The sequence below is a fragment of the Streptosporangium sp. NPDC000563 genome (genome assembly GCF_040299985.1).
In the GTDB taxonomy this organism is placed as follows: Bacteria; Actinomycetota; Actinomycetes; order Streptosporangiales; family Streptosporangiaceae; genus Streptosporangium.
Genome location: NZ_JBEPDA010000008.1, coordinates 173,015 through 230,685 on the forward strand (window position 1 = coordinate 173,015; position 57,671 = coordinate 230,685).

Genomic DNA, 57,671 nt, shown 5'->3' on the forward strand with positions numbered 1-57,671 from the left:
GGGCGTGAACCTCGACTTCGCGCCCGTCGCCGACGTCAACCTCAACCCGCGCAACCCGGTGATCGGCCCGCGCGCGTACGGCTCCGACCCGAAGAAGGTGGCGCCGATGGTCGCCGCCGCCGTACAGGGCTTCCACGACGCGGGAATCGGGGCGACGGCGAAGCACTTTCCCGGTCACGGTGACACCACCGTCGACAGCCACACCGGGCTGCCGGTGATCAAGCACTCCCGGTCCCAGTGGAACAGACTGGACGCTCCGCCGTTCGCCGCGGCGATCGGCAAGGACGTCGACGCGATCATGAGCGCGCACGTCGTGATGCCGAAGCTCGACCCCTCGGGGGACCCCGCCACCCTCTCCAAGCCGATCCTGACCGGGCTGCTCCGCGAGAAGCTCGGCTTCGACGGGGTCGTCTCGACCGACGCGCTGGACATGGCGGGGGTACGCAAGAAGTACCGCGACGGGGAGGTCGCGGTACGGGCGATCCAGGCGGGGGTGGACCTGCTGCTCATGCCGCCGGACTACCGCGAGGCCCATCGGGCGCTGCTCGCCGCCGTGGGGTCCGGAAAGATCTCCGAGGCGCGGCTCGACCAGTCCGTCCGGCGACTGCTGAAGCTGAAGGCCGCTCGCGGCCTGCTGAACAAGGCGCCGGTCGCCGACCCCGCCAAGGCCGAGCGGGTGCTTCGCTCGGCCGAGCATCTCAAGGTCGCCCGGCTCATCGCCGCACGGGGCCGCTGAGCGGGACCCCGGGGCTCCGTGCCGTCAGGGGTGGATCAGGCGACCTGAAGGTTGCCGGTCCTGGCCAGCGAGACGACGAGCGACTGGATGATGCGCGTGAGCAGGGCCTCGATCAGCATGACGGCGGCCTTCGCGATCACGGTGGAGATGAATCCGGACATAGTAACCTCACAGGGAGAAAGGGGTCTTAAGGCGATAATTCATACCAAAGGAGTCTAAGTCACCAGTCACGAGGTTACCGTTTGGTGAACGTTCGGTGACGAACCCCGCCTCGACGCCTGGAAGGCCACCCCGGCCGCCGTCGTGGCGGCCGCGCTCCCCAGGGCGACGGTCCACCCCACCGGCCCCAGGTAGCGGCAGTCGAAGAACCGGCAGAGCCACGGGAGCGAGACCGACGCCCCCAGAACGCCGAGGGAGAGCAGCGAGGCGAGAACGACCATGCGATCCCGGCTGCCCATCGCCAGGGTCTGCAGCAGCTGCGACGCCACGAGCGCGACCAGCCCCATCGAGTTCGCCCGCCCGCGCGTACCGGTCACCCTGCCGATCGCCCAGGCCAGACCCGCCGCGCTCGCCGTGGTGGCGGCACGCAGGTAGATGTCGCGGGTCAGGGAGGCCCCCAGCGAGGCCTCGGGCCCCTCGTCGAGCAGCTTCTCCGGGCTGGTGGCCGTCGGCGGCCTGGAGGCCACCGCCATCGCGGGCAGCATGTCGGTGAGCAGGTTGACCAGCAGCAGCTGCCGGGCGTTCAGCACGTTCCCGCCGCTGACCAGGCTGGACCCGACCGCGAAGACGATCTCGCCGATGTTGCCGCCGAGCAGGATGCTGAGGGCGTCGCGGACCGAGCTCCACATCGCCCTGCCCTCGATGATCGCGTCGACGATCGTCTCGATGCGGTCGTCGGTCACCACGATGTCGGCCGCCGCCCGCGCCGCCGGGGTGGCGCGGGAGCCGAGGGCGATCCCCACGTCCGCGACCCGGATCGCGGGGGCGTCGTTGGCGCCGTCGCCGGTGACCGCGACCACCTTGCCGGTCCGGCGCAGGCAGCCGACGATCCGCGCCTTGTGCGCCGGAGTGGTCCTGGCGAAGACCGTCACCTCGGGCAGCGCCTCCACCAGGGCGTCGTCGTCCATCTCGTCCAGCTCGGGCCCCGTCATCACCTGCCCGCCGTTCAGCACGTTCAGCTCGACGCCGATCGCCTCGGCCGTGCTCGGATGATCGCCCGTGATCATGACAACGCGTACGCCCGCCCGGGTGAGGCGGCCGACGCTCTCCGCGGCCGTGGGCCGCACGGGGTCGGCGAGGCCGAGGAACCCGAGAAAGCACAGCTCCTGGATGCGGGACTCGTCGAGATCACGACGACTGGAGGCGGGGCGCTCCGCGACCGCGAGCACCCGATAGCCCTGCCGGGCGAGCTGGTCGAGCTCTTTTTCGATCTCCGCCACGAGATGGTCCGCGAGGGGGACCACCTGGCCGTCACGAAGTATGGACGTGCACCGGGTGATCATGATCTCCGGAGCACCCTTGACGCTCAGCAGCGGGCCGGAGTCACCCTTGCCGAGTACGGCGTGGTAGCCGCGCCCCGGCTCGAAGGGGATCTCGTCGATCCGCTCCCAGCTCCCGGCCCCCTTCTCGGTCACGCCCAGCTCCTCGGCCCCCTTGAGCACGGCACGGTCGGTGGGATGCGCGACGGAACGCCCCTCGCCATGCTTGGGGCAGGCGCGCACCCCCGCGGTCACGACGTACCTCAGCTCGGGCGTCAGGTCCTCCAGAGTGCGTGCCTCCTGCAGGTCGGAGACGCACCGCAGGCTGATGCGCCCCTCGGTGAGGGTTCCCGTCTTGTCGAAACACAGGACGTTCACCCGGCCGAGGGCCTCGATCGTGGAGGGATTGGGCACCAGGGTCCTGCGGGTCGACAGCCGCCGCGCGGAGGCGAGCTCCGCGACCGAGGCGACGAACGGCAGCCCTTCGGGTACGGCGGCGACGGCGAGGCTCACCGCCGGCGCGAGCGCCTGCGCCACGGGGCTGCCGCGCAACAGGTCGGTGGCGAGCAGGACGACGCCGGATCCGACCGCGACGGGAAGGACCCGCCGGCTCAGCTCCCGCAGCCGCAACCGCACGCCCGAGGCCGGGGGCTGCTCCGCGGCGAGCCTGGCGGTCCTCGCCGCCTCGGTCGACTCACCCGCGGCGACCACCACGGCGAGCCCGCTTCCGGCCGCCACCGTCGTCCCCTGGTAGACCATCGAGGTCCGGTCGGCGACGGCGGGCGCGTTGACGGGCTCCGGTGACTTGGTGACGAGCTGCGACTCGCCGGTCAGGGCGGCCTCGTCGATCTCCAGGCCCACCGCCTTGAGTACGCGGCAGTCGGCCGGCACGGTGTCACCCGCGCGCAGCTCGACCACATCGCCGGGTACGAGGTCCTCGACGGTCGTCTTCACCCGCTCGTGGGAGCGAGCGGCGCTCGCCTTCTCCTGAGGGCCGGGATCGTGAGGGGGAGTCGCCTTCGTCCGCTTATCCGGTGTGAGGTCCTCGGTGGTCGCGTTCGCCTGCTCCTGGGGGCGGCGCAGTCGTACCGGGATCGCCACCGCCTCGGTGAGGCGGTGCAGGGCCCGGTCGGCCCTGTACCGCTGGCCTCCCCCGATGAGCGCGTTGGCGAGCACGACCGTGCCGATCATCACCGAGTCGGAGACCGAGCCGACCATGGCCGACAGGCCCGCGCCGGCCGCCAGGACGGGGGTGAGCGGATTGGCCAGCTCCTCGGCGGACACGTGGAGCAGCGAGTCGGGGCCCTTCGGCTCCCCCGATCCCGTGGTCGACCTGCGCCGCCTGGCCTCGGCCTCGCTGATCCCCTCGGCCGACGAGCCCAGCAGGGCCAGGACCTCCTTGGCGGGCATCGCGTGCCAGGGGGTCGTGTCGATCAGGACCGGCGGCGTCTCCCGCCCGGCCTGCCACCCCGCCCACCCGCCCGCGACGAGGGCGGCCAGTGACGTGCAGCTGCTCGCTAACTGCGCCTTGCTCTGGGAGTTCTCCGCCGGTCCGAGGGTCGTCAGCACGCCTCCGGCGACGGTTCCCGCGGTGGTGAGCCACACGCAGCGCTCGCTCGTCCTCCTCGCGGGCCCCAGGCAGCTCAGGAGCAGGTGAACCTCCTCAAGATCGGCGATCACGTCCGCGTCCCAGGGCACCCGGCCCGAGCGGCGCAGCACACCGATCCCCAGGTCGGCCTGGGCGAGCGCGGCCATGCGGCGCTCCGACACCACGGCGACCCCGTGACCCGCCGCCTGGAGGGCGCGGACCGACCGGGCGAGCCGGGGACCGCCCGGCACGATCTCGTCGATGCCGAGCCGCAGGCCGAGTTCCGTGTCGTCTCCCGCGAGCGCCACGGCGCACGCACCCCCGGCCGCGGCGACGATCGCGTCGGCGAGCGGGTCGACCCGCGGCGCCATGCCGACAAGGGCCACCGGAACGCCCTTCCTCGTCACGCGAACGGCCCGGATCCCCCGGACCTCCCAGTCCCTGGCCTCCTCCGTGACGAGCCCGGCGGGACCCTCGAGGGGTTCGGCCTTCCACGTGTCGCGCTCCCTCCGCGCGCCGGGGTCGTCGACGTCGATCAGGGTGAGCAGCCGCGCACGCAACACGTCGAGCCCCTCGCCGTTCGCGGAGTCCGCGTCACCGAGGGGGATGATGCGGTCGATCTCCCACGAACCGGTGCCGAGCACGTCGGCGTCGAGGATGACCGTGTCGATGCCGTCCATGCGGCGCAGGGCGCGGTTGTGGAGGACGACCGCGCCGCGTCTCGCCAGGGCGCGCCCGATCGCGACCGCGAAGAACTCGCGGCCCAGTTTCGCGGCCTTGGGCGTCGTCGCGGTGAGCATGGCGACGGCACGCGCGTGGCCGTCGCCGAGAAGGTACGTCAGCCCGGAGGCGCCGGCCGCCACCGGGCTTCCGACGCGTTCGAACCGATCCACCGGGCTGTGGGCCATGGGCGCGGGACGCCGTCTCCTCGCGGTGCGGATGTGGCGGTAGGAGCCCTTTCTCGACGCCAGTTCGTGCTGGCGCGCCTCCCAGGCCCGCCGCGTGTCGCGCGCCTCGGTGTAGCGGCCCGCGGCGGTGATCGACTGGACGAGCATCTCCACCCGGCGCAGCGCCAGGGTGTGGGTGACGATGTTCGCCGTCGCGAACAGGTTGACGGTGGCCGGACCGCCGATGCGGCGTTCCACCTCGTGGCGGACTCTCGGGGTGGACTCGGCCAGACCCAGCAGGGCGGGAAAGATCGGCGGGATCGACGGTGCGCGCACCGCCTGCCCGGCGAACGCCACGCCCGCCCCGATCAGGTTCGCGCCGAGCCGGATGCCGGCCCGGGTGTGCCGCTCCACCAGCCTGGCGGTATGGTGCTCCGCCAGCCTGGAGGCGACGAACTTCAGCGCCGGAGACGAGGTCTCGTCGGACTCGGTGTCCTCTTCCTCCTCTTCGGCTTCCTCCTCTTCCTCTTCGGCTTCTTCGGCTTCCTCTTCCAGGTCGTCGGTCAGATCGTCGCCCGCACCCTCGTCGTCGAGGGCGTCGATGATCGCCATCAGCCTCTCCAGGTCGACCAGGCCCGTGTCACACCCCACGAAGACGGAGCCGAGTACACCGTTGACCTCCGCTCGCTCGACCCCCTCCAGCTTCAGCAGGGCCTTCTCCAGCCGCCGGGCCTTGGAGTCGCTCCCCGGAGCGCCGATCACACGCAGATCGACATGGAGCCCTCCGGAACAGACACGCCTCCCACGCGAATGTGGCAGGGCGTTTCTGACCGCGCCGGGTACGACCTTGATCGCACCGGGCACGACGCTCCAGAGGGTTTCCGCGGGAACGGACAGCAGGCGGGGCACGAACATTCAGATCTCCAGCAGACAAGATGACGGGGCCGATCAGGCCTTTGTTGACGCGTGGCCTGATCGGCCCCATCGCTGCGACTACTTGGACGACTTCCCGGAGGTCGACCCCTTCGAGCGAGAGGCGGACGGCGTCGCCCGGGACGCGGAGCTCGCGGTGCGAGAGGTGGACGCCGACGCGCGAGCCCGCGAAGTGGGCGTCGCGGCCCGTCGCGACGTGGACTTCGTGGTCCGCGACGCCGGCTTGGTGGTCCGCGACGCGGGTTTCGTGGCCCGTGCCGCGGGCTTGGTGGTCCGTGCCGCGGGCTTCGCGGTCCGCGAGCGTGCGGTGGACGTGCCGGCCCGGGAAGCGCCGCTCGTGGTTCGTGAGGTGGTGCTTCCCGTGCGGCTTGCGGTGGTGCGGGTCCGTGAGGTGGGGCTCGTGGTCCGGGAGGCCGAGGCGGCCGCCCTGGACGCGGCGCCCGCCGCGCGTGAGGCGGCGCCGGTCGCCCGTGAGGCGGCGGCGCCGGTCGCGCGGGTCGCGGCGCCCGCCGCGCGTGAGGTGGTGCTCTTCGCACGGGATGTGGGTTTCGTGGCCCGTGAGGCGGCGCCCCCTGTACGGCTCGCGGTGGTGCGGGTCCGTGAGGTGGGGCTCGTGGCCCGGGACGCGGTGCCCGCCGCGCGTGAGGCGGCGCCCGCCGCGCGTGAGGCGGTGCGGGTCGCGCGTGAGGCGGCGGTGCCCGCCGCGCGGGTCGCGGTACCGGCTGCCCGGGACGCGGCGCTCGCGGTGCGCGACGCGGCGGTGCCCGCGGCTCGGGAGACGGTGCTCGCGGTCTTGGAGGCGGTGCGTGACGCGGACGCCGCCGTACGGGAGGGCGTGGTCCGTGCCGTGGGCTTCGCGGTCCGTGAACGTGAGGTGGACGTGCCGGCCCGTGTCCGGGACGTGGTGCCTCCCGTGCGAGAACGGGATGTGGAACCGGTGGTCCGGGTCCGGGATGTCGCCCTCGTCGTCGGGGACGTGGCGCCGCCGGGCGAGGCAGCGGATGTCGAAGGTCTGGAGACCGGGCTCGACGACCCGTTCTTCCTGCGTGCACGTTGCGCGATCAGCGTTCCGACCCCGATGGCCGCCGCTACCGGCCATTCGAGCAATCCAGCCACCGCGAGCGCGCCGAGCCCTCCGTAGTAGGCGATGCGCTCGGCCGGCGGGAGGAAGGACTTGGCCGTGTCCACGGCCTGTCCCGCCTCCTGCCTGCTGACATGCGGCAAGTGAACATGCGGAGGCCGCAGCTGCACGGTCATCATCGGAAGTTTGAGCGTTAACGATTTGCCGTCCTGTTTCCTGCCTGCCTGGGCATGCGTGGTGGACGGCGCGGATGTGGTCGGTCGCTGTGCCGTACGGGCGCGCGACCGGCTCGCCTGAGCTACTGCCATGATCCCTCCTCATGGGAACCGAGGGAAGCTGCAAATGGAGCCCGCAGGAGGTCGATCATGCCTTCTACGTGCGGTTATATGGCCTGAGTGCCATTCTCGTAATCTTCCTCGTATTGAGACCGTGAAACGCGTAACGGTCGTTGAATCGGATGTTAGGGGAGGAATCTCCGGGCCGTCGGGTCGAGTCCTGTCTGTTTAGGGATGTTTTAGGAGGTATGCGACCCGAGCTCGCGGCAGGCCACGGTTCGTGAACCACGGGCGGATCGCCGAAGACGCGCGTCGCGCGGACCCACCCGTACACCGCCGAGAGCGAGACGTCGTCGGACGATCCCTGCCACCACGGACCCGGACGGCGCGGTCGACGGCCTCGCGCGCCGTCCTCGGAGCGGCGACCTCGACAGAGGCGGCCGCTCGTGTCCACCGGTCCGCGCCTAATCTGGAAGCCGTTCCGGCAAGGAGGAGAAATGCTGAAGGGCGTGCTGATCGACTGGGGCGGTGTGCTCACCGTCGATCTCACCGAGGCGGTCGCCGAGTGGATCGTCGCGGAGAGACTCGACGAGGCCCACTACCGCGAGGTGATGCGTGAACTCATCGTCCACGCGTACGAGAACACGGAGAACGGCGAGAACACCATCCACGCCCTGGAGCGCGGAGAGATCTCCGGCCTGGACTTCGAACGTGACCTGGCGGCCAGACTGATCACGACGGACGGCGTGCCACCGGCCGCCGAGGGGTTGCTGAACAGGATGTTCTCCCGCTTCCACCGGGTCGAGCCGATGTACGAGATGCTCCGTGAGGCGCGCGCGGCGGGGCTGCGCACCTGCCTGCTCTCCAACTCCTGGGCGAACGAGTATCCCCGTGAGGGCTGGGACGACTTCTTCGACGAGGTCGTCATCTCGGGGGAGATCGGCATGCGCAAGCCCGAGCCCAGGATCTTCGAGCACGCGCTCGGCAGGATCGGCCTGGCCGGGGAGGAGTGCGTTTTCGTCGACGACGTCAAGGCCAACATCGAGGCCGCCAGGCGGCTCGGCATCGTCGGCGTGCACCACCGCGACCCCGAGCTGACCATCGCCGAGTTGGAGACCCTGTTCCAGGTCTCGCTGCGCTGACCTGTCCCGCTCACCTCTCACCGTGCCCGATGCCCGATGCCCGATGCCCGATGCCCGGGTGCGGGTCGCCGCCGTCGGATCGTGCCGCTCCGCGCGGGTGGTATCACCGGGGGGCGCCGATGCTGGCACACTCGATGCGTGAATCGGCGCCGAACGGTGCCGATGTCGGAGAGACAGATCGAGGCATGGATGCGCGTCTACCTGCCGTGTACGCTTCCGGCGCTGGCCCGCGTGGCCGCCGTGGGGGAGTTGGGTCCGGCCCCGCTGACCGGCTACGCGGTGACCCCCGCGTTGACCGAGTGGTACGCCTCGGGTGACACCGAGGAACTCGAGTACGTCGCCCTGACCGAGGCGGCCAGGCATTCCCTGCGGATGCTCGCCGCCGACCGCGCCGACGGGCTGGAGGTCGCCGCGCGGCGGGTGGTCGTCGCCGTCGACGTGCCGGAGGGTGACGTGAGCGCGAGCACCGACCTGGAGGAGCGTGCCCGGGTGCGGCTCGCCGCGGCGGTCCCGCTGAAGCTGGTCGCCGCGGTCCACGTGGACGACCTGCCCGCGGTGAAGGATGTCGAGGCCGCTCTCGCCGCGCTGCCCGCGGCCGATCGCGGGGACGACGACGCCCGCTTCACCGTGGACGGCGCCGAGGCGAACGAACTCCTGTGGTACGCCACCCAGGAGATTCCCGACCTGGTCGGCTGATGGGAGCCACCGGGTCGGCTGATCGGGCAGACCCGGTGCCTGACAGCCGCCGGTGGGTGAGCACCCTCTTCGGCTGGACCGATGTTCGGGTCCTGAGGCCGGACCGTGCCCTCGCCGGTGGTCAGGGGCCTTGATCACTGATGGATGTCGTGCCGGACCTGGTGGCGCGAGACCGGTCCGGCAGCGTGGCGTCCGGAGTCTCGTGTCCTCTCCTCCCGAGGGCCGAGCGCGGAGGGGATTCCCTCGGCCGGCCCTGTCGTGAGCACCTCGGACCGGGCCTCGGACCGGGGCGCCGATAGGGCCGTATACCCTGCCGCGGCGCCGATCCGACGGGAAATTTCGCTATCCTGGAGGGCAATATGAGACACATTGTTTGGGATTGGAACGGCACGCTGTTTCACGACATCGACGCCGTCGTCGGTGCGACGAACGCGGTGTTCGAGCCCTACGGGCGTTCCTACGATGCCGACAGCTTCCGCGCGGTCTACACGCGCCCGATCTGGACCGCCTACGAGCGCATGCTCGGTCGTGCCCTTGAGGACGGCGAGTGGGAGAGGCTCGACCTCGGCTTCCACGAGAACTACCACCGGCTGATGCTGGAGTGCGGGCTCGCCGCCGACGCCCTCTCCACCCTGCGGAGCTGGGAGCGCGCGGGGGGCAAGCAGTCTCTGCTGTCCATGTGGGCGCACGAACGGCTGGTTCCCAAGATCGCGGAGTTCGGGATCGATCACCACTTCACCCGGATCGACGGCCTGCGCGGTGTCCCAGGCGGGCACAAGGCCGAATCCATGGTGGCCCACCTCACCGCCCTCGGCGTCGACCCGGCCGATGTCCTCGTCATCGGCGACAGCCTGGACGACGCGCACGCCGCCCAGCACGTCGGGGCACGCGCGGTCCTCTACACCGGTGGCATGACCAGCCGGGCCGATCTGATGGCCTTCGGCGTCCCGGTCGTCGACACCCTGGAGAACGCGCTCGACCACGCCTGAGGGCACTGAGGGCACCAACACGGGCACCAACACGGACACTGACACGGACACGGACACTGACACGGGCGCTGAGGGCGCTGACACGACCTCGCGAGAACCGGCGAACGGATCCTTTCGGTATCGAAGGCGGTCACCGTACGCCCGGGGCCTTACCCTGGGCATCCACCCCCATTCCGGGAGGCCCCCGATCAACCGCCTCGTTCTCTGGAACATCGACCTCACGCTGGTCGACGTGTCGATCGTCACCCGTGAGGCATACGCGGAGGCGTTCCGCGCCGTCACCGGAAGGCCCCTGGTCAAACTGACCCAGGCCAACGGGCGTCCCGACTCGGAGATCGTGTTCGAGATGCTCGCCATCAACGGGATCGTCGCCGAGGACGACCACCTCCCCCGGTTCCTCGACGCGCTCGCCGACTCCTTCGGAGCCCGGCGCAGGCGCCTGGCCAAGGAGGGCAGGATGATGTCCGGCGCCCGCGACGCACTGAAGGCCGTGGCGAGGCTCGACGGCGTGGTCCAGTCGGTGCTCACCGGCACGATCAAGAGCAACGCGGCGCACAAGCTGACCGCGTTCGGCCTCGACAGGCACATCGATTTCGAGATCGGCGGTTACGGCGAGGAGGTCTATCCCAAGGCGACCCTCCTGCAGGTCGCGCAGGGACGCGCCAAGCGGAAGTACGGGGCGACCTTCGACGGGCGCAACACGGTGCTGGTCGGCGACTCGGCCAGGGATGTCCAGGCCGCCAGGATCGCCGGGGCCGCGATGATCGGGATCGCCTCGGGGCGTTCCCTCCCCGCCGAACTGCACGAGGCGGGAGCCGACGTGGTCCTGCCCGACCTCTCCAACCCCTCCGAGGTCGTCGCCGCCGTCGCCGGTCTCACCTCTCCGGCCCGGCGCGCCGGCCACTTCCCCGCGGACCGCTGACCTCCGGCCCCCTGCGGCGGCCAACGACCGTACGGGGGCGAATCGCGCGGAGTCCGGCGCTGTCCGGCGCTGTCTTTCGCTGTCCGTCGCTGTCCTTCGTCACCGGTCGGCCCCACATGCCCGGCGGCGATCCATGTCCCCGGCCCGATGCCGCTCGTTCCCTTCGGAAGGTCCGTACGTGTGCGTCCCACACCGGGGGGCCGGAGGGTGTGTGGTCCCGGGGGATGACATTCGGGTGGGGCACCGAGAGGATGGAGTCATGGTTGAGGAAGGTGCGCCGCTCTGGGAGCCGTCCCCGGAGATCGTGAGAAACGCCAAGGTCACCCGCTACGCGGAATGGCTGGGCCGGTCCGGTGACTACGAGTCCCTGTGGCGGTGGTCGGTCGACGCGCCCGAGGAGTTCTGGACGTCGATCTGGGACTACTTCGGGGTGGTGGGGGAGCGCGGCGACGGGCCCGTCATGTCGGGGGAGATGCCCGGCACCGAGTGGTTCGCCGGGTCGACGCTGAACTACGCGGCGAACGCGCTGCGCGGGGCCGCGTCCGACCCCGGGCGGCTCGCGGTGGTCTCCCGCGACGAGGCGGGCGGGCGCCGGGCGCTCACCCTGGGAGAACTCGCCGAGGAGGTGGCGCGGGTCCGTACGGGGCTCGCCGCGCTGGGTGTCGGGCGCGGTGACCGGGTGGCGGCCTACCTGCCGAACGTCCCCGAGGCGCTGATCGCCTTCCTCGCGACCGTCTCCCTGGGCGCCGTCTGGTCCTCCTGCTCGCCCGACTTCGGCGCGCCCAGCGTGATCGACCGTTTCACCCAGATCGAGCCGAAGGTGCTCGTCGCGGTGGACGGCTACGACTACAACGGCAGGCGCTTCGACCGGAGCGCGGTCGTCCAGGACATCGCCGCCAAGCTGCCGACCCTGGTGGCGCGGGTGCGCGTCCCGGCCCAGGACGCGTTCGGCGCCGACACCTCCGGTACGGCACAGCAGGCGGCCGTGACCGGTGACGGCGTCCGTACGGTGGGCTGGGCGGAGGTACGCGCCGTCGCGGGACCGCTCGACTTCGAGCCGGTGCCGTTCGGGCACCCGCTCTGGATCGTCTACTCCTCGGGCACCACCGGGTTGCCCAAGCCGATCGTGCACGGTCACGGCGGCGTGGTGCTCGAGCACCTCAAGGCGCTCTCCTTCCACCAGGACCTGGGCGAGGGCGACGTCTTCTTCTGGTACACCACGACCGGCTGGATGATGTGGAACTACCTCGTCGGCGGCCTGCTGGTCGGCTCGGCCGTGGTGCTCTACGACGGGGCGGCGACCTACCCGGAGACCGGCGCGCTCTGGCGGCTCGCCGCCGAGGAGGGGGTCACCTACTTCGGTACGGGGGCTCCGTACGTGATCGCGTCCATGAAGGCCGGCCTGGAGCCGTCCGGTCTCGACCGGCTGCGTGGCCTCGGCTCCACCGGCTCGCCGCTGCCGCCCGAGGGGTTCGCCTGGGTGCACGACGTGATGCCGGAGGTCCAGCTCGGCTCGTTCTCCGGCGGCACCGACGTGTGTACCGGTTTCGTGGGCGCCGTACCGCTGCTCCCGGTCCGTGCGGGGGTGATCCCGTGCCGCTGCCTGGGGGCGAGGGTCGAGTCCTTCGACCCGTCGGGCGCGTCGGTGGTCGGCGAGGTGGGCGAGCTGGTGCTGACTTTGCCGATGCCGTCGATGCCGGTGATGTTCTGGAACGACCCCGACGGGTCCCGCTACCGCGACAGCTACTTCTCCGAGTATCCGGGCGTCTGGCGGCACGGCGACTGGATCAAGATCCTTCCCGATGGCGGCTGCGTGATCTACGGCCGCTCCGACTCGACCCTGAACCGGGGCGGTGTCCGGATGGGCACCAGCGAGTTCTACCGCGTGGTGGAGCGCTTCGAGGAGATCACCGACAGCCTGGTGATCGACACCGGCCGGCTCGGTCAGGAGGGTCGCCTGCTGCTGTACGTCACCATGGCCGAGGGGGCACCCCTGGACGACGATCTGGTCGGGCGCCTGCGCAGGGAGCTGAGGGAAGGTCTCTCACCGCGCCACGTGCCGAACGAGATCATCGAGGTTCCCGGCATCCCCCGTACTCTCAGCGGCAAGAAGCTGGAGGTCCCCATCCGTAAGATCCTCCTCGGTGCCGCCCCGGAAAAGGCCGCCAACCTCGACGCGATGGCCAACCCCGAGGTCCTGTCCCACTTCGTACCGGGAGCCGACGTCACCCGGCACTGACCTCCCAGGAACCGCGGGCACGCGGCGCCGACCGCCCCCGGAGCCACGCGGCGTCGACCGTTCGGGGACCGGTGCCACGCGGCACCGACCTCCCGGGAGCGGTGTCACCCGGCACCGGCCGTCCCTCGGGAGCGGCGTCATGCCGCTCTGGCCTCCCGAGGAGCGGCGTCATGCCGCTCTGGCCTCCCGAGGAGCGGCGTCACGCCGCTCTGGCTCCCGGGAAGCGGTGTCGCGCGGCACCGGCCTGCCGGGGAGCGGCGTCGCACGACGGCGGCCGCCGCTCGGGAGCGGTGTCACGCGGCCTTCGGGGGTCAGATCCCCTGGGGAAGGCGGAACAGGCGGCCCGGGTCACGGGCGGCCTTGACCTGGGCGAGCCTGGTGGCGTTGCCCCCGTAGTAGGCGGCGCGCCAGCCGCCGAGCTCAGGGTCGACGTAGTTGACGTACGCGTGGTCGCCGAAGTGGGGTCGCATCGCCGCGCGCGCGGTCCTGGTCCAGACCTTCGCGCCGAGGCGGTGGGCGTAGTACTGCACGCTGTAGAGGGCGGTCCGGTGCGGGAAGGCCGTGGCGTCGGGGCGGACCCTGGCGACGGCGCCGCCGAGGGCGTCCAGCAGCACGGTGTGCTCGCCGGGGCGGGCGACCTGGGCGACGAGGGCCTTGGCCCCGGCCTCGGAGAGCGGGCGGTAGGCCATGTGCGACCTGGCGGTGAAGTTGCCCCTGGACAGCCGCCCGCCCCGGGCCTGTCCGGGCAGGGTGGCGGGCAGGCGGCACTCGGCGACCGAACGCGAGGCGCAGCCCGCCATGATGAGCATCGCCCGGCGGTAGGAGGTCTGGGTGACGGAACTCGACGACGGCGACCCGGCCGCGTCGGCGAGCCGGTCGAGCAGCCGTTCGCAGCCGGCCTTGCCGCCGAGGTAGAGCCCGACGACCTCCACGTCCGTCCCGCCGTTGCGGCTCAGGTGCATCCCCGACCACATGGCGTCGGGAGCCGAGGGAGCCCACGCCTGCCAGGCGCGCAGGGCCTTCACCGCCTTCGACCACGGCCAGTGCAGGAAGAACACCGTGACCTCACGGGTGGGGTGGGTGCGGAACTCGAAGGAGACCGCCACGCCGAGGTTGCCCCCGCCGCCGCCCCGCGAGGCCCAGTACAGGTCGGCGTTGTGGTTCGCGTCGCAGGTCAGCAGCCGTCCGTCGGCCGTGACGATCTGGACCGACTCCATCACGTCGCAGGTCAGCCCGTACTTCCTGGAGACCACGCCGATGCCGCCGCCCAGGGTCAGCCCGCTCACCCCGACCGTCGCGCAGGTGCCCGCGGGGACGCTGACCCCGCTCGCGGCCAGCTTGTCGTAGAGGTCGATCAGCTTGGCGCCCGCCCCGACGGTCGCGCGCCCCGAGGAGTGGGCGACCTTGTTCATCCGGGACACGTCGAGGACGAGACCGTTCCCGGTGGACCAGCCCGCGTAGGAGTGGCCGCCGGAGCGTACGGCGAGCGGCAGTTTCAACCGGCGCGCGAAGCCGACGCACTCGGCGACGTCGGAGGGGTTGGCGCAGAGGGCCACCCCCGCGGGCCGGATCGCGTCGAAGGTGGGGTTGAACAGCTTCCTGGCGCCGGGGTACGCGGCGTCGCCGGGCCGGATGAGCTTGCCGTCCAGCCCTTCGGCGAGCGCCCGCCAGTCGGCGGGCCGTGGCGCGCCCGCGGCGCCCTTGGCGGTGGTGTCGGCCTGGGCGCCGTTCATGCCGACGGCGCCCAGGGGGGATAAGCCCTGAGCGCCCAGCGTGAGGGCGGCGAGGCCGCCGGTTCGAAGGAATGCCCGCCTGTCCGGGGGGGTCGGCATGTTCTTACTCCCGAGATTCGGTGTCACCTGCCTGATAAGGACGGCCACACCGCCCTTCAGGTTGATCACGTTCGCATCACGTCCCCTGAACCACGCGCAGTGCGAGGGCCGGGCACATCTCGACGGCCCTGCGGGCCATCCGCCGGAACTGGGCGGGTACGGTGTCGCGGCTGAACACCGGGTAGCCGTGCTCGTCGAGGTGGACGAGGTCGGGGGCGAGTTGAGCGCACAGGCTGTGGCCCTGGCAGCGGGTCCAGTCCACGGTGAGCTTCACCTCCGGCTCGTTCTCCTGCGGGGGCAGGGGGAGCACACCGTGCACCGGGCGCCCGCAGCCGCCGCGCAGCAGGTGCTCCTCGATGTCCTCGGGGAAGGCGTCCAGCGCCGACAGTACGAACCTGGACGTTCCGTCGGGGTGGAAGCACGCTCCCCTGCCCTTCACGCTCGCGGACCTGCTCCGCAACTCGTCCAGGGCGGAGGCGGACCCGTTCACGAGCTCGGCCATCGACTGCGCGACGTCCGGGAGGCCGAGGCGGCAGGGGCCGCACTGCCCCGACGACTGGGCGGCGAGGTATCTCGCGACCCTGACCGTCTCGCCCAGCGGGCAGGTCTCCCCGCCGAGCGGCACGATGATCCCGGCGCCGAGCTGGCCGCCCGCCTCCGCGATGCCCTGACGGGAGACGGTCGCCACGGCCGCGGCGTCCGCGTGCAGCCACGCGCCGTGGTAGCCGCCGACCAGCACCCCGTCGCCGGTCGAGGCCTGGCAGGCGTCCAGGACCGCGTACAGCGGGGTGCCGGTCGCGACCTCGACCACGGCGGGGGCCTTGGCCGAGCCGCCCACGGTGAGCAGGACCGTCCCCGGCTCGCGTGCCGTGCCGACGTCGGCGTACCGTTCCGCGCCCAGGGTGGCGAGGACCGCGAGCTGGGCGTACGTCTCGGCGTTGGACAGCAGGGTGGGCAGCCCGTTCACGCCGCTCTCCACGGCCCGTACCTTGCGGCCGGGCGGCTCGCCGACCTGGCCGTTCACCGAACGGACCAGGGCGCCGCCCTCGCCGGAGATGAACCTCTCGACGATGCCGACCACCCGGACCCGGTCACTGATGCCCCGCTCCTCGACCGCGGCTGCCACGGACGACTGGCCCATGCCGCCCTCGACGGTCGCGATCACGACCTGTTTGGCGCCGATCGCGTCCGCCGCGAGGAGCGCGCCCTCGATGACCAGGTGGGGGGTCCTGGTGAGCAGCATCGTGTCCTTGCTGCTCGCGGGCTCGCCCTCGGCCGCGTTGACCAGGACGATCTTGTCGGCCTTCTTGTCCATCACCGCGCGGACCTTGCGGGCGAAGGGGAACGCGGCCCCGCCGCGCCCGCGCATGTCCACCTCGTCGGCGAGCGCCGCGAGCTCCTCACCGGACATGCTCGGCGCGGTGCCGTGCATGTCGCGGTGTTCCGCGAGGTCCATCCTGCGGCAGTCGTCGAGTCCGGCGGTCAGCCTGGCCGGCCCCAGCCGGCGAACGGGTGGGACACGGTAGGGAATCATCCGACATCTCCGATACGGCGAAGCTCCGGCTGCTCCTCACGGACGATGCGCGGGATGCGGCCGACGATGCTCGTGGGCGGGGTCAGGCTGGTGGGCGAGGTCGTCTCCATCCCGACCGGCGCTGCGACCGGCACCGCGGCGGGCACCGCCACCGGCGCCTCCTCGGGTACGAAGATCGGCTTGGGCTGCAGTTCGGAGATCACCCGGATCAGCAGGGCGGCTCCCACCGCGACCAGGCAGACCACGTAGCTCCAGGTCACCCACTCGGCGGGCGCGCGGCCCGCGGTCAGCCCGTGCAGGACCGCCATCGGCCACGCCAGGTAGGCGGAGCCGTGCAGCATGCGCCAGAGCCACGGCCTGCTGTTCTCCGCGAACCTGGCACGGGCCACCCCGGTGAGGAAGACGAGGATCATCAGGTCGGAGGCGATGGCGCCGAAGCCGACGTACAGGCCCTGGCCGCTCGCCGAGAGCGGGATCACGACGGAGGGGAGAGACGTCCTGCTTTCGATGATCTTCATCGTGACGTGGATGGCGAGGAAGCCCATGCCGGCCATGGCGGTGGCCCGGTGGGCGAGCTGCGACCGGATCCTGCCCAGGACGGGCAGCACGATCCGGTCGGCGGAGAGCAGGCCGAGCGCCACGGTCACGGTGAGCGACACGAGGGCGATCACGCCGGAGAAGAACGAGAAGACGCCGCGGACGGCGGCGGCCACCTCCATGCCGGGCGCCGTACGCCCGAGCATCAGGAGGCCGACCACGGAGACCGTGATCGTGACACCGAGGCCGATCCTGGCGGGCCTCTGGTCGAGGCTGATCCCGGCCTCGGACCGGGTGTGCCTCGGAGTCCGTCTGTTACCCACCTGTTGCTCCTGTCTGCGAAGCGGCTCGGACGACGGCTGCGTCCGAGGGGGATGGACTCTGATATCGCGAGATGCCGCCCCCCGTTTCCGCGGGGTGTGGAAGAGGCGCGGAGACGGGGAGCGGCGGTCCCGGGAGGGGTTCCGTCAGCAGCGACGGTTCCTGTTGATGCAGTCGACCGCGAACCTCATCAGCCGGTCGGGCATCACGTTGGCGAAGTCGGCGTGGTCGGTGACGGGGTTGTGCCGTTGCTCGGGGAAGGCGTCCAGCGCGAAGGACGCGGTGCGCGGTGTGGCGTAGAACAGGCTCATCCGCAGCTGTGGGATCGCCCTGGTGCCGGACGGGCAGGCGCCGTTCGCGTCGGGGAACACCACGTGCGTGCGGTGGTTGGCGCTGTCGTTGTTCTGGCCGTCCCAGCAGCTGGGGAAGTCCAGGATCCGGACGAGCAGGCTGCCGCGCGGGCAGAGCGGATACTTGGTGGTGATCCGGTTGGTGAACCCGGTGCAGGTCCACTTGGCGAGGGCGTTCGCGCCGCCGTTGGTGGCGGCCTTGGCGTCGCCGGTGAGCATCCTGATGAAGCGCGGCATCGGGCTCACCCTGGAGACCGGGTTCCCGCGGAACTGCAGGCTCACCTGGCGGGCCCGCATGATGGTGCCGACGTTGCCGTCCGGGTCGTTCGCGTTGGCGTCGCTCGTACGGTCGCGAAGGACCGGCCAGAAGTAGGTCGAGCGGTCGTTGAACGCGCACGTGGTGCCCGCGGCGGCCAGTGACTGGTCCGTGGAGAAGGCGTCGGTCGACAGGTTGCCGACGTAGTCGTGGATGTGGTGGGCGCCGTTGGACACGCCGGGGGCCACGATGAAGTTGTCGGAGTTGTGGTGGCCGTTCCTGTTCGTGCCGCACTGGGAGGTGAAGACGCCGCCGGAGCCGCCGCGCCGGGTCCGGACGTCCTGGAAGTTGCGCGGGACTCGCCGGATGTCGATGAAGTCCTCGGGGAACGGCCCGAGGTCGGCGCACTCGGCCTCCTCACCGCCGGGCGGGGGAGCGGAGGTCTCACCGGGTGCCGGGTTCGCGGGCGGGTCGGCGGGCGGGGCGTCGGTCGGCGGAGTGTCGGCGGGGTTCTGCGTGGGCGCCTGGTTCGGCCGGCGGCGGGCATTGGCGTCGCTGCCGTCGTTACCGTCGCCGCCCAGGGTCTGTGCCTCCTGGTCGGCGAACTCGTCGGGGGTGGCGGGGTCGGTGGGGGAGGCCGGGATGAGGCTTCCGCCCGCGGGAGGCGCGTCGGCGGGCTGGTCCTGAGGGAGCTGATCCTGAGCGGGCTGGTTCTGGGCCGGCTGGTCTTGAGCGGGCTGGTCCTGGGGGGGAGCGTCCTGTGGAAGTTGGTCCTGGGCCGGCTGGTCCTGCGGAGGGGCGTCCTGCGCGGGCTGGTTCTGGTTCTGGCCCTGATCCTGTTGGTTCTGATTCTGGTTCTGCTGCCCCTGGTCCTGCTGACTTCGCTGGTTCTGCCGGTTCTGGTTCTGTTGCTCGGCGGGGTCGCAGTGATCACCGTAGGCGGGGGTCGTGACCGCCACCGTGAACGTGACGGTGGTGAGCGTGCCGGCGGCCAGTACCAGCGCCGACAGGGAGGCCATCGAGCGTTTCATGATCTTCAAGCGATTTCTCTCCTCACAGGTGTGTCGAGAGCGGAGGCGGGCGGCGGCGGTGCGGGCATCGGAGGCTCGGGCAGGTCCGAGTAGTCGACCAGCCCGGTGCTCTCCAGCAGGGTCATGTGCTTCATGACCACCTCGACCGCCCGCTGGGCGAATGTCCTGACCAGGTCGTTGCGGGTGCCGGCTCGTACGCCGGCGACCACCCCGAAGACCTTTCCGTGGGCCTGCCGCAGCAGCCGGGCGAACAGGAGGTCGTACTCGGCGCCCGCCTTCACCGCCGTCAGCTGCGCCATCCAGGACTGCTGGTCGGCGTTGGCCTGGTCGGGCAGCGGCACGTTCAGTTTGGCCGCGAGGGCGCGGACCTCCTCGTCGAGCTTGAGGTGGTCGGTCATCAGGTGCATGCCGACCTCCTTCACCCGTTTGCTCGCCGCCCGCTGCTGGGCCTGCTGGCCGCTGGGAATCTCCCAGAGCCCGGCCAGGCGGACCTTGACCAGCAGGTCGCGATCGGCCGGACCCAGGGGGCCCTGAGGGGTCTGGACCCAGCTCTGATCGGCCAGTGCACCGCCGCCGGGAGGGGTGATCAGGACGACCGCCACGGCGGCGACCGCGATGAAGACCCCGAACAGCAGGGGTTCGCCGTTCTTGAAGCGGCGGAACAGTGATCTGAACATGGCCCGGCCCCGCTCTCAGATACCGGCCGCCACCGGGGCCTTCTCGGCGCCCGGCGCGGTGACGAACGTGCCGCCCGGCCCGTGAGGGGCCGGGTGCGTGAGGAGGAGGACAGTTCCGACCGGCCACGGGATGTGCCGCACCGCCATGTCGTTTCCTTTCCCCGGGGCCCGCCGATGCGGGCGCACTTGGTGGGAGGTACGCGGCACTGCCCGGGGTGGTTCAGCAGAAGTGATGAGATAGTTAGAAATGACTGGAGTTGCCAGAGATGCAGACGGGACGGATAACGAAGGTGTAAAGATGTGCCCGTGCGTCAACTCGACAGTCGGTTCGAGAGCGCGGACACCGATGTCCTCCTGGTAGAAGATCTGTACCGAGAGTTCGGTGTACCCCTGCTCCGCCATGTGCGTAAGGCCACCGGTAACGATCTGCAGTGGGCAGAGGACGTCGTCCAGGAGACGCTCGTCCGTGCCTGGCGTAACGCAGGGAGGTTGCAACGAGAGCCCGGCCTTCTGTGGGCCTGGCTCCTGACCGTCGCCCGTCGTATCGTCATCGACGGGCGCCGTAGACGAGGCACCCGACCACAGGAGGTCGAACCCGCCGACGCGAACGCCGTGCCCGTTCCCGACGGGGCCGATCGCGCGCTGGAGGCGATGGTCGTCGCCGAGGCGCTGCGAGAACTGTCCCCAGAACACCGTGAAGTCATCGAGCACACTTACCTGCGGGACCGTACGATTAACGAGGCGGCGGAAATCCTCGGGATACCGCCGGGTACGGTCAAGTCCCGGCTCTACTACGGGATCCGGGCTCTCCGAAAGGTCTTGAAGGAGAGAGGTGTCGCGAGCTGATGTTGCCCTCCCCGCATCATGACGTGGCGGCGTACGCGCTCGGGGTGCTCGACGAAGAGGATCACGAGACGTTCCAACGCCATCTCATGGCCTGCGAGGAGTGCCAGGTCGAGCTCCGGGAACTCGGCGAGGTTCCCGGATTTCTCGATGCGGTGAAGCGGGACCGCTCCAATGTCGTGGACGATGACCGCACGCCACATTGACGTTTAGCTGCTTTTGGGGTGATATCAGGAACGGTGGTACGTCCCGGTCAACGAGGATCGGGACAGACGGCCACTGGAGGTGTCGTGCCGCGGGCCATGCCCGATGGGCGGAGCGCGGGTCGGTCGACCCCGATCGCCGGGCGAGGCGTCCGGGGCGAGGCCAGACTCGCCCGGCTGCGCCGTAGCCCTTCCGAGGTGACCCTGTGGAATGATTGCCCCACCGCCACCTCGTGGGGAGAACCCGCCGTCTCCGACCAGGAGCCCTTCCGTTCCCCGTTGGCAGCGGCGAGAGACCGCGGTTCCCATGACGAGCCGTGGCGCCTGGCCGCGATCCCGATCACCCAACAAGAGACGATCACCCCGTGGTGGGCGTTTCGTGCCCCCGCTGCCGGGGAGCTGAATGTGGCCGGAAACGGGCGGCAGGGCGAGGGCACCACATCCCCGAGGGCGCGGGCGACATCACTTTCTCTCCGCCGGGCACCATTTCCGCGGAGCTTATGAGATTCCATCCTGGAGTCTCACCCAACCATGCAGAACCCCTCACAAAGGAGTGAGAGCGACATGCCGCTCGACGAGGCCAAGGACGAGCTGCTGAGGAGTGCCGCGGAGACATGCGCGCGCACACCGGGCAGTGATCACGTGAGCGTGGAGGAGGCGCTCGCCTTCCTACGGCTCTACTACCGGCATGTCGCCCCCGAGGACCTGCTCGGCCGCGACCTGGTCGACGTGTACGGCCCGGCGATGGTCCAGCGGCGGCTCGCCGAGCAACGCCCCCAGGGCCGCGCCCTGGTGCGCGCCTACACCCCCACCTCCGAGGAGCAGGGCTGGGCCCGCGGGTTCTCCGTCGTGGAGATCGTCACCGACGACATGCCCTTCCTCGTCGACTCGGTGACCATGGAGCTCAACCGGCACGGCGTCGGCACCCACCTGATCGTCCACCCGCAGATGCGCGTGCGCAGGGACATGACGGGCAAGCTGCTCGGCCGCGACGAGGAGGACGTCACCGGGCAGGTGCTCGCCGAGTCCTGGATGCACTTCGAGATCGACAGGCAGAACGACGAGGCCGCGCTCAAGGCGATCGAGACCGACCTGCAGCGCGTCCTGGAGGACGTGCGCGGCGCCGTCGAGGACTTCGCCAAGATGCGGGCGCTCGCCCTGCGGACCGCCGAGGACGTCTCCGTCAACCCGCCGCCCCTCGACCCTGCGGGGGTGGAGGACAGCCTGGAGCTGCTGCGCTGGCTCGCCGACGGGCACTTCACCTTCCTCGGCTACCGCGAGTACCGCCTGGAGGAGGGCGAGGAGGGCGACAGGCTGCACCCGATCCCCGGGACGGGGCTGGGCATCCTCCGCGGCGACAGCGCCGACTCGGGCAGCTTCGCCGCGCTCCCGCCCGACCTGCGCGCCAAGGCCCGCGAGAAGCAGCAGATGCTGATCGTCACCAAGGCCAACAGCCGCGCCACCGTCCACCGCTCCGCCTACCTCGACTACGTGGGCGTCAAGCTCTTCGACGCCTCGGGCGAGGTCGTCGGCGAGCGGCGTTTCCTCGGCCTCTTCACCCACGTGGCCTACAGCGAGTCGATCTCGCGCGTCCCGGTGCTCCGGCGCAAGCTGGCCGAGGTGCTCGTGCTCGCCGGGCTGACCGCCGACAGCCACGACGGCAAGGATCTCATCGAGATCCTGGAGACCTTCCCCAGGGACGAGCTCTTCCAGACCTCGGTGGATCAGCTGCTGCCGATCGCCCTCGGCGTGCTCAGGCTCCGCGAGCGCAAACAGGTCAAGGTCTTCCTGCGTCCGGACGACTACGGCCGCTACGTCTCGTGCCTGGTCTACCTGCCGCGCGACCGCTACACCACCAAGATCCGTATCAAGCTGCAGGACATCCTGCTCAGGACGCTCGGCGCCACCACCTTCGACTACAGCGCGATGATCGGAGAGTCGGCACTCGCCAGGCTGCACGTGGTCGTGCGCGGTGAGCGTGGCAGGCCGCTGCGCGTCGACACGGTGAACGTCGAGGAGCTGGAGGCGAGGCTCGCCGCGGCCACCAGGTCCTGGGAGGACGACCTGGCCTCCGCGATCACCGAGCTGTGCCCCGAGGGCGAGGTTTCCAAGCTCGTCCGCCGCTACGTCCAGGCGTTCCCCGAGGGCTACAAGGCCGACTTCCCGGCCCGGATGGCGGTCGCCGACCTGCGCCGCCTGGAGGATCTCGCCGCCTCCTCGGACGAGATCGAGATGAACCTCTACGAGCCGCACGACGCGACGGAGGGCGAGCGCCGCTTCAAGCTCTACCGCCTCGGCGCGCCGGTCTACCTCTCGCACGTGCTGCCGCTGCTCCAGCGGATGGGCGTGGAGGTGGTCGACGAACGGCCGTACGAGGTCGACCGCGACGGGGATCCGGCGACCAAGGACGCCTGGATCTACGACTTCGGCCTGCGCTACACGCCCTCGCCCGAGGTCGACAGGGATGAGTTCAAGCGGCTCTTCCAGGACGCGTTCGGCGCATTATGGGCAGGGCGGGTGGAGAACGACGGGTTCAACGGCCTCGTCCTGGCCGCCGGGCTCACCTGGGAGCAGGTCGAGATCCTGCGCGTGTACGCCAGGTATCTGCGCCAGGCGGGCACCGCGTTCAGCCAGGAGTACATCGAGCGGGTGCTGACGGGCAACGTGCGGCTCGCCCGGCTGCTGGTGCGCCTGTTCGAGGCGAGGCTGAACCCGCGGCGCCCGGCCGAGGTCCGCTCCGACCTGTCCGAGGCGCTGCGCGAGGAGATCCTCGCGGCCCTGGACGACGTGGCCTCGCTGGACGAGGACCGGATCCTGCGGGCCTACCTGGAGATGATCGGGGCCACCCTGCGGACCAACTACTTCCAGCGGGTCGACGGCGAGCGCAAGCCGTACATCAGCCTGAAGCTCGACTCGCCGTCGATCAGCGTGCTGCCGCTGCCCCGGCCCGCGTACGAGGTGTTCGTCTACTCGCCCAGGGTCGAGGGCGTGCACCTGCGCTTCGGCAAGGTCGCGCGGGGCGGGCTGCGCTGGTCGGACCGGATGGAGGACTTCCGTACGGAGGTGCTCGGGCTGGTGAAGGCGCAGATGGTGAAAAACACCGTCATCGTCCCCACCGGCTCCAAGGGTGGCTTCGTCGTGAAAAATCCGCCGAAGTCGGGGTCGCGGGAGGACACCCTGGTCGAGGGCATCGCCTGCTACCGGATGTTCATCTCCGGCCTGCTCGACCTCACCGACAACCTCGTCGACGGCGAGGTGGTCCCGCCCGCCGACGTCGTCAGGCACGACGGCGACGACACCTACCTGGTGGTCGCCGCCGACAAGGGCACCGCGACGTTCTCCGACATCGCCAACGCGGTGGCCAAGGAGTACGGCTTCTGGCTGGGCGACGCCTTCGCCTCCGGCGGCTCGATCGGCTACGACCACAAGGCGATGGGCATCACCGCGAGGGGCGCCTGGGAGTCGGTCAAGTACCACTTCCGCACGACCGGCGTCGACATCCAGAACACCGACTTCACCGTCGCCGGAATCGGCGACATGTCCGGTGACGTGTTCGGCAACGGCATGCTGCTCTCCCGGCACATCCGGCTGGTCGCCGCGTTCGACCACCGGCACATCTTCGTCGACCCCCGGCCCGACGTCGCGGTGAGCTACGCCGAGCGCGCCCGGCTCTTCGCGCTGCCCCGCAGTTCCTGGGAGGACTACGACGCCTCGCTCATCTCCGCGGGAGGCGGCGTCTGGCCCCGCACGGCCAAGTCGATCCCCGTCTCCGCGCAGACGCGCGCCGCGCTCGGCATCGACGCCGACGTGACGTCGCTCGCCCCGGCCGACCTGATCAGCGCCATCCTGCGGGCCCCGGTCGACCTGCTGTGGAACGGCGGCATCGGCACCTACGTCAGGGCGTCGAGCGAGTCCAACGCCGACGTCGGCGACAAGGCCAACGACGGCCTGCGGGTCACCGCCGGCGAACTGCGCTGCAAGGTGATCGGCGAGGGCGGCAACCTGGGCTTCACCCAGCTCGCCCGGATAGAGTTCGCGCTCAACGGCGGCCTGGTCAACACCGACTTCATCGACAACTCCGCCGGGGTGGACACCTCCGACCACGAGGTCAACATCAAGATCCTGCTGGACCGGGCCGTCCGCGACGGGGAGCTCACCGACAAACAGCGTAACCAGCTCTTCCTCGACATGACCGACGAGGTGGCCGAGCTCGTCCTGCGCGACAACTACGACCAGAACGTGGTGCTCGCCGCCGCCCGCGAGCAGGCCCCCGACATGCTGCACGTCCACTCGCGTCAGCTGCGCAGGCTGGAGCGGGCCGGGCTGCTCAACCGGGAGCTGGAGTTCCTGCCGTCGGACAAGATGCTCGCCGAGCGGCGTCAGGCCAGGCTCGGGCTGACCGCGCCGGAGTTCTCCGTGCTGCTCGCCTACACCAAGCTGGTGACCGACGCCGAGATCCTCGCCTCCGACCTGCCCGACGACCCCTACCTCGCCTCCTGGCTGGTGTCCTACTTCCCCTCCGCGCTGCGCGACGCCCGGATCCGCACCTACATGGACACCCACCCGCTGCGCAGGGAGATCATCACCACCGGGGTGGTGAACGACCTGGTCAACTCCAGCGGGACCACCTTCCTGTTCCGCATCGGCGAGGAGAGCGGCGCGTCCACCCCCGACATCGCCCGCGCCTACCTGGTCACGCGCGAGGTCTTCGACATGCCCAACCTCTGGCGCCAGATCGAGGAGCTGGACAACAAGGTCGACACCCCCACCCAGATCGCGATGGAGCTGGAGGCCCGCAAGCTCGTCGAGCGGGGTACCCGCTGGTTGCTGGGCAACCGGCGCCCGCCGCTGGACCTCGCCTCCACCGTCGGCTTCTTCGCCAAGGGGATGAACGGCCTGCTGCCGCACCTGCCCAAGCTGCTGACCGGGGTCGACCTGTCCGCGTTCGAGGAGCGGCGCGACGGCTTCGTCTCCCGGGGCGTCCCGGCCGAGCTGGCCGAGCGCGTCGCGGCGATGGTGCCCGCCTACTCCACGTTCGACCTGGTCGAGGTGGCCGCACGCACCGGCCGTCCCGTGCACGACGTCGCCGAGGTCTACTTCGACCTCGCCGACCGGCTCCAGCTCTCCAGGCTGCGCGAGCGCGTCGTCGCGCTGCCCAGGGACAGCCGCTGGAACTCCATGGCGCGGGCCGCACTCCGTGACGACCTCTACGCCGCGCACGCCGCGCTCACCCACGGCGTCCTGACGCACAGCACCCCCGGACTGTCGCCGGAGGAGCGGCTGGCACGCTGGACCGAGGCGAACTCGGCGGCGGTCTCGCGGGCGCGGCAGACCCTGTCGGAGATCTGGGAGAGCGACAACTTCGACCTCGCGACCCTCTCGGTGGCACTGCGCGCGATCCGCACGCTGGTGGCCACCATCAACCTCCCGCACACCGGCGCCTGACCCGCCCGACGCCCGGCCGGGCCTCCTTTCATCGGGGTCCGGTCGGGCGGCGCGCCACACGGTAGGCGCGTCGCCCGGTATGACGGGTCCGGTTTCCCGCGGCACGGGCCGGTGCGCGGCCGGTCCGGGCCCGCGGGCTCCGTACGAACTCGGTGAACCTCGCACGGCTCGCGCGGGAGGGGGAACCTAGCTCACGATGACCTTGGTGAGACCGCCGAGATAGCCGATCACCTTGGCCGCGTGGCCGCTGTCCTTGGCCGGGACCGTGCTCACGTACAGCTGCGTCTCCACCGTGCGCAGCTCCTTGAGGATGAACCGCTCCTTCGTCAGCTTCCTGGCCTCGGGTGGGATACGGGTGTCCGACCCGCACGGGGTGACCTTGATCGACCGTGTCGTCGTCCTGATGAGGGAGTACAGGACGAGAGCGCCCCCGTCGGCGGTGCGCAGCGCGTGAACCGGGTAGTCGCTCGCCGCGAAGATCGAGTCGTAGCCCAGGCAGTTGTTCTTCTCCTCCGCGCGCCTCCTGGTGATCTCGTCGGCGAGCCCCGTGGTGTGCGGGCCCTCCTCGATCAGCCCCGTCGCGAACCCCCGCTCGCCCTCCTCCGCCGAGGTCGCGTGCAGCGGGGCCATCAGGCGCGGGCTGATCGCCACCGTCGCGTCCTCCTCGCCCAGCGCCGTCGCGTACCCCTCGGTGTCCGTGACGACCTCCGGGGGCCGGACGCCCTCGTCGAGCAGGGAGGTCGAGCTGACCCGCCAGTCCTCACCGCCCTGCCGCATCAGGGTGAGCACGGCGGTGCGCACCTCGCCCGAGGACTCCTCGCGGTCCACGAACGCGGCGAACCAGAGCGGACCCTGCTGGTTGCGCGGGACGAGCAGCCGGGGAGTGCCCCACGTGTAGTGGGGAATGTCCTCGGCGGAGCCGCTGAAGGCCGCGATGGTGAGGGCCTCCTGCCCGTCGCGGGTCTGCTCCAGCATGAGCCTGCGGTCGGCGTCCAGGTGCGGCGTCGCCGCTCCCAGCACCCCGTCGGCGCCCACGACGCCCGCGAGAGCCCTCTTCGCCTCGGCGAGCGTGACCGGGGGCGGCGAGGGGGTGGCCGTGGGGCGGGCGGTCGGCGTGACGGCGTCGGCCGAAGGGCTCCGCTCGGGCCGGCCGTCGCCGGAACCCGAACACGCCGCGGTCGCGGTGATCAACGCCAGCGCGAGTGCGAGCACACCCCGTCGCCCGTTTTCGCGCACGTACACCTCCCGATACTCCCCGATGCGGGCCATGCTAGCCATGGTGGGGGAGCCTGCCGTACACGATGGGGTTCGGAGGTCGCGTACCCTTTACAGACGTGGCACTCATCGATCCGGCAGAACAGATCAACGAGCTTACCGGGACGCTGAACAGCATCCAGGACGTGCTCGACCTTGGCGCGATGCGCAAGCAGATCGAGGAGCTGGAGGATCAGGCCGCCGCCCCCGACCTGTGGAACGACCAGGAACGCGCGCAGAAGGTCACCAGCAGGCTCTCCTATCTCCAGGGCGAGATCAACAGGATCGAGTCGCTGGAGCAGCGGCTGGACGACCTCTCCGTCCTGTACGAACTCGCCGCCGACGAGGGAGACGACGACACGCGGGAGGAGGCCGACCGCGAGCTGGAGTCCCTGCGGGGCGACATCGGCGCCCTGGAGGTCCGCACCCTCCTGTCCGGGGAGTACGACGCCCGCGAGGCGGTCGTCACGATCCAGTCACAGGCGGGCGGTGTGGACGCGGCCGACTGGGCCCAGATGCTCCAGCGGATGTACCTACGGTGGGCCGAGCGCAAGGGCTACCCGACCGACATCTACGAGACCTCCTACGCGGAGGAGGCGGGCATCAAGTCGACGACCTTCACCGTCAAGGCCCCCTACGCGTACGGCACGCTACGCGGCGAGCACGGCACCCACCGGCTGGTCCGCATCAGCCCGTTCGACAACCAGGGGCGCAGGCAGACCTCGTTCGCGGGCGTCGACGTGGTGCCGGTCGTCGAGACGACCGACCACATCGACATCAACGAGGACGACCTGCGCGTCGACGTCTACCGCTCCTCGGGTCCCGGCGGCCAGGGCGTCAACACGACCGACTCCGCGGTCCGCCTCACCCACCTGCCCACGGGCATCGTGGTCTCCTGTCAGAACGAGCGCTCGCAGCTGCAGAACAAGGCGACCGCGATGGCGGTCCTGCAGGCCAAGCTGCTGGAGCGCAAGCGCCAGGAGGAGAAGGCGGCGCTGAACGAGATCCGGGGCGAGTCGACCACGTCGTGGGGCACCCAGATCCGTAACTACGTGCTCCACCCGTACCAGATCGTGAAGGACCTGCGGACGGGCGCCGAGGACGGCAACCCGGGCGGGGTGCTCGACGGCGACCTGGACGGCTTCATCGAGGCCGAGATCCGCTGGACCCGCCGCCAGGAGTCGGGCGCCGACGACTAGGACGTCCTTCTCCCGTCCCTGGGAGCCGGACACGGGCGGAACCCTCGTCCCGGGGAATGGACGAGCGGGAACGGCTGCTCGCCGACATCCGGGGCCCTCGTTTCCGAAGGATGAATGCCCGCGGGAACTCCCGGTGAGCCGGGAGTCGGCGGAAAGACCGTGTTCCGGCCCCGGGCATGTCGGAGTCCTCACTCACGGGCGCCGCTGAGCGCCCGTGAGGCGGGTTTTCCGTGCGAGACGGGAACAACCGCCTCGAAAGGGCGTGTCAGGCGCCGCTGAGGTGCTTCAGGGCCAGGGTGAGGAAGAAGAGCGCGATCAGCGCCAGCGACAGGAGTGCGGGGGTCATCCCCCCGAAGGTGTGCTGGTGCATCCGCTCGCGATACGCGCGGCAGCGGGGGCAGCGGCCTTCGGCCACGGGGTGGGCGCACCCCGCGCAGACCAGGTCTTCACAGCTCATGATGTCCTCCCTCGTCGAGGTCAGAACTACTTTATGCGGTCGTTACCGGGCGCCGAATCGTTTTGTTTCCGTTATGGGCTTTCCATGTCAGTCTTCCCCCTAGACTGGGCTCCGGCCAACCGGAACGTCGATCGAGAGCAAAGACCGGCGCCCCCCGGCCGGCGAGAGGCGGAAGTGGCCCTCTGCCACTCCTGCGACCGTCCTAACCCCTAGACTGGCATGCCGTGATGCGCCCGTGATCCATTTTGATAATGTCACCAAGGTCTACGCGAACCAGAACCGGCCCGCGCTGGACCACGTCAGCGTCGATGTCGACAAGGGCGAGTTCGTGTTCCTCGTCGGCCCCTCGGGGTCCGGGAAGTCGACCTTTCTCCGCCTGGTCCTGAAGGAGGAGCGCCCGAACTCGGGCGCGATCCACGTGGCCGGCAAGGACCTCGCCCGACTGTCCAACTTCAAGATTCCACACCTGCGCCGCCGGATCGGATGTGTCTTCCAGGACTTCCGGCTGCTCCCGAACAAGAACGTGTACGAGAACGTCGCGTTCGCCCTGGAGGTCATCGGCAAGCCCCGGCGTTTCATCCGTAAGGTGGTCCCGGAGGTCGTCGAGCTCGTCGGCCTTGAGGGCAAGGCACACCGGATGCCCGACGAGTTGTCCGGTGGCGAGCAGCAGCGGGTCGCGATGGCCCGCGCGTTCGTCAACCGGCCGATGATCCTGCTGGCCGACGAGCCGACCGGAAACATCGACCCCGCGACGAGCATCGGCATCATGAAGGTGCTCGACCGGATCAACCGGACCGGCACCACGGTCGTCATGGCCACGCACGACGCGGCCATCGTCGACTCCATGCGCAAGCGGGTGGTGGAACTGGAGGACGGCAAGATCGTCCGTGACCAGTCGCGAGGCGTGTACGGCCAGGCGTACTGACACCAGGACCGGATAGAGCGACAGGAAGAGCATGCGGGCAAACTTCATCTTCTCCGAGGTCTGGATCGGCCTCCGCCGCAACCTCACGATGACCATCGCGGTCATCGTGACCGTGGCGATCGGCATGGCGTTGCTGGGCGTCGGTCTGATGATCAACTCCCAGATCTCCAGCATGAAGGACTTCTGGGCGGACAAGGTCGAGGTCTCGGTCTTCCTGTGCAAGAAGGACGACCCCTTCCCGCAGTGCAAGGGCAGCGGTGGCGTGAACGCCCAGGAGCGGGCCGCGCTGAAGGGGGACATCGAGGCCATGCCCCAGGTCGAGAAGGTCGACGTGGAGGACGCGGCCCAGGCCTACAAGAACTTCCGGGCACAGAACGCCAACAACACCGTGCTGCTCTCCGCCATCCAGGTCGAGGACATGCCCGAGTCGCTGCGGGTCAAGCTCAAGGACCCCGACGCCTACGCGGCGGTGATCGAGGCGGTCAAGGGTGCCCCCGGGGTCTCCAACGTGGTGAACCAGCGGGAGTTGCTGGAGAAGTTCTTCGGGCTGCTGGAGAAGCTCCGCTGGGCGGCCCTGGTGGTGGCGATCATCCTGGTCTTCGCGGCCACGCTGCTGATCGGCAACACCGTGCGGCTCTCGGCGTACAACCGCAGGCGTGAGACCGGCATCATGCGGCTGGTGGGGGCCTCCAACCTCTACATCCAGCTGCCCTTCGTGATGGAGGGCGTCATCGCCGGTCTGATCGGCGGTGTGATGGCCGCGATACTGCTGATCATCAGCAAGGTCTTCCTCTTCGACGGGGTGCAGCTCTACCTCTCTCCCAACAGCCAGCTGTCCTGGGAGACGGTCGCCTCGGTGATCAGTATCACCATGATCTTCGGCGTGCTCATCTGTGTTCTGGCGTCCTTCGTCACGCTCCGCCGCTACCTGCGGGTGTGACGCTCCCGTGTCCTCGTACGCCCCGCGGGCGTGGCGCGTCCGTACGTCGCTCAGGGCCTCGCCCGCGCTCGCGGGCGCGGCCCGACACTCCGGTCACCGGTAGGCTCCAGACATGCCACGTGAGACCGGGCGGAAGGTAATCGCTCAGAACAAGCGTGCCTGGCACGACTACCACATCGAGGACACCTACGAGGCCGGCCTCGTGCTCCAGGGCACCGAGGTCAAGTCGCTGCGGCTCGGCCGTGCCTCCCTCCTCGACGGGTACGCCGTCATCAAGGACGGCGAGGCCTGGCTGATCAACGTCCACATTCCCGAATACACCATGGGGACCTGGACCAACCACGCCGCGCGCCGAACCCGCAAGCTCCTGCTCCACCGCAAGGAGATCGACAAGCTGGTCTCCAAGACCAAGGAGGGCGGGCTCACCCTGGTGCCGCTCGCCATCTACTTCAAGGACGGCAGGGCCAAGATAGAGATCGGCCTCGCCAAGGGAAAGAAAGACTGGGACAAGCGGCAGACGCTGGCCGAGAACCAGGCCAAGCGGGAGATGGCGCGCGCGCTCAGGCACAGGAACAGGTGATCGTGAGGGGCAAGGCCCGGCGAGCCACCGCCGCGGCGCTCGCGCTGGCGGTGACGACTCCCATGTTGTCCGCGTGCTTCGAGGAGCCCTCGGCTCACGAGGCGGTGCGCGACTTCCTGATCGGCTGGCAGACGGGCGACTACGCCGCCGCGGCCAGGCGCACGGACGGCGACGAGAAGGTGGTGAGCCGGGCGCTGGAGGACGCCAAGCTCCAGCTCGACGCGGCCTCGTTCCGTTTCGACGTCACGAGCATGCGGCGCGCGGCGGACGAGGTCGAGGCCGACTTCGACGCCGAGGTCGACCTGGGGGAGAACAACCCCCTGTGGGAGTACGAGGGCGTGCTGCCGCTCCACCTGGTCGACGGCCGGTGGAAGGTGCGCTGGTCGCCCAGCGTCCTGCACCCCCAGCTGCGCGAGGGGGAGCGGTTCGCCGTGAAGGTCACCCCCGAGGGGCGTCAGCCGATCCTCGACCGCAATGGTGACCCGCTGCAGGAGAAGGCAGTCCTGCACGTGGCGAGTGTGGTCCCGGCCACCCTGAAGAGCGGTCAGGCGGACGAGCTCTGCGCGAAGCTCTCCAAGATCACAGGCTTTCCCCAGGACCGCCTGCTGAGCCGGATCCGCTCCGCGCCGCCCAACCTCCAGGTCCCCCTGGTCACCTTCGGCCGTACGAAGTTCGGGCAGTTGCGCGCGCAGCTGGAGGCGATCCCCGGGATCACCCTCTCCGCGCAGGAGCAGGCGGTCGCCCCCGCCTCGCCCACCCAGATCGTCGGCACCGTCACCGCGGTCACCCCGGAGAGCGAGCAGCAGCTCGGCGGCCCGCAGCGGGCCGGGGACACGGTCGGCAGGGCCGGTCTGCAGAAGGCGTACCAGGAGCATCTGACCGGTTCGACCGACACACGTGTGATCATCGTCGATCTCAAGACGCTCAAGGTGACCGAGCTCAAGAAGTGGCGGCCCGACCGCTCCACCTCGTCCGTGCAGACCACGCTCGACCGTTCCCACCAGAAGGCGGCCGACAGCGCGCTGCTCGGCGGCGGGGCTCCCGGCATGCTGGTCGCGGTCCAGGCCTCGACCGGCGACATCCTGGCGGTGTCCAGCACCGAGCAGTACGACCAGGAGAAGCACGCCCTCGCGGGGAGGTTCCCCGCGGGGACCGCTTTCTCGATCATGACCGTCGGGGGCATGCTCAAGGCGAAGATCGACCCCAAGCAGAAGATGGCCTGCCCGGCAGACAGGTCCGTCGGGGGGGCCGCGTTCCACCAGGAGGGCGCGCCCGCGGGGAGCTCGCCGAGTATCCAGGCCAACTTCGCCACCGGCTGCGTGACCGCGCTCGCCGCGCTGGCCCGCAGGATCGACGGCGCGGAGCTGGCGGCCGACGCCGCGAAGTTCGGCATCGGGGCGCCGTGGACGCTCCCGCTGAGGTCGTTCAGCGGTTCCATGAAACCGCTGAGGAACGACGCGGCCACGGCCAAGGCGATCGCCGGGCAGAACGTCCTGGTCAGCCCGCTGTCCATGGCGCTGGTCGCGGGAGCCGTCTCCTCGGGCACCTGGCGCCCGCCGGTCCTGGTCACCGAGCCCGAGGTCGCCGACTCCACACCCGACGCCAAGCCGTCCAAGGCGCCGGACCCGGTCAAGCTGGACGACAAGACGGTCGAGACCCTCCGCACCTTCATGCGCAGTGGAGTGACGGTGGGCTCCGCGCGTGCCGCCGCGGCACCCGGCGACCCCGTCCACGGCATCACCGCCGTCGCCTCGCAGAAACGCAAGCCGCTCGCCTGGTTCGTGGGGTGGCAGGGGGACGTCGCCGTCGCGGTGCTGACGCAGAGCTCGGACGCCACGGCCGGGGCGGCCGTCGCGGGGAGGTTCTTCCAGGGGCTTCACGCGGGGTTGTGACGTTCCGCACTGTTTTTTTCACCCTGAGCAACCATGGGGTGTCTTGTTTGCGTCCTTCTAAGTGACCGGGCTCCGCTTGGGGGGTTGCGGACCCGGTCGCAATGATGGGACAGGGCTTCATCTCGGGGGAAGCCCTGCCGTCAGGACCGGCTCGACCCTGCCGGTCGACCCCGGGGGCGCTCGCGATTCGCGGGTGTCCCCGGGGTTTCGGCGTTGGGGGCTCCGCTGGTTCACGCAGGCGCCGCGCGGGAATTCGATTCGCGTCGGCCGTGTTGTAGGAGGTATCTTCGGATGGCTCGACCCCACGGGGTCGCGTTGAAAACTCAACAGGGGGTGACTGGTTTCGACTTTGGCTTTTCAAGCCAGGTGAAGCGGGTCGAGGACTGCGGACATAACCTCGTTAACACTGTGACCGCGACCAACAAGTGCCAATAAGACGCACTCCGAAGTCAGCCAGGGCAACCTGGCACTCGCCGCCTAAGCAGCGAGTGACTTCTGCCGGCCCGGGAGCGCCTCCGGCCCGGATCCGGCATCGCTAGGAGGCTCAACCGATCGACCCGGCCACGGGGAAGATCGGGAAATCTTACAGTGGCTGAGCCCGTCGGCGACTTGCCTGCGTGATTGCCGGGGCTGAGAAAAGCACAGCAGGCTGCACCCGGAGAAGCCCTGTCTTGGAGTTGAAGGACGCGGGTTCGATTCCCGCCACCTCCACCCCCGTTCCGCGCCGACCGCGCGGAACAGATCGCCGAAGGGCGGTCGAGTCGGCTCAGTGCCGCCTCGGCCGCCCTTCGTCTTTTCCTGGCCACAGCGGGGTCGCTTTTTCGGAAGCCTTCGTCGCCGGGTGAACTCGCCTTCCGGTCGTGACGCCGCCCCGTGGTTCTCGCGGCTAGATGGTGAGCGCGGACTCGATGCGCCTGAGGTGGTGCCTGGCCAGGGCGAGGTTGGAGCGGTCGCGGTCGAGCACCAGGTAGAGGAAGGTGTGGCCGGCGCTGTCGGACAGCAGCCTGATGATGTGATACTGCCTGGCCAGCGTGATGAGGATGTCCTCGACGGAGTCGTTGATGTTCAGCGCGGCCATGGTCCGCACCTTGGCCCGGACGACCTCGGTGTTGCCCGCGGCGGCGACTTCCAGATCGAGGTCGCGGCCTCCACCGATCGTGCCGAGAGACATGCCGCTTTCGTAGTCGACCAGCGCCGCGCCGACCGCGCCGTCGATCGTCATGGTCTCCTTGAGGGCGGTTTCGATGTTCATGATCTTCTTTCCCGGGCGAGCGACCGCACCTCGGCGCCTCGCCGAGGAGGGGACTTATCGGACATACAGATGGGGCAGTTTGTGGCTGTCGATACGTAAAGTACACTTAACTACTACCGTTAGTGAAGTGCAATATGGTCTAGTAGCGGATGAACAGCTCATTAGGGGAGATATCCGAAGTTCGTGGCCGGGGGCATGACCTGTCCCGTCCCACGGATTCAGGGGTGTCGCGCCGCGTCCGGGCGTCTCCCGGCTCGTCCGGAGTGCACGGGCGCCAAGGTCGCGTCGTCTCCCGTCCGAGCGCCCGTGAAAGAGCCGAGGGAGACATCCGGTGGTGAAGACCGGCCCACATTCCGTACGTGAACGACTCACCCTCAGCGAGCAGAACCAGAGGTGACGCTGTGCCGTCGTCGGCCGCCATCCAGCCGATGCCGTCTCGTGGAGCGGCCGGCCGCTCCCCTTCCCCGAACGGGATGACGGCGTGACCGCCGGGGAGCCGGAGATCCTGGGCGAGATCGGAAGATGCCTGCAGCAACTCTCCCGCGAGCGGTTCTCCGGCGTGCTCCGCGTCGAAGGAGGCCCGGGAGGAGCGCTGTGGGTGCGGGACGGCCTCGTGGTGGCCGCCACGACACCGGCGGCCCCCGGCCCCGAATCGCTGCTGCTGCGCTCGGGCAGGGTGTCGGAGAAGGACTGGACCGACGCGTACACGACCGGTGCCCCCGCCGACCGGCTCGCCGCCGAACTCGCCGAGCGCGGCGTCATCGGCGAGGCGGGTCTGGAGGCGGTGTGCCTGGCCGCGCTCTTCGACGCGGTGTTCGCCATGGTCCTGTACGGCGTCGAGTCGTGCGCCGCCGAACCGGTGGGCTCCGGCGACCGCCGGCCGCTGCTGCCCGTCCTGCCGGGGATCGGGCACGAACGGCTGGCACGGGAGACCGCGCGCCGTATGGGATACGTGGAGACCTGGCGACGGCTGGGCCTGTCCATGCGCGTCAGGCCCGTGCCCCCGGCCGTCTCCGTTCCCACGCTGCTCGGCGCCGACCGCATCCGCCGCGCCGTCCTGGACCGGGCGAACGGGCGCCGGACGCCGCGGGACATCGCCTTCGTCCTGGGCAAGGGCCTGTTCGCGGTGATGAGCGAGATCGCGAGGATGGTCGAGGAAGGGGTGCTCGACCTCGGCGGTTCCCCGGCGGGAGAGGTGACGCCCGCTCCCGAGCCCGCGGCGGAGGATCCGGACGAGAGTCCGGCTCCCGGGCTGCCGCGCCGCCATCCGGGCACCAGCAAGGTCAACGAGATACTGGCCGCCGCAGGGGGAGGACCGATCCCCTCCCGGCCCCTCCTCGCGCTGCGGTCCCTGCCCTCGCTTCCGCCTTCCTGGGAACCGGAGGGCGATTGACCTCCTTCCCACGGTCGAAGCCAGGGGACTCCGACCCTCACGGGTCGGGTTTCCTGCTTCATCGCCGTTTGCCCGCCAGGAGGAAAACTCTCCCTTTTGAGGTCTTACCTCGGCTCCACAGGCGTTTTCCCTCTCCGCCGGCCCGGCGGCGAGGGTGGTGCGGGTCATACGTGCGGCGGCTTGGTCGTCGCCACCGCACGCACATGCTGACGACCTGTGCGGTGTCTTGCCGCGTTTTCTTCCCACGCCTGAAGGCGGGGCGCTCCACGTTGAAAGGAACACGATGACCAGGCAAGCGGTGCTCGCCGAGCTGAAGATCCTGCGCGATCAGGTGGCCGGTGTGATGGAGACGGCCGTCGCGTCCGTGGACGGGCTGCTCGTCGCGGCCGACAGCGAGGGGCCGAGGCCGGAGGTGCTGGCGGCGCTGGCCGCCGCCACGCTCGGCCTGGGCAAGCGGACGGGCTACGAGGTGGGCATGGGGGAGCTTCGTGAGGTGGTGACCCGCTGCCGCAGCGGGTACATCGTCGTCTACGCCGTGCGTCAGGAGGCGCTGCTCGTCGTGCTCGCCGACGAGGGATTGGACGTCTCCCGGTTGCACGTGGAGTCCCGGCCCACGGTCGAGCGGCTGGGCGCGCTCCTCGTCGCCACCTGACCGGCACTCCACCCGCGACCGGGATCCCGCTCACCGCCGGAGCCGTACCCGCGACCGGCTCTCGTCCGGGAACCGGGCCGTACCCGTGACCGGGCTCTCGTCGGTGAGCGGAGTCGTACCCGCGACCGGGATCCGGTCGTTCAGGACACGTCGACCCAGTCGAGGGTGCGCTCGACCGCCTTCTTCCAGTGGGCGTAGCCGTCGGCCCGCTGCTCGTCCGACCACTGGGGCTCCCAGCGGCGGCCCTCCTGCCAGTTCTGCTTGAGCTCGTCGGTCGACTTCCAGAAGCCGACGGCGAGCCCCGCCGCGTACGCGGCCCCCAGAGCGGTCGTCTCCGCCACGACGGGCCGGGAGACGGGCACGCCGAGGATGTCGGCCTGGATCTGCATGCACAGGTCGTTGGCGGTGACGCCGCCGTCGACGCGCAGGACGTCGAGGGCGACGCCCGAGTCCTGTCGCATCGCCTCGACCACGTCGCGGCTCTGGTAGCAGATGGACTCCAGGGTGGCCCGCGCGAGGTGGGCGTTGTTGTTGAAGCGCGACAGGCCGACGATGGCGCCCCGGGCGTCGGATCGCCAGTACGGGGCGAAGAGGCCGGAGAAGGCGGGGACGAAGTAGACGCCGCCGTTGTCCTCGACCTGCCGGGCGAGCGCCTCGCTCTGCGACGCCCCCGAGATGATGCCGAGCTGGTCGCGCAGCCACTGCACCGCGGAGCCGGTCACCGCGATGGAGCCCTCAAGGGCGTACACCGGAGGCTCCTCGCCGAAGCGGTAGCAGACGGTGGTGAGCAGGCCGTTCTGGGACCGCACCAGCTCGGTGCCGGTGTTGAGCAGCAGGAAGTTGCCGGTCCCGTAGGTGTTCTTGGCCTCGCCGACGCCGAAGCAGACCTGTCCGACGGTGGCGGCCTGCTGGTCGCCGAGGTCGCCGGAGAGCGGGACCTCGCCTCCCAGCGGGCCTCTCGCCAGGGTGGTGCCGTACAGGCCGGGGTGGGAGGAGGGGGCGATGGCCGGCAGCATCCGGCGGGGGATGCCGAAGAACGACAGCAGCTCGTCGTCCCAGTCGAGGGTCTCCAGGTCCATCAGCATCGTGCGGCTGGCGTTCGTCGGGTCGGTGACGTGCACGCCGCCGTCGGGGCCGCCGGTCAGGTTCCACAGCAGCCACGAGTCGGTGTTGCCGAAGATCGCGTCCCCGGCCTCGGCCGCCTCGCGCACCCCCTGGACGTTCTCCAGGATCCACTGGATCTTGCCGCCGGAGAAGTACGTCGCCGGGGGCAGGCCCGCCTTGTGACGGATGACGTCGCCCCTGCCGTCGCGGTCCAGGGCCGAGGCGATCCGGTCGGTACGGGTGTCCTGCCAGACGATCGCGTTGTGGTACGGGCGCCCGGTTCTGCGGTTCCAGACCACCGCGGTCTCGCGCTGGTTGGTGACGCCGAGCGCGGCGAGGTCGGAGGCGGAGAGTCCCGCCCTGTTCATCGCGGTCTCGATCACCGCCCTCGTGCGCTCCCAGATCTCCGTGGGGTTGTGCTCGACCCACCCGGCCCGCGGCAGGATCTGCTCGTGTTCGAGCTGGTGGCGACCTATCTCGTTACCGCCGTGATCGAAGATCATGAAGCGGGTGCTCGTCGTTCCCTGGTCGATGGCTCCGACGAAGTCAGGCATGGATGGTGCCTCCTCTGTGAGACTCTCCGGGAGATCTGCCGCTCTCCCCGTAACGGTTCTCGGCCGTGGTCGTCGTCCCGCTCCTGTTCAGGCGGTGTCGGCTTTCTCGTCGGACGGCATCCGCCCCACCTCGGGCTCGGCCTCCTCGGAAGGAAGGAACCTGGAGATCAGGACCTGGTACAGGAACGCCCCGATCAGCCCTCCGATCACCGGCGCCACGATCGGCACCCAGAAGTACAGTTGGCCGTACTGATCCTGCCAGGCGGTCTCATACCCGGTGAGGTACGAGGCAAGCCGGGGCCCGAAGTCGCGGGCGGGGTTGATGGCGTACCCCGCGTTGGTGCCCCAGGCCATGCCGATGGCCACGACGATCAGGCCGATCACGAAGGGGGCGAGGTTGGCCATCGGCGCCGAGTTGCGCGCGTCGGAGACGGCGAGGATGAGCAGGAGCAGGATCGCGGTGCCGATCACCTGGTCGCGGAAGGCGCCCCAGGTGCCGATGGGCAGGGTCCCGTTGCCCGGCAGGGTCGAGAAGACGCCCTGGGTCTTGATCGTGAGCCCGGGGTCGGCCTTCTGCAGCACCTCGCTGTAGTTGAAGCGGACGATGAGCGCCGCCACGAACGCGCCCGCGGTCTGTGCCAGGGCGTAGGGCAGGACCTTGCGCCAGGAGAAGCCCTTGAAGGCGGCGAGGGCGACGGTGACGGCCGGGTTGAGGTGGGCTCCGCTGGTGCGTGCCGCGACGTAGACGCCCAGGGTCACCCCGAGTCCCCATGCCCACGCGATGCTGTCGTGGTCGCCGATCTCGGCCGCCGCGACCTGGGCCACCACCCCCACCCCGAACAGGATAAGGATCATGGTGCCCACGAACTCGGCTGCCATCTCGCCAAGAAGACCCCGGTTTTTCAGGCGTTCTGCCATATTTCCCCCTCACGGCGCCGCTCCGGATGCTCGGACGGTAGGCACGAATTCCAGGGCGGTCAACGATTTCGTGACGAGATTGTTGATTTTTGGTCAACAATCTAAGTAATTGGCAACGCCACCGAAACATGCCCTTATGTCCCTACTTGTGATGTAACCGTCGAGTAAGAATCCCGTCACCTTCCGGGATTCCGCGTGAGGACGTCCTCTTCTCCGGGCCGCCCGGTGCCGCCCGGTGTCTCCAGCGCCCTCCCGGCGCAGCCAAGAGCCGCTCGGGCGGGAACCTTTGCCGGGTGCGGAGGTCAACTCGCAGGTCAGAGGGGGATGAGAAGCGTATCTTCAGTGCGCTTGGAGGAATTCGATGGGCCGTCTCAGAATGTGCAGGGCCGGTGTGGCCGTCGTCGCGACGGGAGCCGTGCTGGCCGGATGCGGATCGACGGGGCCGGATGAGAATGACGAACAGAAGGCCAGGGTGGCGGCTGCGGCGAAGGCGTCGGCCGCCGCGGCCTCGCAGGCCAACCTCCTCAAGGCCAAGACGGAGGCCGCCGCCAAGGTCAAGGCCAACGAGCTCGGGCAGGTGCCCGTCCTCATGTATCACCGGATCGTCGACAAACCCTCCACCCAGGACGACCGCACCCCCAAGCAGTTCCGTACCGAGTTGGAGCGGCTCGCCAAGGAGGACTACGTCGCGATCACCGCGGCCGAGTTCGTCACCGGGCGCATCGACATCCCGGCGGGCAAGCACCCCGTCGTCCTCACCTTCGACGACTCCTCGCCCTCGCAGTTCGATCTGGACGGGATGGGCCTGCCCAAGCCGAACACCGCCGTCGCGATCCTCCAAGAGGTCGCCAAGGCACACCCGGGCTTCCGAGGGGTCGGAACGTTCTATGTGACGCGCGACATGTTCGGCAAGGCGACGCCCGAGGAGGGGGCGCAGATGCTCCTCTGGCTCGCCGAGAAGGGCTTCGACATCGGCAACCACACCCGCGACCATCTCAACCTGAGGGGCAAGCCGAAGAAGGAGGTGAACACGGAGGTGGCGGCGGGCCACCGGCTCATCACCGACCTGATCAAGGTGCCGCCGGTCACGCTCGCCCTGCCGTACGGCAACCAGCCCGACGGCAAGGAGTGGGGACGCAAGGGCTCCTCGGGCGACGTCTCCTACGACTACGGCGGCGTCTTCCTGGCCGGTTACACCCCGGCGATGTCACCGTTCAACAAGAAGTTCGACCCGCTCGGCATCCCGCGCATCCGCTCGATGGACAAGAAGGGCGACTGCGCGAAGTTCTGCTCCGTGGCCTGGCTCGACTGGCTGAAGGCGAACGCCGACGAACGCTACACCTCCGACGGCGACGTGAAGACGGTCGCCTTCCCCAAGTTCAAGGCCCCCTTCGTGGCCAAGTCCTTCACCGACCGCGTCCTGCCCTACTGACCCGGCCCGGCCTGACCGGAAACGGTTTGGGTCAGCCCGGATTGACCTTAATCATCCCGAACTGATCTGAACCTGCCGAGGATCGGTCCTGGCCTACCGATCCTCGGCCGGACGGTCGATGTCTCTTCGATGTGTCCCGAGGCGGCCGAGCAGGACCCGAGCGTGTCCCGAGGTTTCCCGCGGGGCACCGGGATCAGCCGGGGAGTTCCTCGAGGGGAACCGTCACGGTGGTCGTCGAGCCGTTGGGGCGCAGGGTCTCCACCTTCGCGTCGTCGCCGGGCTTGAGCTGCGCGAGGACCGTCGCCAGCTCCTGGGTCGACGGGGTGGGGGTGCCGTTGACCGAGACGATCAGATCTCCGGCCTTGAGTCCCGCCCTCTCCGCGCCGCTGTTCCTCTGTACCCGTACGACGCTGACGCCCGCGGGCTCCCCGTTCATGTCGATCACGGTCTGTACGACGACGCCGAGCGCGGCCCTGCGGGTGTTGGTGACCTTGCCGTCCCTGATGATCTGCGTGGCGACGTCCTTGGCGGTGTTGGCCGGGATCGCGAAGCCGATGCCGGGGGCCTGGGCGTTGCCGAGTTCGGGGTTGACGGCGGTCAGGGTCGGCACGCCGACGACCTCGCCCCTGAGGTTGACCAGGGCGCCGCCGCTGTTGCCCGGATTGATGGGGGCGGATGTCTGGATGGCCCCGGTGATCGTCGCGCCCGGCGAGCCCTCGCCCCCGGGTTCGGTGATCGTGCGGCCCAGCGCCGAGACGATCCCGTCGGTGACGCTGCCCGACAGGCCCAGCGGGTTGCCCATCGCCATCACGATCTCACCGACGCGCAGCCTGGCGGAGTCGCCGAAGACGGCGGGCCTCAGCCCGGCCGGGTCCTCCACCTTGATCACGGCCAGGTCGCCCAGCTCGAAGGAGTTGACCAGCCTCGCCGTACGCGGGGCGCCGCCGCTGGCGAGCGTGACCTCGAAACGCTTGGAGCTCCCGACCACGTGGGCGTTGGTGATGATGTGCCCGGCGTCGTCGTAGACGACCCCCGAGCCGAGGCCGTTGTCGGTGGTGATCTGCACGATGGACGGCAGCACCTTGGCGATCGTCCGCTCGTACGCGGTCTCCAGGGCGTCCGGGACGTACGCGGGCGCGGGGGAGTCCGGCGGGGACGCTTCGGCGGAGGTGCTCGCCGGCGCGCCGGGTGTGGGGGCGACGGGTGAGCCGACCATCCCGGATGTTCGCAGTTCCGGGCCCTGACCGCAGCCCGCGAGTGTCACGGCGGCGGCCAGTAGCGCGACGCCTGTCTTTGATACCCCCATACAAGGGTATTTGCCCAGCTCAGGGAGGAAGATACGCCTTGTGAGGGTTGTCGCGGCGGAGCCCGCCCGATCGTGAGCGCGCCGACCTCTCGCGCACCCCATGCCGGGGTCGGCGGAGTGACATTCTGTTCATGGGACGGAAAAGGCGGTCACCTGGGCGGATGTGCCTCCCGTAGCCGAAGCGTAATAAACGACGATGCGTCGAATCTTTCCGAGGTGACATAACCTGGCGCGTATGGCGGACGTCGGCGGCAATTCCTCCGGGCGCTCTCATGAGAGATACATCCCCTCATACGAGGCGCCCACGGCTCCCATACCCGCCATACCCGCCGAAGACGGCTCGATCATCAGTCCTCGGGTGCCCCGGCGGTTTCCCATCGGCGACGGCGAGGAGACCGTTCTGGTCTCCGGGCCTCCTGGATCGTTCCCTCGCCCTCCATCCTCGCCGGGTACGGCGTCGGGCGACGGGCGGGACGAGCCTGAGGAGGACGCCGGCCAGGTGCGCGAGTCAGGCGGTCTCGGCACGATCCCGGTCAGGCAGGTAGGCGGCTCCGCGGGGCTCTGGCGCCCCGATCGGACCGGCATGCCCGGCCGGACGGGTGGAGGGGCACCGGCGGGCGCGGCCGGAGGGCGGAGCGCGGCGGGGCAGGGCGACCGGCTCGGCAGCGGGCGGGACGGTGGACAGAGCGACGGGCAGGGCACGGCGGCCGGATGGCCAGGCGCGGCGCGGCGGCCCGGCGTGTTCGCGGAGTCCGGCGCGCAGGACCGGCCGGAGGTGCAGAGCGGGCCGCAGGCACGGGGCGGGACCAAGAGGTCCGGCGGCCTGCTGATGCGGATCGGCGACATCCCGATCCGGTTGGCCTACAGCCTGGGTGCCGCCGTCCTCACCGGTGTCATCGTGGCCCTGATCTTCGTCCTGTTCTCCGGTGACCAGCCCAAGGACCCGGCGGGGGTCGGCAGGGCCGTGATGCCCGCCGCGAAGCCCTCGCCCACCGTCTCGCCGATCACACTGCCGGCCCTGCCGGGCGCGACCGCCCTGCAGGTCCTGCCGGGCACGCCGAGTACGGTGCTGGGCGCGGTGACCGACACGAGGTCCGCGCTCACCTACGCCAGCCTGGGAACGCCGTGGGAGAGCAAGGCCGTGCCGTCGTTCTCGGTCGGCCAGCAGGTCGGCGCGACCCGTCTGCCGCGCACGGTCATCGCCTCGGGGCCACTGCCCGGCGCCACCCCGGCCAAGGCGCTCAAGAGCGACGCCGACTACCGCAGGGCGGCGCTGAACGCGGTGAGGTGGACGATCCGCGGCCACCACCCTGCGGGTAGCAAGGTCGTCTGGACCGCCTCGCAGCGGCCCGCCGGAGGCAAGGGATGGCTGCTCGCCTACAAGGTCACCTATGAGGTCAACGGCAGGAAGCGCACCTCGCAGTCGGCGCTCGCCGTGATCGACGTGGGCCGTCGCAAGCCCTCGATGCTCTTCGTGACCGTGCCCGACGGGCGCAAGCGGCTCTGGGCCGACATCGCTCCGCTGATGGCGAGCGTCCGCGCCCTCTGACCCCTTCCGCGTCCGTCCGGCCCCGGCTCACCGGGGAGGCCGACGGGCGCAGAACGGGTGCCCTCCGCGCGGTGAGTCCGGGGTCGGAAGCCTCGGCGTGCGGGATTCTCTCCGGTTGTCCACGGCGCGAGATCGCGTGCCCGGAAGGTGATCTCGCGCGTTGTGATGGAAGTACCTTCTAGAATATGGTTCTGGCATTGAATCCTGTCTGGAGGCTGTCATGGCGATCGGATTGAGTGAGGAGCACGAGGCGCTCCGGGAGTCGGTGACCAGGTGGGCGGAGCGCAACATCCCGTCCGGGACCGTGCGCGCCGCCGTCGCGGCGGAGGGTGGGGAACGCCCCGGTTTCTGGGCAGGACTGGCCGACCAGGGCCTGCTCGGCCTGCACATCCCCGAGGAGCACGGCGGCAGCGGTTACGGCCTGCTGGAGACCGTCGTCGCCGTCGAGGCCCTCGGCGAGCGCGTCGCCCCAGGCCCGTACGTCCCCACGGTGCTGGCCGGCGCCGTGATCCTCGCCTCCGACGGCAAGGCCCAGGCCGAGCTCCTGCCCGGTCTCGCCGACGGCACGCTGACCGGTGCGGTCGCGCTGGGCGCCTCCGTCACCGGCACCCGCGCGAAGGACGGCACCCTCACGATCGGCGGCGTCGCCGAGCCGGTCCTGGGCGGCGCGTCGGCCGACGTCCTGGTGCTCCCCGTGAGCACCGACCGAGGCGAGGAGTGGGTCGCGGTGGACGCCTCCGCGGCGACCGTCACCCCGGTCAGGTCGCTCGACCTCACCCGGGGGGTGGCCAAGGTCGAGCTGGACGCGGTCACCGTACCGGCGGGGCGGATCCTCGACCGGCTGCGGGGCTCGCAGGTCCTGGATCTGGCCGCGATCCTGTTCGGCGCGGAGGCCGCGGGCGTCGCGTCGTGGTGCGTGACCGCCGCCGCCGAGTACGCCAAGGTGCGCGTGCAGTTCGGCCGCCCGATCGGGCAGTTCCAGGGGGTCAAGCACAAGGCGTCCCGGATGCTCGTCGCCCTGGAGCAGGCCCGCGCGACCGTGTGGGACGCCGTCCGCGCCGCCGAGGTGACGGGCGGCACCGAGGTGTCGGCCGACGAACGGGCGTACGCCGCCGCGATCGCCGGTGTGGTCGCCCCCGACGCGGCTGTGCTCTGCGCCAAGGACGCCATCCAGATCTTCGGCGGCATCGGTTACACCTACGAGCACGACGCCCACCTGTACTACCGGCGCGCGCTCACCCTGCGCGCCCTGCTCGGCTCCTCGGGGGAGTGGGCGGAGAAGGTCGCGGAGCTGGCACTGAACGGCGTGAGCCGGGAGCTGGAGATCGAGCTGCCCGACGAGGCCGCCGAGCTGCGCGAGAGCATCCGGACCGAGATCGCCGGGATCGCCGCGCTGGAGGGCCAGGAGCAGAAGCGGGCACTGGCGAGCGCCGGATACGTCATGCCGCACCTGGCCAGGCCCTGGGGACGCGACGCCAAGCCGCTGGAGCAGGTCCTCATCTTCCAGGAGCTCAAGGCCGCGAAGGTCAGGCTGCCCCAGATGATCATCGGTGCCTGGGTGGTGCCCTCGATCGTCACATACGGCACCCCCGAGCAGCAGGAGCGCTTCCTGCCGCCCACGCTGAGCGGCGAGATGATCTGGTGTCAGCTCTTCTCCGAGCCCGGTGCGGGCTCCGACCTGGCGAACGTGCAGATGAAGGCCGAGAAGGTCGAGGGCGGCTGGCGGCTCAACGGTCAGAAGATCTGGACCTCGGTGGCGCACTTCGCCGAGTGGGGCATCTGCATCGCCCGCAACTCCTCCGAGGGGTCCAAGCACGAGGGCATCACCTACTTCCTGGTCGACATGAAGGGGGCCGGCGTCACGGTCAGGCCGCTCACCGAGATGACGGGGGAGAACCTGTTCAACGAGGTCTTCCTCGACGACGTGTTCGTCCCCGACGAGCTCGTCGTCGGCGAGGTCGGGCAGGGCTGGAAGGTCGCGAGGAACACGCTGTCCAACGAGCGGGTTTCGCTCTCCTCCGGTTCCGGCGGCACCGGCTCGTCCGTCCCCGACCTGCTCGGCCTGACCGGGCGCCTCGGCAGGGAGCTGACCCCCGCCGAGCGCCAGGAACTGGCCCGCGTGGTCTGCGAGGGCCACTCGATCGCCGCGCTCGGACTGCGGGTGACCCTGAAGCAGCTGACCGGCCAGGAGCCCGGCGCCGACGCATCGGTCCGCAAGTTCCTGTCCACCTCGCACGCCCAGCACGTCTCGGAGTGCGCGGTCTCGTTGCTCGGTTCCTCGGCCGTCGTCGCCGCCGACATGAAGCTCGGCGACGCGGGCTACTGGAACCGCGCGATCCTCTCCACCCGGGCCATGACGATCTACGGCGGTACCACGGAGGTGCAGCTCAACATCATCGCCGAACGCATGCTCGGCCTGCCCCGCGACCCCGAGCCGGGGAAGTGAGCCGTCTGCCGTGGTGAGGGGACGCGCTCGGTTCGTCCCGAGTGCCCGCGCCCGGGGAGTGACCCGCCTCCCGTCGTGAGCGTAAGGAAGGCGCGTTCTCGCCCGCCCGTGATCCTGCGGGCGGGCACCGCAGGTCAAGGGCGGTTATTTCAGTACAGGTCGGGTTTGACCCCTTCGGTTAGGCTTCGCGCATGTCGATGCGGTTCCGGCCAGGTGTGGTCGTCCGGAGCGCCGTGGCCGGCGCGATCCCGCTGCGCTGGTTCGGCGCCCTGATCCGCCGGGTCTACCCCCGGCTGGACGCCGAACTGGCCCGTGCCGAAGAATTCGTGCCACGCGGCGGCACCGCCGTCGACGTGGGCGTCTGGTACGGGCCGTGGACCGCGAGGCTTCGGAGGCTCGGCTGCGACGTCGTCTCGATCGAGGCGAACCCCCGCCTGGCCGCCATGCTCGGGCGGACCTTTCCCGACGTCCGGGTGATCGCGGCGGGTGCCTCGGACAGCTCGGGCACGGCGCGGCTGTGGATACCCGGCGGCGGGCGGGGAGCGGAGGCCACGGCCTCGCTCGTCCACGGCGAGGGGGAGGGGGTGCCGGTGGACATCCCGACCGTCACCATCGACGAGCTGGACCTGAAGGACGTCCGTTTCATCAAGGTCGATGTGGAGGGCCACGAACTCGCCGCGCTGCGCGGCGCCGCGCGGACCGTCCACCGGGACCGGCCCGTCCTGCTGGTCGAGTTGGAGACCAGACACCAGGACATCGGCCTGGTCGTCGACCAGCTCGCGGAGTGGGGCTACACCGGCTCCGTCCTCACCGGCGGCACCTGGGTTCCGCTGGACGGCTTCGACCTGGCCGCCCACCAGGCGGCGGCGGTCGGCGAGGTGGAGCGGAGCTTCGTCTCCCGTCTCGTCAGGCCCGGCGGTGAGTACGTGAACATGGTGCTGTTCCGTCCCACCGTCTCGTAGTGCGCGCCCCCCGCGTGTCCGCTCTCGGCGCCATCGCCTCCCGCGTGTTCGCCCTCGGTGCCCTCGCCTCCCGCGTCTCCGCCCTCCGCGCGCTCACCCCCCGAGCCCTCACCTCCCGCGCGCTCGCCCCCCGCACCCCCGTCCCGCACCCGGCCGCGGGGCACGTCTTCGCGTCGTTCCTGGTCCCGGCCCTGGTGGGGCTCGCCCTCGGGGTGCTCGCGCTCTGGCCCGCGCTCGGCTCCGGTTTCGTGCTCCGCTACGACATGGTGTTCGTGCCCGACCCGCCGATCCCGGCGCGGAGCGGCGGTTTCCCCCGTGCCGTGCCGAGCGACCTCGTGGTGGCCCTGCTCTCCTCGGTCCTTCCCGGCCAGATCGCGCAGAAGGCGATCCTGTTGGGGATCTTCGTGCTCGCCGCGACGGGCGCCGCGGCCCTGGTGCCGGGGGAGCGCCGGATCGCCCGGCTGGTCGCCGCGGTCTTCTACGCCTGGAACGTCTACCTCGCCCAGCGGTTGCTGCTCGGCCAGTGGGCGCTGCTGCTCGGGTACGCGGGCCTGCCGTGGGCGGTACGCGCGGTCACCCGAGGGGGGATGCGCAGGACGGTCCTCGCGCTGATCCCCGCGGCGATCGGGGGCTTCCAGGCGATGCTCGTCTCGGCGATGGCGGTCGTGCCGGTGGCGGGCCGCCGGGCGCCGCGAGCGCTGCTCGCCGTCGCCGTGCTGAGCCTGCCGTGGCTGGTCCCGGCGCTGGGCAGCTCCGCCGTCACCGATCCGGCCGGGGTCCGGGCCTTCGCACCACGGGCGGACGGGCCGTTGGGCACCCTCGGCAGCCTGCTCACCCTCGGCGGCGTGTGGAACTCCGGAGCGGCCGTACCGGGACAGGAGACCTGGTGGTCGGCCCTCGTCCGGCTCGCGGTGGCCGTGGCGGCGGTGACCGGGTACGCCCTCCTCGCGCGGGGGTGGCCGTCGGCGGGCCACGTGGCCGGGGGCGGGCCGGTCGCGAAGAGCGGACGGGGTACGGCTGGGGGCGGGCGGGACAGCGGGCGGCCCGCGTACTGGGGTGGGCTGACGGTCGCCTCGGTGGCGGGGCTGACGGTGGCGTGTGCCGGGGCCTTCCTGCCGGGGGCGGTGGAGGCGCTGGTCGGGCTGTGGCCCGGCTTCGGACCGCTCCGCGACGGGCAGCTCTATCTCGCCCCCTTCGCCTTGCTGCAGGCGGTCGGCCTGGCCGCGGTGACCGCGCGCCTGTCCCCGGTGATCCGTCCCGGCATGCTCGTGCTGCCCCTGCTGGTGCTGCCCACCTTCGCGTTGGGGGCGTTCGGCAGGCTGGTCGCGGTCGACTACCACCCGGACTGGTCCGGGGTGCGGAGCGTCGTGGACGCGGATCCCGTGCCGGGGGCGCTGCTGACGCTGCCGTGGGGGGCCTACCGGGTGTTCGGCTGGAACGGGGGCCGGGTGGTGCTCGACCCGGCCGTCAAGTCCTTCCGGCGCGAGGTCGTCTGGAACGACGGCCTGCCGGTCGGGCTGGGAGACGGTCGTACGCTCGTCCTCGCGGGCGAGGATCCGAGGGCGCGCAGGGTCGGCGCGATCCTCGCGGGGTCCGGCCCGCTGACCGGGCCGCTGGCCGCTGAGGGGATCAGCCACGTGCTGGTCCAGAGGTCGAGCGAGAACTTGTTTCGTTCCAGACTGCCCGGCGCGCGGCTGATATTCGCTGGTCAGGAGCTCGTGCTGTACCGCCTCTGATCCTCTGGGACGCGAATACACCGAGATTTACCAGCTGGTAGCATTTTCCACACACTTTCGGCGATTGACTAGCTGAGTACCTGTATCAGGTTCTACTGTCAGGCAGACCGCACGACCGCGCGTTGGAGGGAGAACTCGGGTGTTGCGAGTGATTGCCGCTCTGGCGGTAGGGGCAGTGCTGGCGGTCGGAGCCTCGGTGGCCGTCGTGAACGTCGCGGCACCGACCCCCGAGCCGCCCAACAGGCCGCTCTACAACTACGGCAACAGGTGACGCGCGAAGGCCGCGGATCGGTCCTGGCGCTCACCTGAGCATCCGGCCCTCGGGGGCGGAGACCCGCTCCGGATCACGTCGACGAGACAGGGCCTGGCCGCCGCATGCGCGAAAACCCTCGGTGCCGTCGTTCTCGCACGCCGGACAGCGACATTCACCCCATAAAGTGACACCTCGTCCGGAGAGCGCGGAGCGTACGGGGGCACGGAGCGCTCGGAGAATTCGGAGATAGGAGTGGTCGTGGCCGGACAGGGCGCCAGGGCGACCCGCCGGGCGTCGGGCCCGTCCCCCGCGGGCCTGGTGGCCGCGACGGCGCGGCAGCGGCCGTTGCTGCGCGGGGTGCGCGTCGCCGTCCTGAACTTCCGTGAGCCGCTGCAGTCGGTGGCGGGGGGCGCCGAGGAGTACGCCTGGCAGGTGAGCCGCCACCTGGTGGGGCAGGGGGCGTCGGTCACCTTCGTCACCTCCAAGGAGGCGGGGCAGTCCTCGGCCGAGGAACGGGACGGCATCGCGCTGCGGCGGATGGGCAACCCGTTCCTGGTCTATCTGCTGGTCCCGCTCTGGATGCTGCTGCGGCGCCGGCGCTTCGACGTCGTCATCGACTGCATGAACGGCATCCCCTTCTTCGCCCCTCTGGTCACCGGACGGCGCACGGTCGTCATCTCCCTGGTGCACCACGTGCACGACCGCCAGTTCTACGCCTTCTTCCCGCGCTGGCTGGCCCGTATCGGCTGCTTCATCGAGGGGCCGGTCGCCCGGCTGGTCTACCGGCGCCGCGCGACCGTCACGGTCTCCGAGTCCTCCAGGAAGGAGTTGCGCGAGCGGCTCGGCTGGCTCGCGCCGATCCAGATCATCCCGAACGGCAGCCCGGTGGCGCGCCTGGTCGCGAGCGGCGAGGGCGTGGCGGGGGACCCCTCGGTGGTCTACCTCGGCAGGCTCGTGGGCCACAAGCGCGTCGAACGGGTGGTGGACCTCGCGGGAGACCTCGAAGGGGCGTGGCCGGGCATCCACGTGCACGTCGTCGGGCGCGGCTGCGAACAGGAGCGGCTCGCGGCACACGCCGCCCGCCGCGGCCTCGAAGACCGGGTCCACCTGCACGGCTTCCTGCCCGAGGCCGCCAAGAACGCGATCCTGGGGGCGGCGCGGGTCAACGTCACCGCCTCGGAGTTCGAGGGCTGGGGGCTGACCGTGATCGAGGCCGCCGCGCTCGGCGTCCCGACCGTCGCCTACGACGTCGCGGGACTGCGCGACTCGGTGCGTGACGGTGTCACGGGCTGGCTGGTCGGGGAGGGGGAGGCGCTCGCCGACGTGGTGGACCGCGCGCTGCGGGAACTGTCGGACCCGGCCAGGCGCGAGGAGATCCAGCAGGCGTGCAGGCTCTGGGCGGCCGAATTCACCTGGGGGAGAACGGGCGCTACGATGACCGGACTAATCACCACAGAACTATCTAAAAACGGCCGCCACCTTCATGTATCCGATCTCTGTCTCGCCGCGGGTGAGACCGACCCGCCATAAGTGACGGTGATCCCCGAGGCGTGGATCACCCGCCTTTCCGCACCTCCCTCCGAGTTCGGAGCCTCCGACACCGGGCTTCGCCGCAGGCTCAGGCTGCTCGCCGGGTGCCTCTTCCTCGCCGCCGTCGCCTTCCACATGGCGCCGGGCATGCTCATCGCCGAGACGAAGCTGGACATGCCGATCAACCCGATCGGCTTCCTCTCCCAGGCGCTGAGCATGTGGGACCAGGACTACCTGGGACACCTGCAGAACCAGGCGTACGGCTACATCTTCCCGATGGGTCCCTTCTACACCCTGCTGATCAACGCGGGCATGCCCCCGTGGGTGGTGCAGCGGCTCTGGGTGACGCTGATCCTGTGCGTCGCCTTCGTCGGCGTCGCCCAGCTGGCCAGGGCGCTGCGGATCGGCGGGCAGCTCGCCGGGGTGCTGGCCGGTCTCGCCTACGCGCTCGCCCCGCACGCGCAGGCGCTCATGGGCTTCAACTCCGTGGAGTTCGCCCCCAGCGCCGTCCTGCCCTGGGTGCTGCTCTTCCTCGTCAGGGGCGCGCAGGGGGAGACGAGCCCGCGCAGGGCCGCCTGCCTGTCGGCGCTCGTGTTCCTGTTCGCGGGCGGCATCAACGCCGCCGCCGAACTGGCCGTGCTCGTGGTACCGATGATCTACCTGCTCACCCGGGCGCGCGGCCCGCGCAAGCGACGGCTCATCGCCTGGTGGCTCGCCGCGATCGCCGCCGTGTCGTTCTGGTGGCTCGTCCCGCTGGTGCTGCTCGGCCGCTACGTCTTCTCCTTCATGCCCTTCACCGAGAACGCGTGGACGACCACGGTCGTGGGCTCGCTCACCAACGTGCTGCGCGGCATGAACAGCTGGGTCGCCTTCCTGCCGGTGGACGGACGCCCCTTCCTGCCCGCCGCCTACGAGCACGCCACCGTGCCCTGGCTCGTGCTGGTCACCGCGCTCGTCGCCGGGCTGGGGCTGGCCGGGCTCACCCTCGCGCGCACGCCCGAGCGGACCTTCCTGATCCTGACCGCGCTCGTGGGCGTCGCCGTCCTCGTCGCGGGCCACGCCGGGCCGCTCGCCGAACCCCTCAGGGCGCTGCTGGACGGCCCGCTCGCGCCGTTCCGCAACCTGCACAAGTTCAACGCGCTCGTACGGCTGCCGCTGGTGCTCGGACTCGCCGCGTTCGTCTCCTACGTGGGAGCGCGCAGGCCCGCCGTCCGCCTCCCCGCTGTGGTGGTGGGGGCCGGGCTGGTCGGGCTCACCCTCGTCCCCGTCGCCACCGCGGGCATCGCCCCGAGCGGCGCCTTCGCCGACGTCCCCGAGCACTGGCGGCAGGCGGCCTCCTGGCTGGACGACCGGGCCGAGGAGGGCACCGTGCTGGTCCTGCCCGGAGCCCGGCGAGGCGAGTACACCTGGGGGCGTCCGCTCGACGAGCCGTTCCAGCCACTGCTGAAGAAGGCCCGCTGGGTGAGCAACACGATCGTGCCGTGGGGCACGGCCGGCTCCAACCGGCTCGTCAAGGCGATCGACGACCGCTTCGCCAACGGGCAGGGATCGGAAGGGCTCACCCGGACGCTGCGCCGGATGGGAGTGCGCTACCTGCTGATCCGCAACGACCTCGACAGGGTCGCCTTCGGTGACGCGTGGCCCGCCCGGGTGCACGAGGCGCTGGACCGCTCTCCCGGCCTGACCCGGGTACGCGGCTTCGGGCCCACGGTCGGCTTCGAGGACTCCCAGACCGGCGCGAGCTGGCTCGACCAGCCGTACACGTCCCTGGAGATCTACGAGGTCACCGGGGCGCGTCCCGTCGTCGGCACGGTCGCGGCGCGGCGGCCGCTGCGGGTCTCCGGCGGTCCCGAGGCACTGCTCACCATGGCCGAGGAGGGGGTCCTCGAAGACGACCGGCCGGTGATCCTCGGCGACGACCCCGGAGCGGACGCGATCCCCGCCGCCGACACGGTGCTCACCGACACCATGCGGCGGCGCGAGCTGGTGGTGAGCGACCTGCGCAGGCCGTACGGCGAGACGATGACGCCGGACGAGCCCTATGAGGGGTACGGGCCCGCCTACGACCTCACCGACCCCGGCTGGTCCGATCCCGGCACCGTCGCCGCCTTCATCGGGATCAAGGGGGTGACCGCCTCCTCCTCACAGTCCGGGCTCGGGGTGACCCCGGGAACCCGCGACAGCGGGCAGCAGCCGTACGCGGCGGTGGACTTCGACCTGCGCACCGGCTGGCGCTCCACCGGCTGGAAGCCGGCCACCGAGCAGTGGCTGGAGGTACAGCTCGCCAAACCGACCTCGGTGCCCTTCATCCAGGCGGTCTTCGAACGCTCGGAGGAGACGGTGACGGTCTCCGAGGTCATGGTCGAGACCGACGCCGGCAGGGTGCGCACCCGGCTCGGCCTCACCTCGCTGTGGGAGCGGCTGAACGTTCCGCAGGGCGAGACGTCCCGGATCCGGATCCGGGTCACCGGCGTCCTGCGTGACCCCAACCCCCGGGTCGGCATCACCGAGCTGTCCATTCCCGGGGTCCGCGCGGAGCGCACGCTCGTGGTGCCGCCCGTCTCCTCGTCCGCATCCTCGGCCGACCCCGCTTCGCCCGGGCAGACGGTCGTGACCAGCCGGACGGACACCGCCCCCGGCTGCATGCTCGGCTCCTACGCCTGGACCTGCGCGGACAGGCTGCGCTTCGTGGGCGAGGACGGTTACGCCTTCGACAGGTTGGTCCCCGTCGCCGAGGGAAGGCAGACGCTGGCGGGCAGGGCCGTGCTCACCGACCGGCGGGTGGCCGAGACCGTGCTGATGCCGGAGGGGAGCTTCCCCCGCGTCACCGCCTCCTCCACCGCGAGCGACATCCCGGCCACCGGCGCCTACGCGGCCTTCGACGACGACCGCAGGACCATCTGGTACGCCGGGGACAAGGACCTGGAGCCCTCGCTCTCCTTCGAGCTGGGCAGGGAGATGACCCTGTCCCGGCTGCGCGTCGACTTCCCCGACACCAGGCTGGGCGCTCCGCCGGTCCGGGTCACCGTCACGACCGACGACGGCGTCCGGTACGCCTGGGCCTCGAAGGACGGGTGGATCCACTTCGCGCCGATGAGGGCGAGCCGGGTGAAGCTCACCTTCGCCGCCCTCGGCTCCTGGCGGATGGAGGTGCTCGGGGTGGCGATCCCAGGGGTCGAGCCGCTGCCCACCCCGGACACGCAGCCGGTGAGGATGCCCTGCGGGCTCGGTCCGACGCTCACCGTGAACGGGGTCGCGACGCCCACCGAGATCCACAGCGGGACCCTGGGCGACCTGCTCAACGGCCGTCCGGTCGGCTACCGGGCCTGTGAGGCGGTGGAGACGCGGGACGGCACGCTGCGGGTGCGCGCCGCCGCGCTCCAGGGCTTCCGGGTGGACTCGATGGTCCTGCGCGCCGCCGACGCGGAGGGCGAGGGGAGCGGCGACGGTGCGGCGAACGGCGCCGAGGACGCCGCGGGGAGTCGAAGGAGCCCGAAGAGCCCGAACGGAAGCGGCGCCGGGAGGACCGAGAGGACCGAGAGGACCGAGAGCACCGGGAACGCGGGAAACGCCGGGGGCACCGGGAGTGCGGAGAGAGCCGGGAATGCCGGAGGCGCCGCGGCGCCGGAGGTGGTCCTGCGGCCCGCGACCGTCGAGAGCTGGGAGGCGGGGGAGCGCCGGGTGAGGGTCTCCACGACGGAGCCCTCCTACCTGGCGCTCGGCGAGAACTTCAACAAAGGCTGGCAGGCGTCGTTCGACGGACGCGTGCTGGAACCGGCGAGGCTGGACGGGTGGCGGCAGGCGTGGCTGCTGCCCCCCGGGAGCGGGACCGTGGTGATGACGTACGCCCCCGACGGCCTGTATCGGATGTCGCTGGTCGTGGGATGGGTGCTGGTCGCGCTGGTCGTCGCGCTCGCTCTGGTCCGCCCCCGCCGCCCGCTCCGCGAGCTTCCCGCGTCGCCGCCCGCGGTGCTGCGGGCGGCCTGGCTGTGGCCGCCGGCCCTCGTGCTGGGCCTGGTGGCCGAGGGGTGGGCCGGTGCCGCCCTGGCCGGTCTGGTGGCGGCACTCGCCCTGTGGCTGCGGGGCATCGCGGGGGCCGAGCACAGCGCGGGCGGCCCGCTGTACAGGATCGGCCGGGTGCTGCTCACACCGTTCCCCGTGGTGGCGGCGCTCGGCGGGGCCGGTCTCGCGCTCGGCTACGGCGGGGCGGCGGGGGCGGCGGGGGCACAGTATCTCTCCCTGGTCGCCGTGGGCCTGTTGTTCGCCGCGGCGCGCGTGTCGAGGTCGCCCCGCCGTTGGCTGCGGGCGTGGGAGAAGGACGATCCCCTCCAACCCGTGGAGCGACGATGATCGGCCGGAGACCGCGCGGTGTGCTCGTCCTGGTCGCCGGTGCCTTCCTGATCACGCTGGCCGCGCTGGTGCGCCTCTACATCTATCCCAGCGGCCTGGTACTGCCCGCGGAGCAGGACCGGATCACCAAGCTGACCACCGAGTCCGGCTCCTACTTCGACACCGCCACCCTGCGCACGCACCGGGGCGTCCCGCTGGAGACGGCCGTGGCCAGATACGGGGACACGGTCAGGTCCACGCCGGACGTCGCGGTGTGGACGGAGTTCGTCTCCCTCGCCACCCGCGACGGGCGGCGCATCGACTACCACGAGCGGCGGGCCGCGTTCGACCGCCGTACGGGGCAGGCGGTCAACTGCTGCGAGAACTACGTCGACGAGAACGGCAACCCCGCCCCGCGCGGGCTGGTGTTCCGCTGGCCCTTCGGAGCCGGGCCGGTCGCCTACCAGGTCTACGACCCGCTCGTCCGGCGTCCGGTGGCCGCCCGCTTCGAGGGGATCGAGACCCTGTACGGCGTCCGGGTCAACCGCTACGCGCAGCGTCTGGTCAACGAGCGGCTCGTCCAGCGGGCGATGGAACTGCCGGGGACGGTCCTCGGGCTGGGCGGCAGGGAGACGTTCCCCGTCAACGCCTACCTCGAAGGGACCCGTACCTTCTGGGTGGAACCGGAGAGCGGGATGGTGATCGGGGTCAGGGAGAACCTGGTCAAGACCCTGCGCACCGACGACGGTGCGGGACGGCTGGTCGCGCTCGCCGCCGACATGCGCACCAGCACCGGGGACGAGCGGTGGAACGCGGGGGAGGCGCGGCAGTTCCTTCGCTGGGCGACACTCGTCAATCGGGTGATCCCGCTGTCGTGCGCCGTGCTCGGCGTGCTGCTGCTGTTCGCGGGTTTGCGCCTGCAGAGTCGCGCCTCCGCCGCCCCCGCCCCCGCTCCCGGCGCCGGAGCCGCAACGCCGGAGCCTCGATCAGCCGATGGCTGAGGTCGGCGAGCAGGACGGTGAACGCGGTGCACACCACCAGCGTCGTGAGCAGATCGCCGCTGAAGCTCTGCTGCCCGGTCAGCTCGTACCAGCCCACGATCACCACGAACTGCCACAGGAAGACGCCGTAGGAGATGCGGCCGAGATAGCGCATCACCCGGTTGCCGAGCAGCGAGCGCAGCGGCGAGGGTTCGGAGGTCTGCAGGGCCACGGGAGCGAGCAGGGCGAGGACGAAGACCGTGTAGAGGGTCATCTCGAAGATGTCCGTCCACAGGTCCTGGACCTCGAAGAGGCGGCCTCCCGCGATGGGGCTGGCCGCGACGGCGTAGACGAAAGCGGCGATGATCCAGCAGGTCACCCACGACTCGCGCACCCCCCTGGTGAGCCGTCGCACCGGGGCGTCGGGGTCGGTCTCGGCGTGCGCCCAGAACGAGACGACGGCGAGGGCCATGCCCGTCGCGAAGTAGAGCATCGACCGGGGGAGCCAGAGCCCGAGTTCGGGGCGGTGCGCGGGGATGTGGCTGAAGACCGCCCAGAGGGGGGAGACCAGGGCGAGGGCGCCGATGCCGACGAGCAGCCGCTTGGCCCTGGCCGCGGGGTCCGCGCCGCGCCGCGCGATGGCGCGCAGCGCGACGGCGAGGAGCGGGAGGGCGAGATAGAAGGTCATCTCGACCGAGAGGCTCCACATCTGCCCGAGCCCCGGCGGGCTCGCGCCGGCCCACCACGGCTCCGGCACGTAGTTCTGCACCAGCAGCAGGAAGGGCAGCCAGTTGACGGGTTCGGCCGCCTGCGGCCACGACCACAGCGGCAGCGCGACGGCGACCACGAGCCAGTACGCGGGCAGGATGCGCAGCGCGCGCTTCCACAGGTAACCGCCGGCGCCGGGGGGCGCCTCACCTCGCACGACCTCGCCGGCCCAGGGCCGGTAGAGGAGGAAGCCCGACAGCAGGAAGAAGATCGGCACCCCGATGTCGCCCCTGGAGAGCAGGGCGGGCAGAAACCCCTCCCTGAGGGAGGCGCCCGTCGTGCTCGCCACGTGGTAGAGAAGGACGCCGAAGGAGGCGACCGCGCGGACGCCGTCCATCGCGTCGAGATGCCCGCCGACCGCGGGAAGATCCCGCACGTCCCTGCCGGTGGACCCCTGGTGAACCGGCATAGAACCTGTTTCGGTCACTTTTCGGCATCCCTGGTGACTGTGGATGTTTGCCAGCACTAACATATCGCGAAATGGAACTTGTTATAGGGTGAGCGGGATATATGTGTAGCGGGCGGCCCCAGGAGGAGCGATGCGTCGCGTCATCGGTTTGATATTCATCGGACTCGGGGCGTTTCTCATCGTTCTGGCACCGCTCGTGCGGTTCCAGGTGGCGACCGGTCTCATCGCCGCTCCCGCCGACCAGTACGGCATCAGCAAGCTGGAGGCCGTCGACGCCCAGTACTTCAGCCCCGGGGACCTGAAGGTCGTGAAGGGCAACCTTGACATTACCGTCACCACCAGGGGGGACGTTACCGCGGCCGAAGGCGACCGGGTCGTCTGGGAGGAGGCCACGGCGGTCAACGACGTCACCAACAAGAACCCCCTCATCTCGTTCAGCGAGCGTCGCAGCGCGTTCAACAAGTACACGGGCGAGGGCGTGAACTGCTGCAACGTCAACGTCGACAAGACCCCCGTGCAACTCCAGGGGCAGATCTACAAGTGGCCCTTCGACGTCGAGAAGAAGACGTACAGCGTGTTCAACGCGATCACCGGCAAGGCGTTCGACGCCAATTTCGTCGGTGAGGAGCAGGTCGGAGGGCTCTCGGTCTACCGGTTCGAGCAGACCGTCCCGCCAACCAAGATCGACACCGTCACCGTCCCGGCCTCCATCCTCGGCATGGACGATCCCGGCGACGTGCAGGCGGACCGCGTCTACGACGGCGTCAACACCTTCTGGATCGAGCCGGCCACCGGCTCGCCGGTGCGGCAGGAACAGCGGCGCCACGACGTCCTCAAGACCTCGGACGGCGTCGAG

41 protein-coding genes, 1 other RNA gene and 1 pseudogene (2 of these 43 running past the window's edge) are annotated in these 57,671 nt (G+C 70.5%); 28 read left to right on the plus strand and 15 right to left on the minus strand.

All coding sequences use genetic code 11. The features are described 5' to 3' along the window. Nucleotides 1-736, plus strand: partial view of a glycoside hydrolase family 3 protein gene (locus ABT352_RS20825; protein ID WP_350946513.1) — the 3' portion only. 668 nt of this gene lie to the left of the window's left edge; the window shows 736 of its 1,404 coding nt (coding positions 669-1,404); the start codon falls outside the window, past its left edge; it ends in the stop codon at nt 734-736. A 35-nt stretch (nt 737-771) separates the two neighbouring features. On the opposite strand, the gene ABT352_RS20830 is transcribed toward ABT352_RS20825, so the two are convergent. Both ABT352_RS20830 and ABT352_RS20835 read right to left on the minus strand, forming a co-directional pair. Continuing rightward, nucleotides 772-897 (minus strand): hypothetical protein, encoded by a 126-nt coding sequence (locus ABT352_RS20830; protein ID WP_350946514.1) that lies wholly within the window; start codon nt 895-897, stop codon nt 772-774. Between the two features lie 66 nt (nt 898-963). Continuing rightward, nucleotides 964-5,604 carry an HAD-IC family P-type ATPase gene (locus tag ABT352_RS20835; protein ID WP_350946515.1) on the minus strand — a complete coding sequence of 1,547 codons (4,641 nt, stop codon included), beginning with the start codon at nt 5,602-5,604 and terminating at the stop codon, nt 964-966. A gap of 82 nt (nt 5,605-5,686) precedes the next feature. On the opposite strand from ABT352_RS20835, the gene ABT352_RS20840 reads away from it, so the two are divergent. From ABT352_RS20840 to ABT352_RS20865, 6 genes are all read left to right on the plus strand, one after another. After that, a complete protein-coding gene (locus ABT352_RS20840) occupies nt 5,687-6,763 on the plus strand; it encodes a hypothetical protein (protein ID WP_350946516.1) in 1,077 nt (358 codons plus the stop codon). 712 nt (nt 6,764-7,475) lie between these two features. After that, nucleotides 7,476-8,120 (plus strand): HAD family hydrolase, encoded by a 645-nt coding sequence (locus ABT352_RS20845; RefSeq protein WP_350946517.1) that lies wholly within the window; start codon nt 7,476-7,478, stop codon nt 8,118-8,120. Between the two features lie 189 nt (nt 8,121-8,309). Further along, nucleotides 8,310-8,816: a DUF6912 family protein gene (locus ABT352_RS20850; protein WP_350946617.1), complete on the plus strand. Its 507-nt coding sequence runs from the start codon at nt 8,310-8,312 to the stop codon at nt 8,814-8,816. A gap of 359 nt (nt 8,817-9,175) precedes the next feature. After that, nucleotides 9,176-9,805 (plus strand): HAD family hydrolase, encoded by a 630-nt coding sequence (locus tag ABT352_RS20855; RefSeq protein WP_350946518.1) that lies wholly within the window; start codon nt 9,176-9,178, stop codon nt 9,803-9,805. Between the two features lie 187 nt (nt 9,806-9,992). Continuing rightward, nucleotides 9,993-10,727: an HAD family hydrolase gene (locus tag ABT352_RS20860; RefSeq protein WP_350946618.1), complete on the plus strand. Its 735-nt coding sequence runs from the start codon at nt 9,993-9,995 to the stop codon at nt 10,725-10,727. A 259-nt stretch (nt 10,728-10,986) separates the two neighbouring features. After that, the gene (locus ABT352_RS20865) at nt 10,987-12,966 is read left to right on the plus strand and encodes an acetoacetate--CoA ligase (RefSeq protein ID WP_350946519.1); all 1,980 of its coding nucleotides are present in this window, start codon (nt 10,987-10,989) and stop codon (nt 12,964-12,966) included. Nucleotides 12,967-13,277: 311 nt separating this feature from the next. On the opposite strand, the gene ABT352_RS20870 is transcribed toward ABT352_RS20865, so the two are convergent. From ABT352_RS20870 to ABT352_RS20895, 6 genes are all read right to left on the minus strand, one after another. After that, on the minus strand, nt 13,278-14,798 hold the full coding sequence (locus tag ABT352_RS20870; protein WP_350946520.1) for an FAD-binding oxidoreductase: 1,521 nt from the start codon (nt 14,796-14,798) through the stop codon (nt 13,278-13,280). A 76-nt stretch (nt 14,799-14,874) separates the two neighbouring features. Continuing rightward, a complete protein-coding gene (locus tag ABT352_RS20875; RefSeq protein WP_350946521.1) occupies nt 14,875-16,332 on the minus strand; it encodes an NADH-ubiquinone oxidoreductase-F iron-sulfur binding region domain-containing protein in 1,458 nt (485 codons plus the stop codon). Then, entirely contained in the window at nt 16,329-17,192 is an 864-nt protein-coding gene (locus ABT352_RS20880) for a ferric reductase-like transmembrane domain-containing protein (protein WP_350946522.1), read from the minus strand. The genes ABT352_RS20875 and ABT352_RS20880 overlap by 4 nt, the downstream gene beginning before the upstream one ends. A gap of 144 nt (nt 17,193-17,336) precedes the next feature. Continuing rightward, nucleotides 17,337-18,827, minus strand: coding sequence for a DUF1996 domain-containing protein (locus ABT352_RS20885; protein WP_350946619.1), 1,491 nt, complete (start codon nt 18,825-18,827; stop codon nt 17,337-17,339). Between the two features lie 5 nt (nt 18,828-18,832). Beyond that, complete coding sequence (locus tag ABT352_RS20890; RefSeq protein ID WP_350946523.1) at nt 18,833-19,504, minus strand: DUF4142 domain-containing protein; 672 nt, start codon at nt 19,502-19,504, stop codon at nt 18,833-18,835. Nucleotides 19,505-19,519: 15 nt separating this feature from the next. Further along, nucleotides 19,520-19,651: a hypothetical protein gene (locus ABT352_RS20895; RefSeq protein WP_350946524.1), complete on the minus strand. Its 132-nt coding sequence runs from the start codon at nt 19,649-19,651 to the stop codon at nt 19,520-19,522. A 159-nt stretch (nt 19,652-19,810) separates the two neighbouring features. On the opposite strand from ABT352_RS20895, the gene ABT352_RS20900 reads away from it, so the two are divergent. The 3 genes from ABT352_RS20900 to ABT352_RS20910 all read left to right on the plus strand — a co-directional run bounded on the left by ABT352_RS20900 (nt 19,811) and on the right by ABT352_RS20910 (nt 25,995). Then, nucleotides 19,811-20,350: a sigma-70 family RNA polymerase sigma factor gene (locus ABT352_RS20900; protein ID WP_350946525.1), complete on the plus strand. Its 540-nt coding sequence runs from the start codon at nt 19,811-19,813 to the stop codon at nt 20,348-20,350. Then, nucleotides 20,350-20,553 carry a zf-HC2 domain-containing protein gene (locus ABT352_RS20905; RefSeq protein WP_350946526.1) on the plus strand — a complete coding sequence of 68 codons (204 nt, stop codon included), beginning with the start codon at nt 20,350-20,352 and terminating at the stop codon, nt 20,551-20,553. Before ABT352_RS20900 ends, ABT352_RS20905 begins: the two co-directional genes overlap by 1 nt. A gap of 561 nt (nt 20,554-21,114) precedes the next feature. Then, nucleotides 21,115-25,995: an NAD-glutamate dehydrogenase gene (locus ABT352_RS20910; RefSeq protein ID WP_350946527.1), complete on the plus strand. Its 4,881-nt coding sequence runs from the start codon at nt 21,115-21,117 to the stop codon at nt 25,993-25,995. A gap of 186 nt (nt 25,996-26,181) precedes the next feature. Here ABT352_RS20910 and ABT352_RS20915 read toward each other — a convergent pair whose 3' ends face one another. Further along, complete coding sequence (locus ABT352_RS20915) at nt 26,182-27,264, minus strand: DUF8094 domain-containing protein (protein ID WP_350946528.1); 1,083 nt, start codon at nt 27,262-27,264, stop codon at nt 26,182-26,184. A 65-nt stretch (nt 27,265-27,329) separates the two neighbouring features. On the opposite strand from ABT352_RS20915, the gene prfB reads away from it, so the two are divergent. Continuing rightward, nucleotides 27,330-28,448, plus strand: a complete 1,119-nt coding sequence (gene prfB / locus ABT352_RS20920; protein WP_350946529.1) for a peptide chain release factor 2 — start codon at nt 27,330-27,332, stop codon at nt 28,446-28,448. A 265-nt stretch (nt 28,449-28,713) separates the two neighbouring features. Here prfB and ABT352_RS20925 read toward each other — a convergent pair whose 3' ends face one another. Then, entirely contained in the window at nt 28,714-28,905 is a 192-nt protein-coding gene (locus ABT352_RS20925) for a hypothetical protein (RefSeq protein ID WP_350946530.1), read from the minus strand. Nucleotides 28,906-29,140: 235 nt separating this feature from the next. On the opposite strand from ABT352_RS20925, the gene ftsE reads away from it, so the two are divergent. The 5 genes from ftsE to ssrA all read left to right on the plus strand — a co-directional run bounded on the left by ftsE (nt 29,141) and on the right by ssrA (nt 33,956). Next, nucleotides 29,141-29,830: a cell division ATP-binding protein FtsE gene (gene ftsE / locus ABT352_RS20930; protein ID WP_012888192.1), complete on the plus strand. Its 690-nt coding sequence runs from the start codon at nt 29,141-29,143 to the stop codon at nt 29,828-29,830. Nucleotides 29,831-29,861: 31 nt separating this feature from the next. Next, nucleotides 29,862-30,770, plus strand: a complete 909-nt coding sequence (ftsX, locus tag ABT352_RS20935; protein ID WP_350946531.1) for a permease-like cell division protein FtsX — start codon at nt 29,862-29,864, stop codon at nt 30,768-30,770. A gap of 112 nt (nt 30,771-30,882) precedes the next feature. After that, nucleotides 30,883-31,350 carry an SsrA-binding protein SmpB gene (gene smpB / locus ABT352_RS20940; protein ID WP_344922291.1) on the plus strand — a complete coding sequence of 156 codons (468 nt, stop codon included), beginning with the start codon at nt 30,883-30,885 and terminating at the stop codon, nt 31,348-31,350. A gap of 2 nt (nt 31,351-31,352) precedes the next feature. Then, nucleotides 31,353-33,242 carry a penicillin-binding transpeptidase domain-containing protein gene (locus tag ABT352_RS20945; protein WP_350946532.1) on the plus strand — a complete coding sequence of 630 codons (1,890 nt, stop codon included), beginning with the start codon at nt 31,353-31,355 and terminating at the stop codon, nt 33,240-33,242. A 329-nt stretch (nt 33,243-33,571) separates the two neighbouring features. Next, nucleotides 33,572-33,956, plus strand: a transfer-messenger RNA (tmRNA) gene (gene ssrA, locus ABT352_RS20950). Nucleotides 33,957-34,128: 172 nt separating this feature from the next. Here ssrA and ABT352_RS20955 read toward each other — a convergent pair. Continuing rightward, entirely contained in the window at nt 34,129-34,494 is a 366-nt protein-coding gene (locus ABT352_RS20955) for a hypothetical protein (RefSeq protein ID WP_502992879.1), read from the minus strand. A 481-nt stretch (nt 34,495-34,975) separates the two neighbouring features. Between ABT352_RS20955 and ABT352_RS20960 the strand changes: the two genes are divergently transcribed. Continuing rightward, nucleotides 34,976-35,887, plus strand: coding sequence for a DUF4388 domain-containing protein (locus tag ABT352_RS20960; protein ID WP_350946533.1), 912 nt, complete (start codon nt 34,976-34,978; stop codon nt 35,885-35,887). 283 nt (nt 35,888-36,170) lie between these two features. After that, the gene (locus tag ABT352_RS20965) at nt 36,171-36,539 is read left to right on the plus strand and encodes a roadblock/LC7 domain-containing protein (protein WP_350946534.1); all 369 of its coding nucleotides are present in this window, start codon (nt 36,171-36,173) and stop codon (nt 36,537-36,539) included. Nucleotides 36,540-36,679: 140 nt separating this feature from the next. On the opposite strand, the gene glpK is transcribed toward ABT352_RS20965, so the two are convergent. Together glpK and ABT352_RS20975 are read right to left on the minus strand one after the other, a co-directional pair. Next, entirely contained in the window at nt 36,680-38,197 is a 1,518-nt protein-coding gene (glpK, locus tag ABT352_RS20970; RefSeq protein ID WP_350946535.1) for a glycerol kinase GlpK, read from the minus strand. Between the two features lie 87 nt (nt 38,198-38,284). Continuing rightward, nucleotides 38,285-39,115: an MIP/aquaporin family protein gene (locus ABT352_RS20975; RefSeq protein ID WP_350946536.1), complete on the minus strand. Its 831-nt coding sequence runs from the start codon at nt 39,113-39,115 to the stop codon at nt 38,285-38,287. Between the two features lie 361 nt (nt 39,116-39,476). Between ABT352_RS20975 and ABT352_RS20980 the strand changes: the two genes are divergently transcribed. Next, complete coding sequence (locus ABT352_RS20980) at nt 39,477-40,547, plus strand: polysaccharide deacetylase family protein (protein WP_350946537.1); 1,071 nt, start codon at nt 39,477-39,479, stop codon at nt 40,545-40,547. Nucleotides 40,548-40,740: 193 nt separating this feature from the next. On the opposite strand, the gene ABT352_RS20985 is transcribed toward ABT352_RS20980, so the two are convergent. Next, nucleotides 40,741-41,853: a S1C family serine protease gene (locus tag ABT352_RS20985; protein ID WP_350946538.1), complete on the minus strand. Its 1,113-nt coding sequence runs from the start codon at nt 41,851-41,853 to the stop codon at nt 40,741-40,743. A gap of 499 nt (nt 41,854-42,352) precedes the next feature. Here ABT352_RS20985 and ABT352_RS20990 point away from each other — a divergent pair, with 499 nt between their 5' ends. From ABT352_RS20990 to pgfA (ABT352_RS21025), 8 genes and pseudogenes are all read left to right on the plus strand, one after another. Beyond that, entirely contained in the window at nt 42,353-43,402 is a 1,050-nt protein-coding gene (locus ABT352_RS20990) for a hypothetical protein (protein ID WP_350946539.1), read from the plus strand. A 220-nt stretch (nt 43,403-43,622) separates the two neighbouring features. Next, the gene (locus tag ABT352_RS20995) at nt 43,623-45,848 is read left to right on the plus strand and encodes an acyl-CoA dehydrogenase family protein (RefSeq protein WP_350946540.1); all 2,226 of its coding nucleotides are present in this window, start codon (nt 43,623-43,625) and stop codon (nt 45,846-45,848) included. Nucleotides 45,849-46,039: 191 nt separating this feature from the next. Beyond that, a complete protein-coding gene (locus ABT352_RS21000) occupies nt 46,040-46,810 on the plus strand; it encodes an FkbM family methyltransferase (protein ID WP_350946541.1) in 771 nt (256 codons plus the stop codon). Continuing rightward, entirely contained in the window at nt 46,810-48,546 is a 1,737-nt protein-coding gene (locus tag ABT352_RS21005) for an MmpA family trehalose lipid delivery protein (RefSeq protein WP_350946542.1), read from the plus strand. The genes ABT352_RS21000 and ABT352_RS21005 overlap by 1 nt, the downstream gene beginning before the upstream one ends. A gap of 139 nt (nt 48,547-48,685) precedes the next feature. Further along, nucleotides 48,686-48,817: a hypothetical protein gene (locus ABT352_RS21010; protein ID WP_350946543.1), complete on the plus strand. Its 132-nt coding sequence runs from the start codon at nt 48,686-48,688 to the stop codon at nt 48,815-48,817. A gap of 240 nt (nt 48,818-49,057) precedes the next feature. Then, entirely contained in the window at nt 49,058-50,329 is a 1,272-nt protein-coding gene (locus tag ABT352_RS21015; protein ID WP_502992880.1) for a glycosyltransferase family 4 protein, read from the plus strand. Then, nucleotides 50,330-54,679: an alpha-(1->3)-arabinofuranosyltransferase domain-containing protein gene (locus ABT352_RS21020; RefSeq protein ID WP_350946544.1), complete on the plus strand. Its 4,350-nt coding sequence runs from the start codon at nt 50,330-50,332 to the stop codon at nt 54,677-54,679. Then, a pseudogene (pgfA, locus tag ABT352_RS21025) lies at nt 54,676-55,518 on the plus strand (cell envelope lipid trafficking protein PgfA); the annotation flags it as partial. The gene ABT352_RS21020 and the pseudogene pgfA (ABT352_RS21025), both read left to right, overlap by 4 nt. On the opposite strand, the gene ABT352_RS21030 reads toward pgfA (ABT352_RS21025), so the two are convergent. Beyond that, the gene (locus ABT352_RS21030) at nt 55,511-56,815 is read right to left on the minus strand and encodes an acyltransferase family protein (protein WP_502992881.1); all 1,305 of its coding nucleotides are present in this window, start codon (nt 56,813-56,815) and stop codon (nt 55,511-55,513) included. The pseudogene pgfA (ABT352_RS21025) and the gene ABT352_RS21030 sit on opposite strands and share 8 nt — an antisense overlap. Nucleotides 56,816-56,945: 130 nt before the next feature. Here ABT352_RS21030 and pgfA (ABT352_RS21035) point away from each other — a divergent pair, with 130 nt between their 5' ends. After that, a protein-coding gene (gene pgfA / locus ABT352_RS21035) for a cell envelope lipid trafficking protein PgfA (RefSeq protein ID WP_350946546.1) crosses the window boundary here: on the plus strand, nt 56,946-57,671 show its 5' portion. The gene runs 189 nt beyond the window's last position; only the first 726 of its 915 coding nucleotides appear in the window; its start codon is at nt 56,946-56,948; its stop codon lies beyond the right edge, outside the window.

Bases quoted from the DNA above. Each gene is read 5' to 3' on its own strand.
- ABT352_RS20830 (WP_350946514.1), bottom strand. From the start codon at position 897: ATGTCCGGATTCATCTCCACCGTGATCGCGAAGGCCGCCGTCATGCTG.
- ABT352_RS20835 (WP_350946515.1), bottom strand. From the start codon at position 5,604: ATGTTCGTGCCCCGCCTGCTGTCCGTTCCCGCGGAAACCCTCTGGAGC.
- ABT352_RS20845 (WP_350946517.1), top strand. From the start codon at position 7,476: ATGCTGAAGGGCGTGCTGATCGACTGGGGCGGTGTGCTCACCGTCGAT.
- ABT352_RS20850 (WP_350946617.1), top strand. From the start codon at position 8,310: ATGCGCGTCTACCTGCCGTGTACGCTTCCGGCGCTGGCCCGCGTGGCC.
- ABT352_RS20855 (WP_350946518.1), top strand. From the start codon at position 9,176: ATGAGACACATTGTTTGGGATTGGAACGGCACGCTGTTTCACGACATC.
- ABT352_RS20865 (WP_350946519.1), top strand. From the start codon at position 10,987: ATGGTTGAGGAAGGTGCGCCGCTCTGGGAGCCGTCCCCGGAGATCGTG.
- ABT352_RS20870 (WP_350946520.1), bottom strand. From the start codon at position 14,798: ATGCCGACCCCCCCGGACAGGCGGGCATTCCTTCGAACCGGCGGCCTC.
- ABT352_RS20875 (WP_350946521.1), bottom strand. From the start codon at position 16,332: ATGATTCCCTACCGTGTCCCACCCGTTCGCCGGCTGGGGCCGGCCAGG.
- ABT352_RS20885 (WP_350946619.1), bottom strand. From the start codon at position 18,827: ATGAAACGCTCGATGGCCTCCCTGTCGGCGCTGGTACTGGCCGCCGGC.
- ABT352_RS20890 (WP_350946523.1), bottom strand. From the start codon at position 19,504: ATGTTCAGATCACTGTTCCGCCGCTTCAAGAACGGCGAACCCCTGCTG.
- ABT352_RS20895 (WP_350946524.1), bottom strand. From the start codon at position 19,651: ATGGCGGTGCGGCACATCCCGTGGCCGGTCGGAACTGTCCTCCTCCTC.
- ABT352_RS20905 (WP_350946526.1), top strand. From the start codon at position 20,350: ATGTTGCCCTCCCCGCATCATGACGTGGCGGCGTACGCGCTCGGGGTG.
- ABT352_RS20910 (WP_350946527.1), top strand. From the start codon at position 21,115: ATGCCGCTCGACGAGGCCAAGGACGAGCTGCTGAGGAGTGCCGCGGAG.
- ABT352_RS20915 (WP_350946528.1), bottom strand. From the start codon at position 27,264: ATGGCCCGCATCGGGGAGTATCGGGAGGTGTACGTGCGCGAAAACGGG.
- ABT352_RS20925 (WP_350946530.1), bottom strand. From the start codon at position 28,905: ATGAGCTGTGAAGACCTGGTCTGCGCGGGGTGCGCCCACCCCGTGGCC.
- ftsX (WP_350946531.1), top strand. From the start codon at position 29,862: ATGCGGGCAAACTTCATCTTCTCCGAGGTCTGGATCGGCCTCCGCCGC.
- smpB (WP_344922291.1), top strand. From the start codon at position 30,883: ATGCCACGTGAGACCGGGCGGAAGGTAATCGCTCAGAACAAGCGTGCC.
- ABT352_RS20955 (WP_502992879.1), bottom strand. From the start codon at position 34,494: ATGAACATCGAAACCGCCCTCAAGGAGACCATGACGATCGACGGCGCG.
- ABT352_RS20965 (WP_350946534.1), top strand. From the start codon at position 36,171: ATGACCAGGCAAGCGGTGCTCGCCGAGCTGAAGATCCTGCGCGATCAG.
- glpK (WP_350946535.1), bottom strand. From the start codon at position 38,197: ATGCCTGACTTCGTCGGAGCCATCGACCAGGGAACGACGAGCACCCGC.
- ABT352_RS20975 (WP_350946536.1), bottom strand. From the start codon at position 39,115: ATGGCAGAACGCCTGAAAAACCGGGGTCTTCTTGGCGAGATGGCAGCC.
- ABT352_RS20980 (WP_350946537.1), top strand. From the start codon at position 39,477: ATGGGCCGTCTCAGAATGTGCAGGGCCGGTGTGGCCGTCGTCGCGACG.
- ABT352_RS20985 (WP_350946538.1), bottom strand. From the start codon at position 41,853: ATGGGGGTATCAAAGACAGGCGTCGCGCTACTGGCCGCCGCCGTGACA.
- ABT352_RS20995 (WP_350946540.1), top strand. From the start codon at position 43,623: ATGGCGATCGGATTGAGTGAGGAGCACGAGGCGCTCCGGGAGTCGGTG.
- ABT352_RS21000 (WP_350946541.1), top strand. From the start codon at position 46,040: ATGTCGATGCGGTTCCGGCCAGGTGTGGTCGTCCGGAGCGCCGTGGCC.
- ABT352_RS21030 (WP_502992881.1), bottom strand. From the start codon at position 56,815: ATGCCGGTTCACCAGGGGTCCACCGGCAGGGACGTGCGGGATCTTCCC.